Here is a 51,555-nt window from a genome sequence, read left to right as displayed (position 1 = left end):
TATGCAGTTGGAGATGAAAAGGAACAAAAATTTGATTTTCTTATTCCATATGGTTCGTACATACAAGAAAAGACACGTAAATATAAGAATGATATAAAAAACGCAAAAAATTGGACTTATTTAGAACAAGATGATTGTTTCATTTGCCCTAGTGGAAGAAAAGTTACTTTTAGAAAATATCAAAACAAGAAAAATCGTTCCGGTTATGTACAAAGCTTTAAAATATATGAATGTGAAGATTGTACAGACTGTCCTTTAAAAGCACAATGTACAAAGGCTAAGGGGAACCGTCAGGTTCATTGGAATACAGTCTTCGAAGAAATGAAAGCGAAGGCAAAAACAGCCCTTGAATGTGAGGAAAAAGCCACTATCTACGCTCGACGCAAAATCGAAGTAGAAAGTGTGTTCGGTCACATCAAGGGCAATCGATCGTTCCGTAGATTTTCTCTACGGGGCCTCGACAAAGTGCATATCGAGTTTGGGATTGTGGCATTAGCCCACAACATCCTGAAAGTAGCAGGCATCCGCCAGCTACTTTCAGAAGATCCGAGGAAAAATATAAAAGCAAGTGGAGAAAAACAATCCGTTCTTCTCCACTTGCTTTATTTTAAGGACTTATCGGACATCCCCATTTTTAATGCAATTAGCTCTATAACGAGAAGGCTTCCTCGATTTCTTTTAGATTCCTCTTAGCTGCTAAAAGAATAAGCAGCTTAAGTCGGGCTTTTTGGCCATTAAGGCCATTTGAAAAAATGACACCCAGCTCCTTGAATTGTTTTCCCCCACCCAAATAAGCATAGGTGTCCTGGGCAATCCCATTGAAACAACGGGACACGAACACTACAGGAATGTCGTTTTGAATAAGTGCTTGAATTCCGGGAATCGTAGCCGGAGGCAAATTTCCTTGTCCGAGCGCTTCAATCACGATGCCATCACAAGGTAGCTCATTGATCGCATGCAGGAGAGTGGAATCCATTCCCGCATGTGCTTTAATAAGAACTACTCGTTTAGACACATCCTGTATATCATAATACTCTTTCCCTAATGGAATATGGTGAAAAATTACCCCCCTTTTAGTGACGATGCCGATCGGTCCATATTGTGGACTTTGAAAGGTAGATATATCGCTCGTATGGGTTTTGGTAACATTTTCCGCTGTATGGATCTCATCATTTAAAACAACTAAAACCCCTTTTTCCCTCGCTTCATCGCTAGCGGCTACTTTAATGGATGAAATGAGATTATACAGTCCGTCAGAACCTATTTCATTACTGGACCGCATAGCTCCCGTTACGACGATAGGAATGGAAGTTTGAACAGTTAAATCTAAGAAATAGGCTGTTTCTTCTAAAGTGTCCGTTCCATGGGTAATGACTACTCCTGATATCTGATTCACAGAGATTTTTTGTAAAATCAATTCCCTTAAATCAAGCATTTCTTTTGGTGTGATATGTGGAGAGGGCAAATTAAAAGGCTCTTCTATGATCAAATCGGCAAAATCAACTAATCCTTGCGTTTTGTCTGTGAGTGGATTTGAGCTGCTTGGTCTCACCGCACCGGTTGCTTCATCCTCACACATTGAAATTGTTCCCCCTGTATGGATGACGAGTATTTTTTTCTTCATAAAACTTTCCTCCGATTGCATTTCTGTCATTTTCAATCTCTATATTACATGATACGATTAAGATAGCTCTTTTCTCAAACTTTTTTTGATAAGTGGAGATAGCTTGTAGAAAAAAATCCTAGAGAAAGAAATGAGGACAGAGAATGCTCGGGATATTATCTGCTGGGATTGCCCCCGGATTAGCGTTATTAAGTTATTTCTATTTAAAAGATGAATACGATTCAGAGCCGATCTCAGTGGTCTTCAAAGCTTTTATCTATGGAGCACTGCTCGTTTTTCCACTCATGTTTATTCAGTATGTACTTGAAGCTGAACATGTGGTCCATTCAAACGTCATTCATGCCTTTTTTTCAATAAGTTTATTAGAAGAATTCTTTAAGTGGTTTATCATGTTTTATACGGTATACCAGCACGCGGAATTCGATGAGCCCTATGACGGAATCGTCTATGGGGCAGCGGTTTCTTTAGGTTTTGCGACAGTAGAAAATATTCTGTACTTACTGTCAAATGGCCTAGGATATGCTATAGGTCGAGCATTGCTACCTGTTTCAAGCCATGCCCTATTTGGTGTGATTATGGGATATTATTTTGGAAAAGGAAAATTCAGTCTTGTTTCCAACAAGAAATGGCTCGTTTACTCGCTGTTACTCCCTTTTTTACTCCATGGAATTTATGATTATATTCTCATTTCTATTGAGAACTGGCTCGTCTTTATTTTCCCTTTTATGATTTTTCTATGGTGGCTAGCTCTGAAAAAAGTAAAGGTTGCCCGTTCTCTACATTCGGAGACCCATCTCGAAGTGAATAAAACCCTCCCGTATTAGCCTGGGAGGGTTTTTTCATTGAAATGGATTCCGTTTTTTGAATAAAAACCCTCTTACTACAAAAAATAGGCTCAAGGTGTTATGTATTTCCTCGTGAGATACATTGCGAGACTTAATATAGTTGGAGGTGCATTCGTTGAAAAAGAATATAGTCATTGCAAAGGTAATTTTCGTGATGACCATTTGTATGATCTGTATCCCCTTAAGTCAGAATGAGGGAAAAGTAAAGGCATTCTCAAGTCAAGTCATTCAGCAGGGAGCGGTTGGTGATGATGTGATTGAACTTCAGTCACGGTTAAAATTTCTCGGCTTTTACCATGGCAAGATTGATGGTGTCTTTGGCTGGGGCACCTACTGGGCATTAAGAAATTTTCAGTATGAATTTGGATTGCCCATCGATGGATTAGCAGGCAATGATACAAAAAACAAATTAGTAAAAGCGACAAAAAATTATAAAGCAAATACCTCTTCCCAGAACCAACAAGCTTCGAAACCAAGTAGCCAGTCCCAGCCAAAGAAGGCGGCCACCAACGTCCCGAGTGGATTTTCTCAAAATGATATTCGGCTAATGGCCAATGCTGTACATGGTGAATCACGTGGAGAGCCTTATATTGGGCAGGTTGCGGTGGCAGCCGTGATTCTCAACCGTGTAGAGAGTGCAAGCTTTCCAAACACTGTTTCTGGCGTGATCTTTGAACCGCGTGCCTTTACGGCAGTGGCTGATGGTCAAATTTGGTTAACACCAAATGAGCAGTCTAAGAAAGCTGTTTTGGATGCGATCAACGGATGGGATCCAACTGGAGGATCGATTTATTACTTTAACCCGGATACGGCAACGAGCGGGTGGATTTGGTCAAGGCCGCAGGTGAAGCGAATTGGGAAGCATATATTCTGTAAATAAAGAGGTGATCAATTTTGATTAGAGGGATTCTAATTGGTGTTCTAGCTCTTGGAGTTGCTGGTACTGCCTTTTGGGGATATCAGGAGCATCGGGAAAAAAATGCGATCTTAATCAATGCGGAGAATAATTATCAAAGGGCCTTCCACGATTTAACCTATCAAATCGATTTGTTAAAGGACAAGATTGGCACGACCCTTGCAATGAATTCACGGAAATCGCTTTCTCCGGCACTTGCGGACGTCTGGAAATTAACCTCGGAGGCTCACAGCAATGTGGGACAGCTGCCTCTGACCTTATTACCTTTTAATAAGACAGAGGAGTTTCTATCAAAAATTGGCGACTTTAGCTACCGGACGGCTGTGCGAGATTTAGATAAGGAGCCATTATCGGATACAGAATATGATTCACTGAAGAAGCTCTACCAGCAATCTGGGGATATTCAACAAGAATTAAGAAAGGTTCAGCATGCGGTCTTGAACAACAATTTAAGATGGATGGATGTGGAGCTGGCATTGGCTTCTGATAAAGCTCCTCTAGACAACACCATTATTGACGGATTTAAGACCGTGGAAAAAACAGTCTCCAGCTACGGCGATACAGATTTCGGTCCAACCTTTGTAAGCATGCAAAATAAGGAAAGTAGCTATAAACATTTACAAGGAAAAGAAATTACGAAAAAAGAAGCTGCGAATATTGCCAAGAAATACTCTGGCTTTGGCAATAATGTAGATATACATGTGACTGAGAACGGAAAAGGGTCAGATGTCGGCTTTTACAGCATTTCGATTCAAGATAAAAAAACGAAGCAGGAAGCTAATATGGACCTCACAAAGAAAGGAGGCTACCCGATCTGGTTCATGCGCTCTAGAGATGTCAAAGAGCCGAAAATCAGTCTCAATGAGGCAGGAAATCAGGCTATCAAGTTCCTAAAGGATAATGGCTTCAAAAATCTTGATTTATTTGAAAGTGTTCAATATGATAACATGGGAGTTTTTACCTTTGTCACCCATGAAGACAATGTAAGAATTTATCCTGATGCGATCAATGTCAAGGTTGCTCTCGATAATGGCAATATTCTCGGGTTTTCGGCTGAGGAATATCTTCAATCCAATCATACAAGGAACATTCCGAAACCGACCAAAACGAAGGATGAGGTCCGAAAAGAAATTAATCCAAAGGTAAAAGTGATGGATGAACGCTTAAGCGTTATCGTCAATGATTTGAATCAAGAAGTACTATGCTATGAGTTTTTGGGAACCCTGGGTGATGACACGTACCGGATCTTTATCAATGCTGACACTGGGGTAGAAGAGAAGGTTGAGAAGCTGAAAAATGCTGAACCTATTTATGAGAATGTAGTTTAATATTTCATAGACATCATTCGAAGTTAAAAGAAGGGAGAAGCCTCTGTGCTTTTCCTTTTTTTTGTCATTGGAACTCAAAGCAGCAAAGGTGATGAAGGAGCTCAATCTACATGTAAATGCATCATTTAAGAATACTCCTTCACCAAAAGGAATTTCTAGATGATATAACCATTGTTGCAGCCACTATTTTTAGCAAACTACAACTTTTGTCATACATCTTGCGTACTTCTTTATTCTCATGTCATAATTAAAGTTAACTGCTAGGCCAAAGAGGATGTAGGGAAAGTGTGATTATGATGATGAAAATTGGAAGTCAGTTCATATTAGAAATTAAATATAGTGATAAATTCGAAAAGTTTAAGTGTAAACTCGTAGAAAGAAAAGGTCAATTTATCTATATTGATTATCCGATTAATATTGAGACGAAAAAAACTGCGTTCTTTATTGATGGGACACAGTTAAAATGCTCATTTGTTGCCCAGGACGGCTCTGTCTATTTATTCGAATCAGAAGTGGTCGGAAGGGTTAGGCAAAATATTCCGATGATCATTTTATCCTATCCTGGAGACGACCAGCTTATTAAAATTCAGAGACGTCAATATGTACGTGTGGAAACAGCCGTGGATGTTGCTGTACATCCGCTAAATAAGGAGTTTGCTCCCTTTGTTACAGTCACTTCAGATATTAGTGCTGGAGGGGCAGCCATTATTGCTCCCAACAGCTTGAAGCTTCAGCCCGGAAATCAGCTTCATGTTTGGCTAGTATTGCCGATGCATTCTGGTGAATACCACTATCTTAAATTCAATGCAAAGGTGATTCGAATCATCCCTTCAGATGATTTAAGAAATAAAGTTTCTCTGCAGTTTGCTGAAGTAAACGCACATGAAAGACAGATACTCCTCAGATTCTGTTTTGATCGTCAGGTCGTCATGAGAAAAAAAGGCTTGCTTGAGCAGGAATAACTTCACTTAAACACTCCAATAATGTAAATAAATAGACATTTATTTAATGGAGGATACATGAAAACGATCGAGAGAATCATTATGAAGTTGGTGATTATCCAGTTGTTATTTTTGCTTTTGGCTCAAATGCTCTTACATAAATGGGATTTGTTCCCGGAGTTAAAAGAAATTACTCAATATGAGGGAGTAACAGAAAATAATTTTTCTGAATTACTAGAGGTTTTTAATAGTGGTGACTGAAGCAGGAAAAACTGCTTCTTTTTTATTGATCATCATATTATCAAGAGGGAATGAAAAAATAAAAATAGTGATTATTTTTCTTAATAGGAACAAGTGGACATATGATAAAATAGAGTGAAAAGAAATTGAGAAAAAACTTGGGCTAGAGAGGTATTAAGGAGGAAATATGAAGAAAATTTCAATTGCGATAGATGGGCCAGCTGCAGCGGGAAAGAGTACTGTGGCAAAGATTGTAGCCAATAAATTAAATTACATATATGTCGATACAGGTGCAATGTATCGAGGTTTAACATTTCAAGCGATCGAAAGAGGGATTGACCTTCAGAATGAAGAATTATTAGGGCAGATGCTAAAAGAAACAGAAATTCTTCTTGAACCAACTGAGGATGGACAAAGGGTACTTGTCAACGGAAGGGATGTAACATCTGAAATTCGTGGTTCCGATGTCACGAATCATGTTTCAATTGTGGCAAAGCATAAGCTGATTCGTGAAGAGATGGTGAGAAGACAACAGCGGTTTGCATTAAACGGCGGTGTAGTCATGGATGGGAGAGATATTGGGACACATGTACTTCCCCATGCAGAAGTGAAGGTTTTTCTTCTGGCAAGTGTCGAGGAGAGAGCGCAAAGAAGGCATGCTGAGAATCTTGCAAAAGGATATCCATCGGATTTGGAGATCTTAAAAGCGGAGATTGCAGCAAGGGATAAGCTGGATTCAGAAAGGGAAGTGGCCCCATTAAAAAAGGCAGATGATGCCGTGGAAATCGATACCACAGCTTTGACGATTGATGAGGTGGTTGAAAAAATCATGGCCTTAGCAATGGAAAGGACGATATAGAATGTCATTTTATTCGTTTGCGAAAGCAGTTGTATATGGCGTGTTCAAGCCCATTTATCGAATGGAGGTAATCGGGAAAGAGAACATGCCGAAAGAGGGAGGGGTCCTTCTCTGTACAAATCATATCCATAATTTTGATCCCCCTATTGTTGGAATAGTTGCTCCTAGACCCGTTCATTTTATGGCAAAGGAAGAGCTTTTTTCCGTACCTATTCTAGGCCGTTTGGTTCCACATTTGAATGCTTTTCCTGTCAAGAGAGGAATGAGCGATAGGGAAGCGCTAAGAAAAGGACTAAAGGTCTTAAAGGATGGGCATGTGTTAGGGCTTTTTCCTGAAGGCACCCGAAGCAAAACCGGAGAGCTCGGGAAAGGGTTGGCAGGTGCAGGCTTCTTTGCATTAAGAACAGATGCTGCTGTCGTCCCTTGCGCAATCATTGGTCCATACAAGGCGTTCTCAAGGCTTAAGGTGGTATTTGGACATCCTATTGATATGAGTAGCTTACGTAACAACAAAGCATCTGCAGAAGAAACAACAGAAGTGATCATGAATGAAATTAGAAAGCTAATCGAGGCACATAAAAAATAGCCGAGGTCGTCTTTCTTGACAAAACGGTGCTTTTGTAAGAAGTTATAAGAAAAGCAAAATAATTGAAGTTAGACAACAAGGCAAAAGTCTAATTTTTTCCATTGAGAAAAAGTGATTTTTCATTACTATAAAACCTTTTAGGCAGTAGCGATTGGATTAAGGAGGATTACATATGTCTGAAGAGATGAATCAAGTTGAGGTTAAGAGCTTTGAAATTGGTGATAGTGTAACGGGTACCGTTACAAAGGTGGAAGAAAAGCAGGTTATCGTTGATATCGCAGATAGTAAGCTAGATGGGATTATCCCGATAAGTGAGCTTTCCAGCCTTCACATTGAAAAAGCAGGTGATGCTGTTGAGGAAGGTCAAAAGCTTGAATTAGAAGTATTAAAGGTAGAAGAGGATGCACTCATTCTTTCCAAAAGAAAAGTGGATGCCAAAAAAGCGTGGAGTGAGCTGCAGCAGAAATTTGAGTCAGGTGAAATCTTTGAAGCCGAAATCAAAGATGTTGTTAAAGGTGGATTGGTTGTTGATTTAGGTGTTCGTGGCTTTGTTCCGGCTTCTCTCGTTGAATCCCATTTCGTCGAGGATTTCTCCGAGTATAAAGGCAAGACGTTAACCTTCAAGATTGTCGAGCTTGATCAGGAAAAAAATCGACTGATCCTATCCCATCGAGCAGTCGTTGAGGAAGAAATGGGCAAGCAAAAGCATGCACTATTAGATTCGCTCCAGCCTGGTCAAATCCTTGAAGGAAAAGTGCAAAGATTAACGGACTTTGGTGCTTTTGTTGATATTGGTGGAATTGATGGGCTTGTTCATATTTCCCAATTATCCCATGAGCATGTTCAGAAACCATCAGATGTGGTAGAAGAAGGCCAAGAGGTGAAAGTAAAGGTACTGAATGTTGACAAGGAAAATGAAAGAATCTCCTTATCGATTAAAGAAACTTTACCTGGACCATGGGCTAGTCTTTCAGAGAAAGCTCCGAAAGGAACAGTCTTAGACGGTGTTGTGAAAAGACTCGTATCCTATGGTGCTTTTGTTGAGGTTTTCCCTGGAGTTGAGGGCTTGGTTCACATTTCCCAAATCTCACACAAACATATCGCAACCCCTCATGAGGTGTTAAAAGAAGGTCAGGAAATCAAGGTGAAGGTTCTAGATGTGAATGAGGAAGAAGGAAGACTTTCCTTAAGCATCAAGGAATTAGCGGAAAAGGAACCCGAAACGGTTGACTATGAGTTGCCAGAAGAGTCCAAAGGTTTCCAGCTTGGTGAAATGATTGGGGATCAGCTTAAGAATTTAAAGAACTAACGGTGATGACTGTGACGAGAGCTAAAAGAAAAACAGAGCATATTAGACATGCTTTAAAAACAGGTCAAAGCGGGCTTGCCGGCTTTGAAGAGATCGCTTTTGTCCACCAAAGCCTACCTGATTGTTCAGTGGAGCAGGTTGAATTAAGTACGAAGATTGGCGAACTTTCCTTAAGTTCGCCAATTTTTATCAATGCCATGACAGGTGGCGGTGGGGAAGCTACATATCAAATTAATCAAAAATTGGCCATTGTTGCTAAGGAGACGGAGATTCCAATTGCAGTCGGCTCACAAATGTCGGGTATTAAGAACCCATCTGAAAGGAATACCTACAAAATTGTGAGGACGGAAAACAAGCATGGAATGGTATGGGCTAACCTTGGTAGTGAGGCTACAGTAGAGCAAGCGAAAATAGCTGTGGACATGCTTGAAGCCAATGCTCTACAGATCCATTTGAACACGATCCAGGAGCTGACCATGCCAGAAGGGGATCGAGATTTTGCGGGAGCCCTTTCTCGTATCGAAACGATGATCAACAATCTGGACATCCCGGTTATTGTCAAAGAAGTTGGCTTTGGCATGGGTATGGAAACGGTGCAAAAGCTTGAATCTATCGGTGTCAAGGCGGTAGATGTAGGAGGCTTTGGCGGCACAAATTTTGCAAAAATTGAAAATGAAAGAAGGCAAAGACTGCTGTCGTTTTTTGATGCTTGGGGGATCCCAACTGCCATTTCTATTATCGAAGCTAAGGAGGCAGCACCCCATATCTCGATCATTGGATCGGGCGGAATACAGAGCAGCTTAGATATTGTCAAAGGGCTTTCTCTCGGTGCATCTGCGGCTGGAATGGCTGGCCGATTTTTAAAGATATTAGTCGATCAAGGGATTGATTCTCTTATTGAAGAAATTGAAGAAATGAAGAATGAGCTTCGCTACTTAATGACGGCTTTGGGGGCAAGGAAGATTGCTGATTTACAGCAAGTGCCTCTTGTCATTTCGGGTCAGTCCCATCACTGGCTTACGGAGCGGGGGATCGATACAAAAAAATACAGTAGAAGAAAACGATGAAAAAGCTCTCGCCAAGAGAGCTTTTTGTGTGCAAAAAATGTATGGCTTGTTGGTACTCTGAACAAACCCATTGCTTTATCTTATCGCTTATTATCATTCAGCTTTCTCGCTTCTTCAGGACTCGACATTTTCGTTGCACCAGGATAATGCAGAGCCTGATCCCGATCGGACTCCACTAATCTCTTTTTCTTTATCTTTCCTTCCTGACGATCTCTACCCATCTACTACTAACACCTCCTCCTTTTAACATTCTTCCGTTTATAAAAGATTATTCGCACGCCGATTAAAGTACATAGCAGAGAGCCATACTGGAAATAATAGGAGGTGTGAACGTGGAAGGGGTTATCTTTTATTGGCTTTTCTGGCTACTTTGGATCTACAGTACTTTTCTTATGAAAAAGGGGAAGGAGAGGCTAAAAGTATCGATCTGGCTGCTTCTTACCATGATATTCTCTATTCATTCATTGCAATTCTTCCATCTCCATATTTCGTTCTCAAGCTTGTTCATTCTAATGACGGTCTACTACCTGATAGGTAAACTTGATCGATGGCAGGGCATTTACACATTCATTTCATCTCTTATCATGCTGCTGTCTTACATGATTTTCTATTTATTTGAACTTTATGATCCGGTGTGGGTACTTTTTAATCGTTGTTTAATGCTTTCCTTTCTCTTAGTAAGTCTTGCGGTACTGCTTCATAAGGAGTTGAAGCTCCGTTTACTTGCAATCATATCAGGGGCAGCTCAAGGTGATTTTCTATATGGCATTTACTTGAGGAAATTTTCAATCGTATATCCCATTGGAATGCCTGCTTTTTTGGATGTTTTGGCTCTTTCTATCACCATTTTACTAGGGATAAATGGATTAAAGAAGCTTTCACTGACCATTGAAAATCATCTAAAACACCTAGAAAAGGAGAAGCAAAAATTATCATGAATGAGTATACATATCCCATTGTACTTGGAATCATCATCGGTACATCAACGAGAATTTACATGCTGCGAACGGATTATCGGCAATATCCGACCTATTTGCATGGGAAAATCATTCACATCGCACTGGGATTTATTGCTGCGGGACTCGGAACCCTTGCCGTTCCATCGATCCTCAAAGAAGATTTTACGGCAGTTACCTTCTTGACGATCGCGGCTTCACAGTTCCGGGAAGTGCGGAATATGGAAAGGAATACCTTAACAGAATTAGATTCTTTGGAGCTTGTTCCCCGTGGGAAGACCTATATAGAGGGGATTGCCATTGCATTTGAAAGTCGAAATTATTTAGTTATTTTTACATCTTTAGTAACGACATTGGGATACCTCCTTGCAAATATTTGGGTAGGATTGATTGCAGGGGTCATTGCTTTTTTTATTTCTAAAATACTAATGGCTGGTGGTAAGCTACAGGATATTGTCGATATTGAGTATGCTGAACCAAGATTCGAAGGAGCCGGTCTTTATGTAGACAATATTTACATTATGAATATTGGGCTGCCTGAGAGACGGGAAGAGGTATTGCGTTATGGGATGGGATTTATTCTCAAACCAAAGAATTTCGATGCCAGATCGACGATCGCCAATCTTGGTCAGCGTCAAGCGATTCTTCATGATGTTTCGACTGCCCTGGGTGTCTACCGTGATTCAGGAACTCCGGCTCTTGTACCTTTGGCGAAAAGGGACTTAGATGATGGTCGCATAGGGGTCTTTATTCTCCCGCAAGAAAGGGATGTAGAGAAAGCGATAGAAGTCATTGGCAAGGTACCAACCCTTGAGAATGCTATAAGAATGCCGACGGAAAGAAATGTAATGAAGAGGGAGAGCTAAACATTTATGGATATCGAAAAGTTTATTTTAGCTGCTGTTACGACTAATCCGAAAAAAGTTCCCAGTGGTGTAGCTGTATTTCATTGTGACACGAAGGAAGAGATGGACACGATTACAACGAATTTGGAAGCCATATTAGATGGGATTGCTCACGCCTTGAGTGAGGAAATTTACATTATTGTGAAGCATTAAAAGTGTGTTCCCCATCCAAAAGCTTGTAAGGTCAGGAGACATCTTCCCATTCATTCCAACCTTTTCATTGCGAGGAAGAATTCTCTCTGATAAGATAATGAAGTTAGACCCTTCTATGATGGAAGGGTTTCTTTTCTAAGTTCGATTGGTTAGCGATACCAGAAATTTTTTGATGAGTCAAAAAGGATAAAAGTTCTATTAGATAGAAAGGGTGATGTTCATGGTGAAACCAGTAGTAGCCATTGTTGGACGTCCAAATGTGGGGAAATCAACGATTTTTAACCGTATTGTTGGAGAACGAATTTCAATTGTAGAAGATATTCCAGGAGTAACAAGAGATCGGATATATAGCAGTGCCGAGTGGCTAAATCATGATTTTAATATTATCGATACAGGCGGGATAGATATTGGGGACGAGCCCTTTTTAGAGCAAATTCGCCAGCAAGCAGAAATTGCTATTGAAGAAGCAGATGTCATCATCTTTTTAACCAATGGTCGAGAAGGAGTGACCGCTGCTGATGAAGAGGTCGCCAAAATTTTGTATAAGGCGAAAAAACCTGTCGTCCTTGCCGTTAATAAGATTGATAATCCTGACATGAGGGAGCAAATTTACGACTTTTATGCCCTCGGATTTGGCGAGCCATTTCCGATCTCGGGAGCTCATGGGCTTGGTTTAGGTGATCTGCTTGATGAGGCCGCAAAGCACTTTCCGAAGGATACAGGCGAGCAATATGACCCCGATACGATCAAATTTTCACTGATTGGAAGGCCGAATGTCGGGAAATCCTCCCTTGTGAATGCCATCCTTGGCGAAGACCGGGTGATCGTGAGCAATATTGCTGGTACGACTCGTGACGCCATTGACTCGTTGGTAACGGTCAATGGTCAAAAGTATGTGATCATCGACACGGCGGGAATGAGGAAAAAAGGTAAGGTCTATGAAAGTACGGAAAAATATAGCGTTTTGCGGGCTTTAAGGGCGATTGAGCGTTCTGACGTGGTGTTAGTTGTCCTTGATGGAGAAGAGGGCATTATTGAGCAGGACAAAAAAATAGCTGGATATGCTCACGAGGCAGGACGAGCAGTTGTGATTGTTGTGAATAAATGGGATGCGGTTGAGAAAGATGAAAAGACGATGAAAGAATTTGAACAGAACATCAGGGACCATTTTCAGTATCTTGATTATGCCCCCATCGTTTTCCTATCAGCATTAACGAAGAAAAGGATTCATACGTTAATCCCGATGATTGATATGGCAAGTGAAAATCATGTGAAGCGTGTAGAGACGAGCGTGTTGAATGATGTGATCATGGATGCGGTTGCGATGAACCCAACACCTACGGATAAAGGGAAACGGTTGAAGATTTATTATACAACTCAAGTTTCTGTGGCTCCACCGACATTTGTCGTTTTTGTGAATGATCCAGAACTCATGCATTTTTCCTATCAAAGATTTTTGGCAAATAGAATTAGGGATGCATTTGGCTTTGAAGGAACTCCGATTAAAATCTTTGTGCGAGAAAGAAAGTAAAAAAGGGTGTGATTTTGTGGAAGGAAGAATAGAGAAAATCACAGTAGTTGGAGCTGGAAGCTGGGGAACGGCACTGGCAATGGTGCTTGCAGATAATGGACATGAGGTAAGGCTCTGGGGTCACAACCCGAAGCAAATTGATGATATTAATGAATATCATACAAATGAAAAGTATTTACCGGGAATTAGCTTGCCCAAGGGAATTATCGGCTTCAAGTCATTGGAGGATGCATTGACGAATATTGAGACAATTGTTATTGCTGTTCCAACGAAAGCAATAAGGGAAGTTCTAGGGAAAATCAAGGAATTTCAAAAGGAACCATTAACCATTGTCCATGTGAGTAAAGGGATAGAACCGGATACCCTATTAAGAATATCCGAAATGATCGAGGAGGAAATGCCAGACAACCTCCTTAGGAATGTCGTCGTTCTTTCCGGGCCCAGCCATGCCGAAGAGGTGAGCCGCCGTAATATCACGACTGTTACCGTTTCTTCCAAAAATATCGAAGCAGCTGAAAGAATTCAAGATTTGTTTATCAATTCATATTTTCGTGTATACACGAACAATGATGTCATCGGCGTTGAAATCGGCGGTGCCCTGAAAAATATCATTGCCCTGGCTGCTGGAATAACAGATGGTCTCGGTTACGGTGATAATGCAAAGGCGGCCTTGATGACTAGAGGCTTGGCTGAAATTGCTCGACTTGGAACAAAGATGGGTGCTAGTCCGCTAACCTTCTCTGGACTAACAGGAATTGGTGATTTAATTGTCACTTGTACGAGTGTCCATTCGCGAAATTGGCGGGCAGGAAACATGCTTGGAAAGGGATATAGGCTCCAAGAGGTGTTGGATAGTATGGGCATGGTTGTTGAGGGGGTAAGAACAACGAAGGCGGCTCATCAGCTTGCTGAGAGATACCAGGTGAAAATGCCGATTACACAGGCCCTTTATAATGTGCTTTTTAAGGATGCGAACCCGAAGGATGAGGTCGATTCATTAATGTCCCGTGTGAAGACCCATGAGATGGAGGATTTAGCAAACGTCCTATCGACGGATTCTATTGAATAGTCAAAGCCCTCTACATACCAATAAATTTTTGATAAATATAGGCTTTCGAGGATGCGGTTTGTTTTAGCCATGCATACAATGGGAGCGAAGCAAACTGGTGAAATGAACAGGGTGTTTGGTGTATTTAGTCGTGTGTGGCTAAGGTAAAGAGAAGCCCCCTCCTTTACCTTGGCCCTTTTTTATTATTCAATGGAATGATCTTATCCATTTTCGAATGTGATATAATACATTCGGAAAAGTAATGAACCGGTCTTTCAAAGGAGTTGAAAAAATGTCACCAGCAATGGTAAAAATGTGGATTTCCATCTCGTCGATGGGATTTATGTTTGTATCTATTATCTTGATCTATTTAAGCCGCTACAAACTAAAGAATAGGATTATTAAGTTTATCTCTGCCTTCATCGCTTATTCGTTACTCATTATTAGTGGGATCATTATCTTTTTGGTTGTAATGGGTGGTCCGACGGCAGATTAATGTTAAATATATAGAATAGAAGGATTGATACATATGAGTAAAGGGCTGCAAATCTTTCTTTTTTTATTGATTATGCCCGTCTTTTTAGCAGGCTGCGCATATCCTCAGGACAGATTGGCGCAAAATCAGATCCCTTATCAGGATCAGATACAAAGTGTTCAAGCTGCAGTGGAGCAGTTCCAAAAGGACAATGGTGGAATTTTGCCGATCAAAACAAAGGAAAATGACACACCTATTTATCAAAAGTATTTAATAGATTTTAAAAAACTAATTCCTGCTTACATGGCTGAGCCACCAGGCAATGCCTTCGAGTCTGGCGGAATCTTTCAGTACGTGCTTGTTAATGTTGAAAATAACCCAACTGTCAAAATATTTGACCTCAGGATTGCAGAAACCATTCGCGATATCAAGCTAAGAATTAAGATGCAGAAGTTCCCTCCCTATAAGGAACAATTGGCTGATCACGTGTTTTCACTAGATTTTGAGAAGCTGGGCTATAAGGAAGACCCGACTGTTACAAGCCCATTCACCAAACAGGAGCTACCATTTGTCATTACTGGCGATGGGGAGGTTTATGTGGATTATTTGAAGGATCTGTATCAAATTCTTCAGAAGGAAACACCAGATGTGAAGGCTGGTGATGATATAAGGGATATTCTTCATAAGGATTCCCCGTTCGTCCCTGCATACTCTTTGCCTTACACCATTGATGCTAAGACAAATGAACCGATCTTTCTTTCAAAAAGTGAATAAGTTTATTTCTTTTTCAAGGAGTCATAACCCTTTTTCTACGGAATATATTGTAGGAGAAGGGTTATTGTTTTTTTCTATACTTAAAGATGGGAAATTAAGAGCAAGAAAATAAAAAAATTGAAAGACTTTTGGATAAGGAGGTCAAAAAATTATCAAAACTGTCATAACGTTGTAGGACAACGTCATAAATATATATTGTCTAGTATTCGCAGAAAATCAAGGATATATATTATCCCACTTACTCATGATTTCAGGAGGGGATCACTTGGAAAAGGTAGATATTTTTAAGGATATTGCCGAGAGAACGGGCGGCGATATATATTTAGGAGTAGTTGGAGCAGTTCGCACAGGAAAATCCACTTTCATAAAAAAATTTATGGAACTTGTCGTTCTACCGAATATGAATAATGAAGCTGAACGGGCTCGTACCCAAGATGAACTGCCTCAAAGTGCTGCAGGGCGAACCATTATGACAACTGAGCCCAAATTTGTCCCAAATCAAGCAGCGTCCATCCATGTCAGCGAGGGGCTTGATGTCAATATTCGCTTAGTAGATTGCGTCGGCTACACGGTACCAGGTGCGAAGGGCTATGAGGATGAGAACGGTCCACGGATGATTAGCACTCCTTGGTATGAAGAGCCTATTCCGTTTCATGAGGCAGCGGAAATCGGAACAAGAAAGGTCATTCAGGAGCATTCAACAATCGGTGTCGTTGTGACAACGGATGGAACGATTGGAGAAATCCCGAGAGTAGATTATCTTGAAGCGGAAGAAAGAGTAATTGAAGAATTAAAAGAGGTTGGAAAGCCATTCATCATGGTGATTAATAGTGTCCAGCCACATCATCCGAATACAGAAGCGCTTCGCGCAGAGCTAGCTGAGAAATATGATATTCCTGTCCTTGCCATGAGTATCGAAAGCATGCGTGAGGGAGATGTCTTAAATGTTATGCGTGAAGCGCTGTACGAATTCCCTGTCCTTGAGGTCAATGTGAACCTCCCTAGCTGGGTGATGGTCTTGAAGGAGGACCATTGGCTAAGGGAGAGCTATCAGGAAGCTGTGAAGGAGACAGTGAAGGACATTAAGAGGCTTCGCGATGTCGATCGTGTGGTCCATCAATTCAGTGATTATGAATTCATTGATAATGCAAGCTTGGCTGGCATTGAAATGGGGCAAGGTGTGGCAGAAATTGACCTATATGCACCAGATGAGCTATATGACGATATTTTGAAAGAAATTGTTGGGGTTGAGATTCGGGGCAGGGATCACCTCCTTGAACTCATGCAGGATTTTGCCCATGCGAAGCGGGAGTATGACCAGATCTCTGAAGCCTTGAAGATGGTGAAGCAAACAGGCTATGGAATCGCTGCACCTACCCTCGCTGATATGAGCTTGGATGAACCGGAGATTATTCGACAAGGGGCGCGGTTTGGGGTGAGATTGAAGGCGGTAGCTCCATCGATCCATATGATCAAGGTCGATGTGGAATCCGAGTTCGCACCAATTATTGGAACAGAGAAGCAAAGTGAAGAATTAGTTCGCTACCTCATGCAAGACTTTGAGGATGATCCTTTATCTATCTGGAATTCGGACATCTTTGGTCGCAGCTTAAGCTCCATTGTTCGAGAAGGGATCCAAGCTAAGCTGTCATTAATGCCAGAGAATGCCCGCTACAAACTAAAAGAAACGCTCGAAAGAATTATCAATGAAGGCTCTGGCGGCCTAATTGCCATTATACTGTAAAAAAGAAGACTCCGTTTGGGGTCTTTCTTTTATTTAGGCTCATTTTCCAAACCGACAATTTACTGCTTCTTTTCATGATTTTTCGACAAATTTATATCAAAAAAGAAAAGATTACCATTAATTCGCTAAATTTTCTTGATAACAGGAATTGATTGTGATAATCTTTTAACAGAATTACTGTCGTAAGTGACTTGAAGCTTGATAAATAAAGGTTTTTTCTCGATCTTACGTATAGAATTCGGTAAATTTGTTTACAAATGAATGATAAGAACTTAAGTTTTACAGAATCAGTTCATTTTTTTTGGGAGGAGGTGAAAAGCATGAACAAGACAGAACTAGTAAATGCTGTTGCTGAAATGAGTGAGCTTTCAAAAAAGGATGCAACTAAAGCTGTTGATGCAGTTTTTGATTCAATTCTAAATGCTTTAAAAAATGGTGATAAAGTACAACTTATCGGTTTCGGAAACTTTGAGGTACGTGAGCGTGCAGCTCGTAAAGGTCGTAACCCTCAAACTGGTGAAGAGATTGAAATCTCTGCAAGCAAGGTACCAGCTTTCAAACCAGGCAAGGCGCTTAAAGATGCAGTAAAATAATTACATAAAAGTACTTTAAGCTTATAGTGTTGAAAAAGGCTCGCATTTATACATGTGGGCCTTTTTTATTTTTTTATTAAGTTCATCTATTTTGCCAGAGCATAGAGTTATGCTAAGATGTTGTTGTTATACTTATTTTCATATTATGAATGAGTTATATTGGGAGAGAGCATGTATGGTTAAGGAGGATATCAGAATGTCAAAGGTCAATCGTGCCCAAATTGAAGATGCGGTACGTTTAATATTAGAAGCAATTGGTGATGACCCAAATCGTGAGGGAGTCCTTGATACCCCAAAACGGGTGGCGAAGATGTATGAGGAAGTTTTTGAAGGGATGCATCAGGATCCGGGAGAGTACTTCGAAACAATCTTTAGCGAGGAGCATGAAGAGCTGGTCTTGGTGAAGGATATTCCGTTCTACTCGATGTGTGAACACCATCTTGTTCCGTTTTACGGGAAAGCCCATGTCGCATACATCCCTAGAAATGGAAGGGTCACCGGATTAAGTAAGCTAGCTAGAGCTGTTGAGGCTGTAGCGAAAAGGCCTCAGCTTCAAGAAAGAATCACATCAACCATTGCAGATGCGATGATGAACAAGCTTGAGCCTTATGGTGTCATGATTGTGGTGGAAGCTGAGCATATGTGCATGACAATGCGCGGTGTGAAAAAGCCTGGGTCAAAAACGGTTACAACGGCAGTCAGAGGTACATTGGCCGAGGACAGCCAGGCAAGAGCTGAAATTCTAACTCTCATTAAGCAATAATGCATTTTAAAGAATTGTGTGGAAATGAGGAACTTGTGGAATAAAGTGGTGCGGAAGATTTCATCGTCGTTTGAATAGAATAATGACAAATGGAGGAGAAGGATTCGAATGGAAAACAAGCCGACAGGAGAATACGTCTTGATCAAAGCCATTGAAGACGGGGTAAATGTGATTGGCCTAACAAGAGGAACCGATACTCGTTTTCATCATTCGGAAAAGCTTGACAAGGGTGAAGTCATGATTGCACAGTTTACTGAACATACCTCTGCCATAAAGGTAAGAGGTCATGCTAGGATTATGACTGCCTACGGTGAAATGGAAAGTGACTCTCGGGAAAAGTAAGGCAATACAAAATACAGAATTATTGATAAATTTATCTAATTAACCACGACAAGGAGCTTTTATGTTATAATTGTCGAAGCGTTCGTTTCGTTAACGGTAACGGGAACTTACATACTGAATTGAATCTTGGGGATACAAGGGTGATTACATGCATGACCTTCAAAAAAAGTTAGAATATTTGCGAGAACGATTGGAAGGAAAGATTAGTCATCCCTTCTTAACCCAAAATATAGAAGCACCACCTATAGATGAAGACAAGCTTTTTTTGCTTGTTGCCTTCTTAGATTATCTGAATCTGCCTTTGGAAAAAATAGAGCATTATGCGATTCCTACCATGCTTCTTCAGATTGCATTGGATACCCATGAAAAGGTAACAAATGATATGACGGGAAAGCAGAACATGAAGGAGAGACAGTTGACCGTATTAGCTGGTACTTATTATAGTGGGCTGTATTACAAGATTCTTGCAGATTATCAGGATATTGAAGTCATTCGCCTGCTTGCAGAAGCAATTGAAACGATTAATGACCATAAAATCATTGTCTATCAGCAGGAAATGAATGGAATTGAGAAATTAATGGAAAGTATCGAAAATATCGAGGCCACATTATTTAAGGAGATCTCGAAACATTTACATGCAATGGCATGGGGTGAGCTATTTTCTGATTTCCTTTTAATTAAGCGTTTATATAAGGAAAAGGAATTATTTCTTCGCTCACAATCGTCTGTTGTCTTTGAGGCTTTAAAGAAATTGGTTTTTCCAAAGCATGAAGGGTCCATCAAAAATCTTTCTCTGGAGCAACAGAACTATTTGATTCATATTTGCGATAAGTATATTCATTTTTCAAAAGAACAATTATTAAAAGTAAAGTCTAAACTCCCGCTCTTAAATAAGGCTATCGATGGGAAAATTGATTATTTACTAAATCAACATCAACCAATGGCTAAATCGCTTGTGGAAGAAGGGTAATTATTATGGTTCAGTCTAAAGAACAACGCGTTCATGGCGTATTTGAAAAAATTTCTGAAAACTATGATAAGATGAATTCTGTCATAAGCTTCCAACAGCATAAAAGATGGCGAGAAGACACGATGAAGCGGATGAATGTCCAGCCCGGGACTAAGGCGCTTGACGTTTGTTGTGGAACGGCTGATTGGACGATTGCCATGGCCGAAAAAGTTGGGAAAACAGGAGAAGTAGTTGGTCTCGATTTCAGCAAGAATATGCTAAAGGTCGGAGAAGAAAAGGTAAAGAGCATGAACTTAGAGCAGGTTCAATTAATCCATGGGAATGCCATGGAGCTTCCTTTTCCTGATCATACCTTTGATTATGTCACCATCGGCTTTGGTCTAAGAAACGTTCCTGATTATCTCCAGGTTTTAAAAGAGATGAATCGTGTTTTGAAGCCTGGTGGAATCGGTGTTTGCTTGGAGACCTCTCAACCTACTTTGTTTGGCTACCGGCAGCTGTTCTTTTTTTATTTTCGCTTTATTATGCCCTTGTTTGGAAAGCTCTTTGCCAAAAGCTATAATGAATATGCTTGGCTTCACGAGTCGGCAAGAGATTTTCCGGGAATGAGAGAACTTGTCAAGCTGTTTGAAACAGCAGGATTCAAGCGGGTAACCTATAAACCATACAGTGGTGGAGCCGCGGCAGTTCATATTGGTTATAAAGAGTAAGGCTTTTTTCTCAAAGAAAACAAACCAAAGTGGTTTTAATTTATTTGTACGAAGCTGGTGAAGTTCCATGAAGCTAAAGATGGTGTACTCATTTTTGAATGCGGATTTAAATTTAATTGAAGAGACCTTAGAAGAGACGGTGCAGGGTGAATCACCTTTGTTGCAGCAAGCTTCTTTGCATTTGCTGCAGGCAGGTGGTAAACGAATTCGCCCCGTTTTTGTTTTGCTTTCGGGCAAATTTGGTGATTATGACATCCGGGTCATTAAGGATGTGGCGGTCGCTTTAGAGCTCATTCACATGGCGTCACTCGTTCATGATGATGTGATTGATGATGCGGATATCAGACGTGGAAGACCGACGATTAAGAATAAGTGGGACAACCGTTTTGCCATGTATTCTGGCGATTTTATTTTTGCCAAATCGCTGGAGTTGATGTCACATATTAAGAATCCTCTGGCCCATCAGATTTTGTCAAAGACCATTGTAGAACTCTGCATTGGTGAGATCGAGCAAATTAAGGACAAGTATCGTTTTGAACAGAGCCTTCGCGATTATTTGTTGCGGATCAAAAGGAAGACTGCGCTTTTGATCGCTACAAGCTGTCAATTAGGGGCGATCGCTGCTGGGGTTGACGAACAAGTACATAGGAAGCTTTATCGATTCGGTTATTATGTGGGGATGAGCTATCAAATCATTGACGATATATTAGATTTCACCGGTACGGAAGAGGAATTGGGAAAGCCGGCCGGGGGAGATCTGCTGCAAGGAAATATTACCCTTCCCGTCCTATACGCAATGGAGGATGAGAGATTGCGTTCCGAAATTGTCACTGTTCATGAACAAATGAGCCAGGTAGAAATCGCAAGAATCACTGACCTCGTTAAACAGTCCGGAGCTATTGATAAGGCTTTTCAAATCAGCGATCGTTATTTGCAAAAAGCCCTCACTATTTTGGAGGAGCTTCCAAATAATCGGTCGAAAAAGACACTCAGAGACATTGCTCGTTATATCGGAAAACGAAAGAATTAGAGCGTTTCCATAAGCTCTGTTGCTAATATTCGAAAAAAATGGTAATATTTTTCGTGGACTCTGAATTTTTCTAGTCCCACTATACATACGAATTTTAGGAGTGGAGTTTATGGAAAAGACTTTTTTAATGGTTAAGCCTGATGGTGTTCAGCGCAATTTAATCGGTGAAATTGTTTCCCGTTTTGAGAAAAAAGGATTTCAGTTGGTTGGCGCAAAGCTTATGAGCATTCCACAAGAGCTTGCAGAAAAGCATTATGGTGAGCATAAGGAACGTCCATTCTTTGGCGAATTGGTTGAATTTATCACATCTGGTCCTGTATTTGCTATGGTTTGGGAAGGCGAGAATGTGATTGCTACAGCACGTACAATGATGGGCGCAACAAATCCAAAGGATTCACTACCAGGTACGATCCGCGGAGACTTTGCTGCAACTGTTGGAAAGAATATCATTCATGGCTCTGACTCACCTGAAAGTGCAGAGCGAGAAATCGGTCTTTTCTTCAAGGAAGAAGAGCTAGTGTCTTACTCAAAATTAATCGCTGAGTGGATTTATTAATTTAGACTATTCAGTGTTGATTCCAGCCTTATGTGTATGGCGTGAACGGGTTTTGCTCGGCACGAGCAGCTTAGTAAACCCATACATATAAGGAGGAATAAGAAGCGACACTAAAGTTTAATGGGCCATTATCAGGAAAGAAAGCGCTTGTACAATGCTACAGGCGCTTTTCTAATTTTTTGTGAAATCCACTCTATTTTTATCGTTTTCCGCTATACTTATGGTGAGCAAATGTTTATGCAGAACTTATAGGGAGAAGAGAAATGGCACAGGATTACGAACAATTTATTGCAAATATTAAGAAAAAGACGGGAATTGATCTTTCTTTATACAAGGAAGCGCAGATGAAAAGACGGCTCACATCGCTTTATGAAAAAAGGGGATACCGTTCTTTTCAAGATTACTTCATAGCGATTAGTCAGGATAGGAAGCTATTAGAGGAATTCCTTGATCGAATGACCATTAATGTTTCCGAATTTTATCGGAACGGGAAAAGATGGGAAGTGCTTGAGAAAAAGCTCTTACCAAAAATATTAGAAAGAAATAGTCGTCCAAAAATATGGAGTGCTGCCTGCTCAACAGGTGAAGAGCCCTATACTCTTGCCATGATTATGTCTAAATTTATGCCCCTTTCTCAAGTTCAAATATTGGCGACAGATTTAGATGAAAATGTCATTGCTAGAGCAAAAGTTGGCCTCTATCCAGAAAGATCTTTAAATGAGGTACCTGATGACATGAAAAGGAAGTACTTCACAAAGGATGGAAGCTTTTTTAAGATTGCTGATGAAATTAAGAGGACGGTGACCTTTAAGAAGCAAAATCTTTTAGCGGATCCCTTTGGTGGGCCCTATGACTTAATCGTTTGCCGCAATGTTTTGATTTATTTTACAGAGGATGCAAAGGACATTCTCTACAAAAAGTTCAGTGCGGCGCTAAGGCCGGATGGAATCTTTTTTGTAGGAAGCACAGAACAGATTTTTAATCCGGGATTATACGATTTTGAGACGGAGGATACTTTTTTTTATAGGAAGAAATAGGGAGCCAATAAGGCTCTTTTTTTGTTTTTGAGATATAATAGAAGAATCATAATTTGGCACCGAAAAAAATCATTATTTAAAATTTTTTGCTATTTTTATTTTTGTCGGTATGTTATATTGGTACATAATCCTTTAATGAGTTGAAGGAGGAAAGAAAAATGAGATATTTAACAGCGGGAGAGTCACATGGACCGCAATTAACAACGATTATTGAAGGTTTGCCAGCGGGTATGCCCCTTTTAGCGGAGGATGTTAATAAAGAGTTAGAGCGACGTCAAAAAGGGCATGGGCGTGGAAGAAGAATGCAGATTGAGAAGGACACGGTCCAAATTGCTAGTGGGGTCAGACATGGCTATACCCTAGGATCACCGGTCGCCCTTGTCGTCCAGAATGATGATTGGAAGCATTGGACAAAAATTATGGGGCAAGAACCGTTGGAGCTTACTGAAGGGGAAGAAGTAAAACGACAAATTACTCGTCCCCGTCCAGGTCATGCTGACTTAAATGGAGGCATAAAGTACGGACATCGTGATCTGCGCAATGTTTTGGAGCGTTCTTCGGCTCGTGAAACGACGGTTAGAGTGGCAGCTGGTGCCGTAGCGAAGAAGCTTTTGTCAACACTTGGAATAGAGGTAGCCTCCCATGTTGTAGAAATTGGTGGGATTAGAAGCAAGGTCCAAAATTATGAATCAATAAACTCATTAAAGGAAATTACGGAAAATTCACCTGTGCGGTGCTTAGACCCGCAAGCTGAAAAAGAAATGATGAAAGCGATAGATGAAGCAAAGGAAAACGGGGATTCAATCGGTGGAATCGTGGAAGTAATTGTGGAAGGAATGCCTTCAGGAGTGGGCTCATATGTTCATTATGATCGGAAGCTAGATGCCAAGCTTGCTGCTGCGATTGTCAGTATCAATGCCTTCAAGGGTGTGGAATTTGGCATTGGTTTTGAGGCTGCGAGGAAACCTGGTAGTGAGGTTCACGATGAAATTTCCTGGAGTGAAGAGAAGGGATATACCCGAGATTCTAATCGCCTAGGTGGCTTTGAAGGTGGAATGACGACAGGGATGCCAATTGTGATTCGTGGCGTGATGAAGCCGATTCCAACCCTTTATAAGCCCCTTCAAAGCGTTGATATTGAAACGAAAGAGCCATTCACGGCGAGTATCGAGAGATCGGATAGCTGTGCAGTTCCCGCCGCCGCTGTCGTAGCGGAGAATGTAGTTGCATGGGAAATCGCCGCTGCGATCGTCGAGCAATTTTATTCCGATCGCCTTGATACCCTAATCGAAACAGTGGAGAAACAACGTGAATATGCGAGGGATTTCTAATGGAAGAAATAATCATCCACACCTCCTCCAAGGATTATCCTGTGTTTGTTGGTTCGGGTGTAATAGAGGAATTACCAGCGTTTATTAAGGAGCGATTCCCTTCTGTTACAACGATTCTTATCATGACGGATCAAAATGTCGGAGAGAGATACCTATCTTTGTTGATGGGTATCCTCTCTAATTTTAATCGCACACATTTTATCGTTCCAAATGGGGAAAGTGCCAAGACCTTTGAGGTCTATCATAAATGTCTCACGTACTGTTTGGAGCAAAAGCTCGATCGAAAATCCCTCATCCTCTCTTTTGGTGGTGGGGCGGTTGGGGATTTAAGCGGATTCGTAGCTGCTACTTTCATGCGCGGAATTCCATTTATCCAGCTTCCCACGACGATATTGGCCCATGATAGCGCAGTTGGAGGAAAGGTCGCAATTAATCACCCACTTGGAAAAAATATGATTGGTGCTTTCTATCAGCCTGAGGCTGTGTTCTATGATCTAAGCTTTTTATCCACTCTCCCCCAAAATGAGAGACGCTCAGGATTTGCAGAAGTGATTAAGCACGGGCTTATCCATGATCAGAAGTTTTTTGACTGGTTGCTTGAAAATATAACGGATTTACATCATTTAACGACAGAACAGTTAGGGTACATGTTGGAAATAGGAATCCGAATCAAGGGTGCCATCGTTTCTGAGGATGAAAAGGAAGTGGGGGTTCGCTCCTATTTGAACTTTGGCCATACACTGGGCCATGCGATTGAAGGGGAAGCGGGCTATGGACAAATCACCCACGGAGAAGCAGTGATGATCGGAATGCTGTTTGCCCTTCGATTGAGCAAAGAAATCCTTGATCTTTCCTTTAATATGGAACCATTTGAAAGCTGGCTAACGAAGCTTGGGTATAGGATAGAAATCCCTAACGAGTTAGATCCAAACCGTCTGGTTGCCAGGATGAAGCAGGATAAGAAATCGGTAGGTGGAGAGATTCAATTTGTTTTATTAGATCGTGTTGGCTCACCAGTTTTAAAGAAAATATCAGATGATTTCTTACTACAGCAAATAAGTGCATATAAAGAAGAGGTGAGATGAGATGCTAAGAGGGGTAAGGGGAGCAATCACGATTGAAAACAATTTAGAAGCTGAAATCGTCGCAGCGACAGAAAGATTAATGCGAGAACTCATTGCAAGGAATGATATCGTCCCAGAGGATGTAGCTTCTGTGTTCATTTCTACCACGGTAGAAATTGATGCTGTTTTCCCAGCAAAGGCCTTGAGATTACTTGAAGGATGGACCCATGTCCCTGTAATGTGCATGAGAGAGATTCCGGTGACTGGCTCATTAGAGAAATGCATTCGGGTCATGGTCCATTTGAATACAGATAAGAAACAAACCGAGATAAATCATGTTTATTTGGAGCGGGCCGTCATTTTAAGACCTGATTTAAATGCGTAATTTCAATGTCAACAAAAATTTTGATAAAAAGTGGTGAAACCGATGAGATGGAAAGAAGAAATTCTGGAACTAGCTCCTTATCAGCCTGGAAAATCGATAGATGAAGTCAAAAGACAGTATGGCTTGGATCATATTGTCAAACTTGCTTCTAACGAAAACCCTTTTGGCTGCTCACAAAAAGCGCTTAATGCCATTCGAGATTACGAATCTTCTCTAGCGTTATATCCTGACGGCTATGCGACAGACATTCGCACGAGTCTATCTGAATTTCTTGGCGTCGAGCTAAATCAATTGATTTTTGGAAATGGTTCTGATGAAAACATCCAAATAATTTCACGTGCCCTATTGCGTTCTGGCTATAATACCGTCATGGCTTCTCCAACCTTTTCCCAATATAAGCATAATGCCATTATTGAAGGAGCAGAGGTAAGAGAGGTCCCGCTTGTAAGTGGGGAGCATGATCTTGAGGGCATGTTAGCTGCAATTGATGACAAAACGAATATTGTTTGGCTATGTAGCCCGAATAATCCAACAGGTACATATATTCCCGAAAAAGATTTAATTAGTTTCCTAGAAAGAGTACCAAAGGAAACGCTTGTTGTTCTTGATGAGGCCTATTATGAATATGTCGTGGCCGAGGATTACCATCAGTCCATTGATCTCGTAAAACAATACGAGAATCTCATCGTTCTAAGAACATTTTCCAAAATCTATGGCTTGGCCAGCCAGCGTATTGGCTATGGAATTAGCAATGAGAAGGTTATCCGTACGCTTGAGCCGGTAAGACAGCCCTTTAATACGAGCACTTTTGCGCAAATAGCTGCTATTTCTGCTCTTCTAGATCAGGAATATGTAGTAGAGTGTAGGCAAAGAAACCGCGAAGGCTTAGAGCAGTTTTATCAATTTTGTGATAAGCACCAATTATCCTACATGAAGTCACAAACGAATTTTATTCTGATCGATTTCAAAGTGGACGGAAATGAAGTCTTTCAATATTTACTAGAAAGAGGATATATTGTACGGTCAGGCAGTGGGCTTGGCTTCCCGACCTCAGTCCGCATTACGATAGGCTCGAAGGAGCAGAACATTGGAGTGCAACAAGTGATTGAGCAATTTGTCAATGAGCGAAAGAACAAAGCAGCCCTTTCGAATCATTAGTTCCTATCAAGAAAGCAGGTGATCCCTTGAAAGGTCATGTATTTGTCATTGGGCTTGGACTCATCGGGGGTTCATTGGCTCTATGTATCAAGAAAGAACACCCAGAAGCGACATTGGTTGGCTATGATCTCAATGAAAAGCAATGTAAACTTGGAAAAATGCTTGGTGTCGTTGATGAAATCGCAGATAGCATTGAAAGTGGAGCTGTACATGCTGATTTAATTGTGATTGCAACTCCTGTAAAGGAAGTGGAACGGCTGATCGAGCTTCTCTGTGACCTCCCGTTAAAAGAAAAGGTCATTATTACCGATGCAGGGAGCACGAAAACAGAAATCGTGAAGAAAGCAGCCTGCCTGAAGGAGAAGGGGTATACGTTTATCGGTGGTCATCCAATGGCAGGTTCTCATAAAAGTGGAGTGACTGCGGCAAAGCCGATATTATTCGAAAATGCCTTCTATTTATTAACCCCTGAGCCAGATACAAAGCAAGAAGCAGTGGAAACTCTTCAACTTTGGCTCAAGGGGACAAAGGCGAAGTTTTTGAAGGTTTTGCCTAGTGAGCATGATTATTTGACGGGGGTCATCAGCCATTTCCCACATGTGATTGCGGCATCCCTCGTTCACCAGGCTGAAAAAACGAGCCAAACTCAAAATCTTGTCACGAGGCTTGCTGCAGGGGGATTCCGGGATATTACTCGAATCGCCTCAAGCAACCCGACGATGTGGAGAGATATCTCCTTACATAATAAGAATGTCCTATTAACGCTTTTAAATGAATGGAAGGAAGAGATGGAGAGTATCTCGCAAATGCTGATTGAAGAGAATGAGGAGGCACTCTATCAATATTTCTATCAAGCGAAGAAATTCCGTGATGAAATGCCAATCAAGGAGAAAGGTGCTATTCCAGCATTCTACGATTTATTTGTGGATATTCCCGATTATCCTGGTGTAGTTTCCGAGATCACAGGATACTTGGCCCAGGAAAACATAAGCTTAACCAATATTAGGATTCGTGAAACACGTGAAGGAATTTACGGGGCTCTAGTCATTAGCTTTCAAACAGAAGAGGATCGGGAAAAAGCGGAAAGCTGTATAAAGAGATTTACCAATTTTGAAACTTCGATAGGGTTATAAGGAGGTGATGTCATGAATACTACATCATTAACCGTTCATGTTAATAGACTTACTGGAGAAATTCATATTCCTGGTGATAAGTCCATTTCCCATCGCTCGATTATGTTCGGTGCCATTGCAGAAGGAACAACAACCATCACGAATTTCCTGACAGGCGATGACTGTCTGAGTACGATTTCTTGCTTTCAAAAGCTTGGTGTCGAAATCATACAGGATCATGAAAAAGTGACAATCCATGGCACTGGATTTGAAGGCCTTCAAGAACCAAGTGAAATTCTTGACGTCGGAAATTCAGGAACAACAATTCGTCTCATGATGGGTATATTGGCAGGTCGACCATTTTTTTCTACGCTGATCGGGGACGACTCCATTGCCAAAAGACCGATGACGAGAGTGACTAAGCCTCTTAAAGCTCTAGGAGCCGGTATTGATGGGCGAAGTGGTGGAGAATATACTCCGATCTCGATTCGGGGAGGCAGTCTTAAAGGGATTGAATATCAAGTGCCTGTAGCCAGTGCACAGGTTAAATCGGCTATTTTGCTTGCTGGACTTCAAGCGGGAGGCACAACGAAGGTCATAGAAACGGCAAAGACAAGAGACCACACAGAAAGAATGATTCAGCATTTTGGCGGTGCTGTAGAGGTTGATGGGCTATCCGTCTCTGTTCAGGGTGGACAACAATTGAAAGCTGCTGATGTGCATGTTCCTGGTGATATTTCCTCTGCGGCCTTCTTCCTCGTTGCCGGAGCGATCGTTCCAAATAGCGAGATCATCTTGAGAAATGTAGGACTGAATCCGTCTAGAACAGGAATCATTGATGTAATGAAAGAGATGGGGGCCGATCTAGAGATTTTCAATGAGGATCTTGCCGCCTTTGAACCCGTTGGGGATATGAGGATTAAAACCTCATCTCTAAAGGGAATGACCATTGGTGGAGACTTGATTCCAAGACTAATTGATGAAATTCCTGTCATCGCACTGCTGGCGACACAAGCTGAGGGAGTTACAGTCATCAAGGATGCCGAGGAGCTCAAGGTAAAGGAGACCAACCGCATTGATACCGTTGTTCACGAGCTTGCGAAGCTGGGAGCAAGGATTGAAGCCACTAATGATGGAATGATCATTCATGGGCGAACTAATTTGTCCGGTGGAATTGTAGATAGCTATGGAGATCATCGTATCGGTATGATGCTAGCGATTGCGGCATTGATTTGTGAAAAAGAAGTCAACCTTGTGGATGCCGGTGCCATTTCCGTATCCTATCCCAACTTTTTCTCTCATTTAGAAAACCTATTATCGTAAACTCTTCCATGCTGTAGTCATCTGCAGCATGTTTTTTTTGCATATTTATTTTTGCTCCAGCATAGCTTGTCATAAGACCGTTTGAAAAGGGTGGTTTGATGGCGTATATCATCGAGAATGCCAATGTATTGAAGGAGTCTGGACTGAAACAGCTCTCTCTCTTGATTAAGGATGAGAGAATACATTCAATAAGGCCCTCCTTCAAGAAATTCTCCTATATGAGATTGAATGCAGAGAGCTATGTAATGACCCCTTCCCATATTATCTATTGTCCAGAAATCCCAGTTGATACTTCCTTTCCGAATATGAAGCAGTTTTTTATTGATACGTTCATCGTTAGAGGATGTACGATGTTTCTTACCAACACAACTATTGAAAAAGAGCATTTATTAAAAAAATCCTTGCAGCAAATCAAGAGAAATCTTCTTAACAGTCCCATTGATTTTACAATTGGCGTCAGAATCTCTCCCTCATTATTAACCCCAAATTTTATAAGAAAATGTAAGAAGGAGAAAATTCCAGCAATATTTGTCGAAATCGATTCAAAAAGTAGGCTAGATCTTATCCCTTGGGGATGGATTAGAGAGGCGATGTTCCCCTACAATAGCCCGCTCATCCCAATTTTCTTAGATGAACGGGAGAGACAGAGAAAAAGTGCTCAAATGAGGTGGACAAGCATCATGAATATGGAGAAAATCCCTTCTATCGAGCATGAACTGAAGGCTAAAGAGCCAATTTCCCGAACGAATCTAAGTAAAATGGGAATATATCCAAAGAGGTTAGGCATTCATCAGGGTGGGGAGGTCAGTTATAATTTCTATTTGAAAGCTGATGATATGATGGAAATAGAAGAAAGCAAGCTCTTTCAAGAATATTTGGAAAGATTGGTGGTAGCTGTTCATCGAGGTAAGGTCATAAAAGCGGGTGCTAATGTTTTCTTCCGTCCTGGCTTTGGTGAGCATGTGATTGTTGACAAACCCTCATTTTTTTACATGGAATGAAACCCTTATATTATGAAGCTTCCCCTTTTTCTATTATAATGATAGGTACGAATAGATAGGGAAAGGAATAAAGAATGGACAAAATAAATAATATCATCACATTATTAGAGAATGGTCAGCATGAAGAGGCGTTCCAAGGCTATACACAAATTCTTGCAGATGGCACCAATGATGAACGATTCATTCTCGCTGAGGAATTGTTTCAATATGGCTTTCTCGAAGAAGCGAAGAAGCTTTTTGAAAGATTGCTTGAAGCATATCCCAAGGAAGGGGAGATTCTTGTTTCCCTTGCCGAAATTTTTGTGGAGCAGGGTGAGGAAGATGAGGCTCTCGAACTATTAAGCAAAATAAGGGAAGATGACCCGACTTATCCACAAAGTCTGTTATTGCAAGCGGATCTATATTTAATGGAGGGACTGTTTGAGGTCAGTGAACAGAAATTATTGAAAGCCAAAGCTACCCTTCCCGATGAGGTAATCATTGATTTTGCCTTGGGGGAATTATATTTGGAGCAGGGGCGATTTATCGAAGCCATTAGGTCCTATGAGAATGTATTAGCTACCGCAGAAGTTCTTGCTGGAGTCAATATCCATCAAAGATTGGGTGATGCATTAAGCGCTGGTGGTGCATTTGAGGAAGCCTTGCCGCATTACGAACAGGCATTAAATGATAGTCTCGAAATCAATACTCTGTTTCAGTATGGCTTCACTGCCTTCCAAGCAGGAATGAATAAGACGGCCATTGAGAAATTTACAGAGCTGAAGGAATTGGATCCTGAATATCATTCACTCTACCTCTACTTAGCAAAGGCATATGAACGGGAAGAAGAGCTTGACAAAGGCTTTTCTGTAATTCAGGAAGGTTTGCGTTTTGATGAATATAATAAGGAACTTTATTTTTATGGTGGGAAGCTGGCATTAAAGCTCCACCAAGAGGAGTCTGCAGAGAAGCTGTTAAGACAAGCACTTGCCCTGGATCCGGAATTTATTGAGGCTGGATTAACGATTAATAAATTATTGCTGCATCAGGAAAGATATGAGGATGTCATTGAAATTATTGAGATTTTTGCTGCAAATGGAATAGAGGAACCCCATTTATTATGGGATGAGGCTGTCGCTCTACAGCATTTGGAAAAATATTCGCATGCATTAAACAAATATCAACTTGCATATAATTCTCTAAAGAATGATACTGATTTTCTATCTGATTATGGATACTTTCTGCTTGAGGAAGGAAAAAGGGAAGAGGCTGCCGAAGTATTTAATAAGCTTCTCAAACAGGATTCTACAAATACGGAGTACGAAGAGCTTTTGCAGAGACTTAAATACTAAAAACTTGTATGCAGAGGAGGGCATAGCGATGAAGACCCCTGTATCTGTCAACGAGAAAAAAGATTTTATTCGCTGGTTTTTAAATCATTACCAATTGAAGAGGCGCGAGTGCGTGTGGATCCTCAATTATTTGATGAGCCATGATCAGCTTATGGAAAAGGTTCATTTCGTCGAGCAGGCCCAATATTGTCCACGTGGTCTAGTCATGTCGACTCATTGTGTGGATGAAGTTCCGTTTCGTTTCTATAAGGAAAATGTGATGACAACCGATGCGGAGAAGTCCTTTCACGATATACGACTAAATCGAGATGAAGAAATTTTTATCCAATTAAATTTTTATGCCTCAAATAAGGCTCATCAGTATGCGGCAGTTCTTGAGGAAAACCCATTCATGCCGAAAAGCCTTCACATTAGCGAAAAAGACCGGTTGATTGCTGAAAATTTTCTATCTTCAAGCATCAAGAATTTCCAAAGAGAGAAGCTGCTTCGATTGATCGATGAAGCACTCGATAAACAGGATAAAGCTGCTTTTAATCAATTAACCAAGCAATTAAAGAAGCTTGGGAAAACATAATCTTATGGAGCTTGCTAAAAAAGCAGGCTTTTTATTTTGCGCTATGTTCACCCTGTGCAAAATGGTATGATAGTATAGGATTTGACATGAGGGGTGATTAGATGAAATGGGTTGCAAAAGATATTGAAGTGTATTTAGGTGCAAAAGAATATGTGGATACAGTGGTACTGCCATTACTTCCTGTTTCTTTTGCAGATGATATTAAACAAACAGCATCGATGACGGAGTTCATTACTTTATTATCAGGACAGCTGGAAAGACAATTTAAGGGAAGGCTTCTGATGCTTCCTGGCTTTTCATACATAAAGACTGAGTCAGAGGAAAAACTGTTAGAAACTGTGAATCATTGGGGAGCGGAAATTGTCAAACAGGGATTCAAGCATGTCTTTTTTGTCACGTCTGACAGCGACTGGAAAGCGAGAGAAGATAAGCTTGATGGCTCATTGATTTGGCTTCCTTTCTTACCGCTAGAACATATGGATAAAAATTATCTCAATTCTATTTTAGAAGACCAAGTGAAGCAAATGATCAGTCTCTTTATTAAAAAGTGGCAAGACCGTGACTCGCAGTGAATTTAGTCACACAGTTGCCACGGTTTAAGTGATTTATTATATTGACCAAAGGTATAGATTGATATATCATGGTTATGTCCTAGTTTTATATTGTGTTGAATGATGTCCGTTGGACTACAATTTCATAATAGAGGGGGGAAAGGTATGAGCAAACAGCGCGTAACAAGACGTCAATTCCTAAACTATACACTTACTGGTGTTGGTGGATTCATGGCTGCAGGGATGTTAATGCCAATGGTTCGTTTTGCGGTTGACCCTGTGTTGAAGCATAATCCGGCGGGTGACTTTATTGTCACTGATAAGAAAATTTCGGATATTACAAATGAACCTGTACGAGTAGACTTTTCTTTTGAACAGCAGGATGCTTGGTACACTGCTGAGGTAACGAATACGGCATGGGTATATAAAGATGACAAGGGAGAGATTGTCGCATTATCTCCAGTTTGTAAGCATTTAGGCTGTACCGTAGACTGGAATACGGACAAGGCAAATCCAGAACATTTCTTCTGTCCATGTCATAATGGATTGTACACAAAGGATGGTACGAACGTACCTGGTACACCACCATCAGCTCCGCTTGATGTATATCCATACAAAGAAGTTGATGGATATTTGGCTTTAGGTAAAGCAGCACCGCGAAAGGAGGCGTAATCATTGTTAAACAAGATTTATGATTGGGTAGATGAGCGTTTGGATATTACGCCTTTGTGGCGGGATATTGCAGACCATGAAGTTCCTGAACATGTAAACCCTGCACATCACTTTTCAGCGTTTGTTTACTGTTTTGGTGGTCTAACGTTCTTTGTAACAGTTATTCAAATTTTATCCGGTATGTTCTTAACGATGTACTATGTTCCGGATATCAAAAATGCTTGGGAATCCATTTATTACTTACAAAATGAAGTTGCTTTCGGACAAATTGTTCGGGGTATGCACCACTGGGGTGCGAGTTTAGTTATCGTAATGATGTTCTTACATACGTTACGTGTTTTCTTCCAAGGAGCATATAAGAAACCACGTGAGCTTAACTGGATCGTTGGGGTTCTCATTTTCTTTGTCATGCTAGCACTTGGGTTAACAGGTTATTTATTGCCTTGGGATATGAAAGCGTTATTTGCGACAAAAGTAACACTTAACATTATTGATTCTGTCCCATTTATAGGTGAATACTTAAAAATACTAATTGCCGGACATTCTGATATTGTAGGTGCAAAAACAATCACTCGCTTCTTTGCGATTCATGTATTCTTCTTACCTGCCGCATTGTTTGGACTAATGGCTGCCCACTTCTTAATGATTCGCAAACAAGGTATTTCAGGTCCGTTGTAAAATTTTTTCGAACTCAATATTGTGAATTTTTAAAAGGAGGGGAATTGCTCCATGCATCGTGGAAAAGGTATGAAGTTTGTGGGAGATTCACGTGTCCCTGCTTCAGGTCGTATGCCTAATATTCCGAAGGACTATTCGGAATATCCAGGAAAAACAGAAGCTTTCTGGCCAAACTTTCTTCTGAAGGAATGGCTCATTGGTGCTGTTTTCCTTGTAGGATTCTTATGTTTAACGGCTGTTCATCAGCCACCGCTGGAAAAAATCGCGGATCCGAGTGATACAGCTTATATTCCGATGCCAGACTGGTATTTCTTATTCTTGTATCAATTATTAAAATATACTTATGCTTCAGGACCATATGGGGTTATCGGAGCATTGGTTATTCCAGGGTTAGCTTTCGGTGCATTACTTCTTGCTCCATTTATTGATCGTGGACCTGAGAGACGTCCATCGAAGCGTCCTTTAGCAACTGGTTTCATGCTTCTTGCTTTAGCTTCTATTACCTATTTAACTTGGGAATCTGTCGTTAATCACGACTGGGAAGCTGCAAAGGCACAAGGAGCCATTGTTGCGGATGTAGAAATTGATAAAGAATCAGATGGCTATAAGGCACTCGAAGCCTATACTTGTACGAGCTGCCATGGCGGTGACCTTGCGGGAAGCGGACAAAATCCAGCTCTTATCGATACAGGTCTAACTGCTGAAGAAGTAGCTGATATTGCTAAGAATGGTAAAGGTGCAATGCCTCCTGGAATCTTCAAAGGGACCGATGAAGAGCTGAAAGCACTTTCTGAATTCATCGCTGGTTTATCATCTAAATAACTTTTACGAAAGCTGACGGAAATTCGTCAGCTTTTTTAATCTACATTGAAGAATGGAGGTGTTGGATTTGAAGTGGATCTATTCAATCTTAGGCAATCGTTCGGTCCTTTGGCTGCTACTTATCGTCAATTTCTTGGGAACTGCCTATGGCTATTATTGGTACAGAGACCAGCTGTCAAGGACACCCGATATATTTTTAGCCTTTGTTCCCGATAGTCCAACGGCTAGTTTGTTTTTTTTATTTGTGTTAGGCGCATTTATTTTAGGAAAGAACTTTCCACTCTTTGAAGCTCTAGCCATTGTTACCCTATTTAAATATGGGATTTGGGCTGTTGTCATGAATTTGCTCGTCTTTATCGTTTCTGGAGAGCTGGACCCAATCGGGTTGATGCTCATGATTTCTCACGGTGCGATGGCAATAGAGGGAGTACTGTACGCTCCTTTTTACCGTTTTAAGCTCTGGCATTTGGTGGTTGCGGGGGTTTGGACTTTACATAATGACATCATTGATTATGTTTTCTTTATGATGCCGACCTATCATATGCTTAATGATTATATGCCGCAAATTGGTTATTTCACGTTCTGGTTAAGTGTAGCATCATTAGGGATTGCCTATTACTTCGTTTTACGAAAACAAAGATTTACTCTCTCCATTAAATAGAGACCGTTCATATTGTTGGTCTAACCTTGTCCACCCTCTCATACGATTTAGTAGAAAGGGCTATTTTTGCATGGATGGTTACGTGTTGAAAATAGACGAACCATTGTGAAAGTGCAGATTGTAATGTGAGGGGGGACCGAAATTGAAATGGAAAGCAGCTATTTTTTTAATGATTATGCTTGTTATTACACCAGTAACGACACTTGCTACTCATCATACATCCTCGATCGAAAAGCTTGATCAAATATCTGATGAGGCTCTTCAGTTGGTGAAATCCTCGCGCTATGAGGAAGCAAAAAAGCTCCTAGAATATTTTTCAGATCAGTTCTTGCTTTATACAATGGAAAATCACAGCTTCTCAATAGATGAAACACGGATTGTTACTCTTGCTCATAACGAGGCAGTCGAGGCGATGAGCAATGGGACGATGAATCATGAGGAACGAATCAATCGGGTAACTAAATTCCGCTTAGCGATCGATGCGATCACCTCCTCCAATCAGCCCCTTTGGACAGGGATGGAAGGACCGATCATGTCTGTTTTTGCAGAGGTGAAGGAGGCAGCATTAAAGGGTGAAAATGAAAGCTTCCACTCCCAATTAAATTCTTTCTTATCCCTTTATGAGATGATCTATCCGAGTATGAAGCTAAATGCCCCAGTTCAAACGGTACAAAAAATTGATGCGCGCATTCAATTTATCGATGAATATCGACCACAGATTCTATCTGATCAGACGAGCCAAATCGAATTAGAGGCATTGGAGCAGGATCTAAGGGATTTATTCGATCAAACCTCTGAGGATGAAGCAGATCCTTCCCTTTGGTGGGTGATCATTACAACTGGCAGTATCATCATCGTTACATTATCCTATGTCGGATGGAAAAAGTATAAGGGAGAAAAGGAAAAGGAAAGAGAGAAGAAACGAATGTAATGGATAGATGCTTTTTGGTTGACTCCTATATTAACGATTACTAGAATATACATAACAACATTGTAATGGAGGAACTGAGAAAACATGTTTCTGATTTATTTTGCTTTCATCGTTTTGATTCCAATCCTGGCTCAGCTCAAGGTGAAAGGGGCCTACTCCAAATATTCCCGAATCGCTTCCTCTTCCCATATGCGTGGTGCGGAGGTGGCGAGAAGAATACTTGATTCAAATGGATTGTATCATGTTGATGTAGTGGAAACACGCGGACAATTAACCGATCATTATGATCCAAGATCAAAGACCGTCCGCTTATCTTCAGCTAACTACCACGGACATTCATTAGCAGCTGCTGCGATTGCGGCGCATGAGGTCGGACATGCCATACAGGACCAAGAGGACTATGCAGCCCTTCGATTTCGCCACGCATTAGTTCCTGTTGCAAATATTGGTTCAAATTTATCCTGGATTCTCATTATGGTTGGTCTTCTTGCACAGTTAAGTGGATTGCTCCTGCTCGGGATTATTTTCATGGCTGCAGCCGTACTATTCCAACTCGTTACACTCCCGGTTGAGTTTAATGCATCTAATCGGGCGATGGATCAGGTTGTATCCCTAGGTATCATCCGTAATGATGAAGAGCGGCAAACGAAGAAGGTACTGAGTGCAGCAGCCCTAACATATGTCGCAGCTGCGGCCGTAGCAGTGCTAGAATTGCTTCGACTTGTATTGATCTTTACCGGAATGCAAAGAGACGAATAGGAATTAGAAAAAGACAGCCAGACCGGCTGTCTTTTTCTAATTCCTACGTATTATCTTTCAATTGGCCTTTTATTTTCATCTAATGTAAAGCCTTCCCCAAGAACATCATGAACGACGCTGACGGATACAAATGCATGGGGATCAACCGATGTCACAAGGTTTTTTAATCGAACCATCTCATTTCTCCCGACCACACAGTAGAGGACATCCTTTTCCTGCTTTGTGAAGGAGCCATGCCCTTTCAAAGCGGTTACCCCACGGTCCATCTCCTCCATAATTTTGGCAGAGATTTCATCGCTTTTTTCCGAGATGATCATTGCTCCCCGTGCGGAATACGCTCCTTCTTGCATAAAGTCAATCACTCTTGCCCCGACGAACACTGCAACCAATGTATACATCGCTTCCCGATAGGATAAGTAAAAAATTAGCGAAAGGGTGATGACGATAAAATCAAACATAAACATTGTCTTTCCCATGCTCCAGCCCAAATACTTTTGTCCGAGCCTTGCAATAATGTCGACACCACCGGTTGTTCCACCAAACCGAAAGATAATTCCAAGTCCGATTCCGATAAAAACACCGGCAAAGAGCGCTGCAAGAGTCATATCATCGTTCAGCGGAATATCGAATTGATAGCGCTGGAAGAGCCAAAGAAAAATCGACACACTCACCGTCCCGATTAACGTGTACAAGAAGACATTTCTTCCAAGCAGCTTCCAGCCTATAAAAAAGACAGGGATATTCAATAGAAGGTTTGTATAGGACGGATCGATCTTAAAGAGAAAATAAAGCAGTAATGTGATCCCTGTAAAACCACCTTCAGCGAGATTGTTTTGCATATTAAAATGAACAATCCCAAAGGAAAAAATCGCCGAACCGAGCAATATGAAAAGGGTGTTCTTTATTTTAAGTCCAAAGAGCATAGACATTTCCTCTCTTTCAAATTCTTAACACCTTTAAAACGCTTTAATTATAAGTGAACAAACTGGGAATGGCAACAAAGAATGGATTTTTCTATCATGTTGTAGCTGTTTGAATCAAGAAATTAATAGAAATTCCCATTGCTTTCACTCTATAAAAGAAAAAATATTTGTAATGAGATTCTATATTGTCTAGAATTAATTTTAATAGTGTAAGACAAGAGGTGACAAAATTGGAGAAAGAAAAGACAGTAAAGGAGCTTCAAGCAGAAGTTCATGAATATATTTCTCAGTTCAAGGAAGGGTACTTCAGTCCTCTCGCTTTGATGGCGAGAATGACGGAGGAATTGGGGGAATTAGCACGGGAAGTCAATCATTATTATGGAGAAAAGCCAAAGAAAGCGACAGAGGATGAAAAAACGATCGAGGAAGAGCTAGGGGATGTTCTATTTGTATTAACCTGCTTTGCCAATTCATTAAATATTGATTTGGAGCAGGCCCATGACCGGGTAATGACTAAATTTAAGACAAGAGATAAAGATCGTTGGACAAGGATTAAGGAGTGAACAGAATGACTAAGGTAAGGGTAATTATTGCCGGTCCAAGAGGAAGAATGGGCCGAGAAGCTGTGCAGCTTGTTGAAAGAACGGATGAGTATGAATTAGTGGGAGCCATCGATTACAAATACGATGGGAAGCAACTTAGTGACATCGAAGGGTTTCAGCATATACATATTCCTGTGTTTGGAAATATTGAAGCATGCTTACATACAGTTCAAGCGGATGTCCTCATTGATCTAACAACACCAGAGGTGGGAATGCATCATACGAGAACAGCCTTGCTCCATGGGGTACGTCCAGTCGTAGGAACAACCGGTTTTAAGAAAGAGGACTTACAAGAGCTTGAACAGATTTGCCATGAAAAAGAACTAGGCTGTATCATCGCACCTAATTTTGCGATTGGAGCGGTCTTGATGATGAAATTTGCGCAAATGGCTGGAAAGTACTTCAATGATGTCGAAATCATTGAACTGCATCATGATGGAAAGCTTGATGCTCCTTCAGGTACGGCAGTGAAAACCGCCCAGATGATCGCAGAAGTAAGAGAGAAGAAAACACAAGGCCATCCAAATGAAAAGGAAACAATCGCTGGGGCAAGAGGCGCTGATTATGAGGGAATGCATATTCATTCCGTTAGACTTCCAGGCCTCATTGCGCATCAACAGGTCATGTTTGGTGCAGACGGGCAGACCTTAACCATTAGGCATGATTCCTATAACCGCGCTTCGTTTATGTCAGGGGTCAAGCTTGCTGTTGATACCGTCATGAAAATGGATGTTTTTGTATACGGGCTTGAAAACATTATCGAGTAGATAAGAAATGAGAGGATAAGATGAAGATTGCATTAATTGCTCATGATAAGAAAAAAGATGATATGGTCCGCTTTGTAACCGCCTATGAAAATATTCTCAAAGAGCATTCTCTTTTTGCAACAGGGACAACTGGTGCCAGGATTATGGAGGCAACAGCGCTTAAGGTGACTCGCTTTCAATCGGGTCCTCTCGGCGGAGATCAACAAATCGGTGCGATGATTGCCAAAAATGAGATGGATGTTGTTCTATTTTTCCGCGATCCTCTCACAGCACAGCCCCATGAACCGGATGTATCAGCATTAATTCGTCTCAGTGATGTATATTCTGTTCCCCTTGCGACAAATATGGGGACAGCAGAGGTTATCATTAAGGGCTTAGAGCGTGGGGACCTATCATGGCGAGAGATAATGGAGACTAGAAACGGAGACTAGCATGGAAAACAAACTAGATATATTAGCATTTGGAGCTCATGCCGATGATGTTGAAATTGGCATGGGGGGAACCATTGCTAAATATGCAGCACAGGGCAAGAAAATCGGGATATGTGATTTAACAGCGGCGGAATTATCCTCCAACGGTACGGTTGGAATCAGGGGAAAGGAAGCAAATGAAGCGGGAAGAATTCTGGGTATTTCCGTTAGAGAAAATTTGCATTTACGGGATCGAGGGTTGTTTCTTACAGAAGACTCTATTCGACAGGTAGCGTCCATCATTAGAAAATATCGTCCTCAAATTATTTTTGCGCCCTATTCAATCGATCGCCATCCTGACCATGGCAACTGCAGCAAAATAGTCGAAGAGGCGTTTTTCTCTGCGGGTATACGCAAGTACATAACCATGGATGAATATTCACCCCATCGTCCGAGTCAAATCTATTTTTATATGATTAATGGCTTTCACAAACCCGATTTTGTCATAGACATAACTGATTATATGGACAAAAAAATCGCAAGCTTAAATGCTTATCAAAGCCAGTTTCAAAAGACAGCTGAGAGCTTTGACACCCCGCTCGTTAATGGGTATATCGAGACGGTTGAAGCAAGGGAAAAGCTATTTGGCAAAGAGGTTGGTGTCAAATACGCGGAAGGCTTCAAAGTAAAGGCTCCCCTTGTCCTTAATCGAGATTTATTAGGAGAGACAGAATGAGAAAGAAATTAAAAATAGGGATTACCTGCTACCCGACTGTGGGTGGCTCCGGAGTCGTTGCCACAGAACTCGGAAAAATGCTTGCGGAGATGGGGCATGAGATTCATTTTATCTCCTCAAGTCTTCCATTTCGGCTGAATAGAATGTATCACAATATTTACTATCACCAGGTCGAGGTCAATCAGTATTCTGTGTTCCAGTATCCTCCCTATGATATTGCTCTAGCTAGTAAAATGGCCGAGGTTATTCAGCGTGAGAATTTAGATCTTTTACATGTCCATTATGCGATTCCCCATGCGGTATGTGCGATTCTTGCCAAGCAAATGAGTGGGAGAGATATCAAAATTGTGACAACGCTCCATGGCACAGACATTACCGTGTTAGGCTATGATTTAACATTAATTGATGCCATTCGTTTTGGAATCGAAAAATCTGACGTCGTTACGGCTGTTTCCAACTCTTTAATTGAACAAACCCATGAGCTCATTCACCCGGAAAAAGACATTATCCCTGTCTACAATTTTATCGATGAACGGGTATATCGAAGAATGGAAGCTTCTAGTTTAAGAGAGGAATTTGGCATTAAGCCGGAAGAAAAAGTGATCATTCATGTCAGCAATTTTCGTCATGTAAAGCGTGTGCCTGATGTGATTAAGGCATTTGCGAGGATTCAAGAAAGGATCGATTCAAAGCTTTTGCTTATTGGGGATGGCCCGGAGATGACGGTCGCCTTACAGCTTGTGGATAAGCTAAAATTGAAAGGAAAAGTACTTTTCTTAGGAAAGCAGGACAATCTTGAGGAATTATATTCGATCAGTGACCTGATGCTCCTTCTCTCTGAAAAGGAAAGCTTCGGTCTTGTCGCCTTAGAGGCGATGGCATGTGGAGTGCCTTGTATCGGAACCAATGTGGGCGGAATTCCAGAGGTCATTCTAGATGGGGAGACAGGATTCATTTGTGAATTGGGCGATATAACGGAAATCTCAGAAAAAGCACTCGTCATCCTTACTAACCACGATTTGCAAAGGCGAATGGCCGATAGCTGTATTAGCATGGTGAACGAGCGATTTAGAGCAGAACATATTGTCAAACAATATGAGCGCTTATATTTTGATATTTTTTCTAAAGGGTGAAAAAAATGAAGCCTCCCTTTCTTAAGGCATACCCATTGTTAGAGCAAATTGAAGATTCCGGATTTGAAGCCTATTTTGTCGGTGGCTCGGTACGCGACTTCCTTCTGAACCGAGAGATTTCTGATGTCGATATCGCCACCTCGGCGACCCCGTCTGAAATAAAGGGAATTTTCCCCAAAACCGTTGACGTAGGGATTGCCCATGGCACGGTCATGGTGCTTTATCAAGGGGAAACCTATGAGGTGACAACGTTCAGAAGTGAGTCTGAATATCAAGATTTCAGACGACCGAATGAAGTGACGTTTATTCGGTCCTTAGAGGAAGATTTAAGACGCCGTGACTTCACGATGAATGCCATTGCTATGAACAAAAAGGGGGAAATCATCGATCCCTTTGACGGGCAGGCTGCAATCAAGAACAAAGTGATTCAAACAGTCGGACTTGCAGATGAAAGATTTCATGAGGATGCCCTAAGAATGATGAGAGCTCTTCGTTTTGCCAGCCAGCTTGCCTTTACCATTGAGCCCAAAACCCTTTTAGCATTGAAGGAAAATGGGAAACTCCTTGAGAAGATTTCGGTTGAACGGATAACAATTGAGTTTGAAAAGCTGCTTTTGGGAGTTGACAGTAGGCGGGCTATGAAGCTTCTTTTGGAAACAGGTCTGTTTCAATATTTGCCTGGATTTGAGAAGAAAGAAGAGGGATTAACTACTTTTCTTTCCTATAACATGGGCTCCTCTTTTTCAATTGAGGAGCATTGGGTCTTGCTGTTACATCTCTTTGGCGTTCTACCTCAGGAAACAGAGGCTTTCTTAAGAAAATGGAAGCTCCCACTGCAGAAAATAAGACGAGTGAAAAATGGAGTATATTGGTTTCATCAAAGGCTTGCTAGAGATTTATCCATTTATGATTTATATACTGCCCAAAGAGAACTAGCGATGAGTACGGAAAAGCTCTATCACGTATTAATGAAACAGGATGATAATCGTAGTATTGAATCCCTTGAAGAAAAATTTCGCTCCATGCCCATCAAGAATAGAAGCGAGCTCGCGGTTACAGGCAGAGATCTAATGGACTGGTATGAAAAAAATGGTGGCCCATGGATTGAAGAAAGGTTGCTTTCGATAGAAAAAGCAGTGTTAAAGGGAGAAGTCTTTAATCGCAAAGACGAGATAAAGGAGTGGCTGTTCATATGCAATCGGCCTTGAGGAAAAAATTGCTTGATGCCTTCACAGAACATGAGGGAGAGTATTTGTCAGGACAATATATAGCAGATTTGATCGGCTGTTCACGGACGGCCGTTTGGAAGCATATCGAGGATTTAAGGCAGGAGGGCTTTGAATTAGAAGCGATTCGAAGGAAGGGATATCGCATTCTGAAGACACCTGATCAAGTGACGGCGAACGAAATCCGGCTTGGTTTGAAGACAAAGATGATTGGTCAGAGAATACACTATCAAGAGTCCGTTGATTCAACCCAGAAGATCGCCCATCGCCTTGGTTTTGAGAATGTTCCAGAAGGCACGGTTGTCATTGCTGATGAACAGACTGGGGGAAGGGGCAGGCTTGAGCGTGCTTGGCATTCACCTAAGAGCACAGGGGTCTGGATGAGCATTATCCTTAGGCCGAATATTCCGATTCCAAAGACACCACAGCTTACTTTATTGGCTGCTGTTGCTGTTACTCAAGCAATAGAAGATTGCACAGGGCTTGAAGCTCATATCAAATGGCCCAATGATATCCTTTTGAATGGAAAAAAAGTAACAGGAATTCTAACCGAGCTCCAGGCGGAACCGGATCGGGTACATTTTGTGATTATGGGGATTGGAATGAATGTCAATCAGACGAAAATGGACTTTCCTGCTGAACTTCAGTCGATTGCCACTTCTTTAAGTATAGAAAAGGGCTCTTTCGTCAATCGCGCTGAGGTCATACGAGCTGTTTTTCATCGACTTGAAAACCTCTACCAGCTTTATCTTGAAAAGGGTTTCCTACCGATCAAGCTGTTATGGGAAAGCTATGCTGTAAGCATCGGGAAGGTCGTGACAGCAAGGACTTTTTCGGGAGTGATAAAAGGAAGGGCCATGGGCATTACCGATGATGGTGTCCTAAAGATCGAAGATGAAGATGGCAACGTCCACGACATCTATTCAGCGGATATTGAAATCTAAGGAGTAAATTTATATAGCTATTTTCATAGGATTTGATATAATTTTTTTACGGGCAGTATCAATGCTGAACTGCACCATATGATTACAGCTTTTTCAATCAAAATAAGTGTCTGCCTAGATTCATTTACATGGACCGGGACAGAGGGATGAAACAATAACTTGAGATTTAAGAGATCCTTCTGAATTTTTGGATCTCTTTTTATTTTGTTTGTCTCCTCTTCCACCTAAAAAGGAGGAAAAATGATGAAAAGCACAACCGATTTTCAGAAGATGAAAAAGGAAAATGAAAAGATCGTCATGTTAACTGCTTATGATTATCCATCAGCAAAGCTAGCTGAGCAGACTGGAGTAGATGTCATTCTGGTTGGGGATTCACTTGGAATGGTCGTATTGGGCTATGACTCCACCATTCCTGTGACGTTGGATGATATGCTTCATCATGGGAAAGCAGTGAGAAGAGGAGCAAAGGATACTTGTATTGTCATCGACATGCCCTTTATGACCTATCACTTATCTGTTCGCGATACATTACTGAATGCTGCGAAGCTATTACAGGAGACCGGTGCGAACGCGGTGAAGGTAGAAGGCGCTGACGAGGTGCTTGACCATATTCGTGCGCTTACAAAAGCAGGAGTCCCAGTTTGTGCCCATCTTGGCCTAACACCGCAATCCGTTGGGGTTCTAGGTGGCTATAAGGTGCAGGGGAAGGACCGTCATGCGGCTCTAAAGCTTTTGGAGGATGCGAAGAAATGTGAGGAAGCGGGAGCATTTATGATTGTTCTCGAATGTGTTCCAAAGCAGATAGCAAGAGAAATTTCTCAGGCCCTTAAGATCCCAACGATCGGCATTGGTGCCGGTGTTGATTGTGATGGCCAGGTATTGGTCTATCATGATGTGCTCATGTATGGAGTAGACAGGCTGGCAAAATTTGTGAAGCCGTTTGCGAATATGAATGTCGAAGTTCAAAAGGGGCTTGAAGGCTATGTTCAGGAAGTCAAACAAGCTACATTCCCGACAGATGCTTATAGCTTCACGATGAAGGAAGAAGAACTGCAAGGACTATACGGGGGCAAACAATGAAGACCATTACAACCATCAAAGAAATGCAAGCAATAACAGCAGCTTTAAAGAAAAAAAATACACTCGGCTATGTTCCAACGATGGGTTATTTACATGAGGGGCATATTCAGCTGATTAGAGAGGCTAGAAAAGCAAACGATATCGTGGTCGTTAGTATTTTCGTCAATCCTCTTCAATTTGGTCCCAATGAGGATTTTGATTCCTATCCGCGAGATTTTGAAAGGGACGGGCGTATTTGTATCGAGGAAGGCGTAGATTATATCTTTTATCCTTCTGTGGAGGAAATGTATCCAAGCCCTTTGTCAGTGAAGGTGCTCGTGCAGGAAAGGACGAATGTTCTGTGCGGTGAATCTCGACCAGGACATTTTGATGGGGTAGCGACCGTGCTAACAAAGCTCTTCCATATCATCGCACCTGAACGGGTCTATATGGGAATGAAGGATGCACAGCAGGTTGCTGTCGTATCGGGGCTTATTTCGGACTTTCATTTTCCAATTGAATTAATTCCAGTTGCTACCGTCAGAGAGGAAGATGGTCTCGCTAAGAGCTCCAGAAATGTTCATTTAAGCCCTGAGGAGAGAGAACAGGCACCAATCCTTTATCAGAGCTTACTTCAAGCGAAGGAGCTTACAGAAGCGGGAGAAACAAATCCGAACGCTATTATTTCAAGGATGAGGAACCTTATTGAGACGAAGACCTCAGGGACGATAGATTATATTGAAATTTACTCCTTCCCTGAATTGCGGCCAATTGAGAAGCTAGAAGGGAAAATAATCGTGGCATTGGCTGTGAAGTTTTCGAAGGCTCGTCTCATCGATAACCTAGTACTCACAGTCGAATAAATGAGGAAGAGATTTAGCAAAAAGGGGGCTTCATCATGTTCCGTACAATGATGAATGGAAAAATACACCGTGCACGAGTCACAGAGGCTAATCTGAATTATGTCGGAAGCATTACCATTGATGAGGATATACTCGATGAAGTCGGAATGGTTCCGAATGAAAAGGTGCAAATCGTAAATAATAACAATGGTGCAAGATTTGAAACGTATATCATCCCTGGCGAAAGAGGAAGTCGTGTGATTTGCATTAATGGCGCAGCTGCGAGATTGGTTCAAGAGGGAGACGTTGTCATCATTATTTCTTATGCAATCGTTGCAGAGGAGAAAATTCCAACTCATCAGCCTAAAGTGGCGATCATGAATGAGGATAATGAGATTGTTGAGCTGCTCCACGCAGAACCAGAAAAAACGATACGATAATTTTTTTTGGAGGACCCCTTATGAAAGGGGTCTTTTAACTTCAATCCTGTTTGTGTTAAAGTAATAGCATTAGAAATTATTAAGAACTCCTTCATTTTTATGTTTAGATGAGGGATCTGAGGTGTTTTAAGTGAGCAACAAATATGTAGTGGTGGATTTAGAAACAACCGGAAATTCACCAAAAAAGGGAGATAGAATTATTCAAATTGCTGCTGTGGTTGTTGAAAATGATGTGATCATGGAGCAATTTTCTACATTAATAAATCCAGAGAGGGAAATCCCTCTTTTCATTGAAGAACTTACAGGTCTTTCGGATGAGATGGTAAGTCAAGCCCCAACCTTTGCGGAAATTGCTCCTCGGGTGCTCGCTCTTCTTGACGAGGCTTATTTCGTTGCTCATAATGTGTTGTTCGATCTTTCATTCCTTCAGGAAGAATTAGTGGAAGCAGGCTATGAAGGGTTCCTCGGGCCCGTGTTAGATACGGTAGAAATGGCAAGATTTTTATTTCCTTCAGCAGATGGATATAAGCTAAATGATCTTGCTGTCCAGGAAGGATTAGACCATGATCGTCCCCATCAGGCCGACAGTGATGCCTATGTGACAGCTGAGCTATTTATTATTTTGCTGAAAAAGCTACAGAGCTTGCCGAGGCTTACTCTTACTCAATTGCTCAAGCATTCCCATGGGTTAAAAAGTGATATTTCTCTTCTCTTAGAGGATTTAGTGGTTGAGAAGGAACAAACCATTGATGAGGCCCCTTATACACTTGAATTACATAGGGGGATACTATTAACGCCTTTGACCGAACCGGACGAGAATATTCAGCGACCTTCACTCGATTATCCAGAAGATGAAGCTGATAAAGAACAGCTATTTCAGAAGGCATTTGAGCAGTTTGAAAAGAGACCGGGACAATTTCAAATGATGGATGCCGTATTTCGGGCTTTCTCTGCCCATAGACATGCTCTTATTGAAGCGGGGACGGGTGTTGGTAAGTCGATGGCTTATTTGCTCCCAGCTGCCATACTAACGAGCCAATTAAAGGAAACGATCGTGATAAGTACATACACAACGCAGCTTCAAGAGCAGCTGATGAAAAAGGATCTTCCTTTATTGCAAAAAATGCTACCCTATCCAATAAAAGCTGTTCTTTTAAAAGGGAGAACACATTATATTGATATAGCAAAATTTGTCCATTCCCTAAAAGAAGAAGACGATAATTATGATATCAGCCTGTCGAAAATGCAAATTCTCATATGGCTGATGGAAACAGAAACCGGTGATAGGGACGAGCTCAATTTATCCAGTGGTGGATCATTATTTTGGGAAAAAATTAGCCATGATCATAATTTTGACCAGCATAAGTCTTGGTCCCCATATGACTTCTATTACCGGGCAAGAAATGCAGCTCAATCAGCTGATTTCGTCATTACCAACCATTCTTTTCTCCTTGTTGATCTCATTTCGGAAAATGCTATTCTCCCCGAATTTGGATATTGTATTTTAGATGAGGGTCATCATTTTGAAAAAGCAGCAAGTAAGTATTTCGGTCATTCATTGGACTATTTGCAGGTTAGAATGCTACTCAGCCAGTTTGGTCAATATGAAGAAAAGGCATTCCAATATCAATTAGATAAGCTATTAAGCGAAAAAATACCGGAGCTACGCCCGGATAGCCTCCATTCCTTCGAGGTCAACCAGCTGTTTAATCAGTTGGTATATGAGGTGGATGAATTTTTTAAGACCGTTGCTATCCTTGCAACAAAAAAGGTTCGCAAGCCTACAGGGAGCAATCGGGTCACCTATCGATTAAGCGACGGGGAGTCATCTAAGGAATGGATGGCGGTCAAAGCCTGTGGAGAACGAATGCTTTTTGTTCTAAAGGATTTGATGGATTATATAGAGAAGAGTGTGACAGCATTACAAAATGCGATGTTAACAGCTAACGAAAAGGTGGTCATCTCGGGACTATTGGCATTTCATAAGAAGCTTCAGCATTTATGTGAAATGCTCAGGAAAATCATTCTGGTTCAGGAAGAGGAATTTGTCACCTGGATTGAAATGGATGTAAGAGCTACCCAAAATGCCACGACCATCTACACCCAACCTATTTCCATATCCAGCTCGTTAAAGGAGCATTTTTTTGATAAAAAGAAAAGTGTTGTTCTAACATCGGCAACCCTTTCAGTCAAGAATTCCTTTGATTACATTAGGAGGGAATTAGGTCTTGATGCGTTCGATTGTGAAACTGAGAGGATTGACTCTCCATTTGATTATGAGAACCAGGTACAGTTAATCGTTCAGACAGATTTACCAGAGGTGAATGCTGTTCCAGTCGATGAATATGTAGCGGCCATTTCGGAGCATATCATTTCCATCGCAGAAGCAACAAAGGGCCGAATGCTAATTCTTTTTACTTCCTATGATATGCTGAAAAGAACCTATACCCTTTTAAAAGAAAGTGGACTGCTAGATGATTATGTTCTTATTGGACAAGGGATTACGGGAGGAAGTCGGACAAGGCTTACCCGAAGCTTTCAACGATTTGAAAAAGCCATTCTTTTGGGAACCAACAGCTTCTGGGAGGGAATTGATATCCCAGGTGAGGATTTATCCTGTCTCATTATGGTCAGACTGCCCTTCTCCGCGCCAAATGAGCCGATTACTGATGCGAAATCACAGTTAATCAAGAGAAATGGCGGAAATGCTTTTTCTGATTATTCGTTGCCGGAAGCGGTTATTCGCTTTAAGCAAGGGTTTGGGCGCTTGATCCGTTCAAGTGAGGATCGAGGTTTGGTGGTCGTGTTTGACAAGAGATTATACACAACCACATACGGGAAAGCTTTTTTACAGTCGATCCCAAAAGTGCCTTTGAAAAAACTTGACATCAATGAAACCCTCGACCTGATTCATGAGTGGATGTAAGCTGTTTATAAAAGAAGCCGCGCATGGAGCGCGGCCAAAGAGTGTGTGGACTAAAAGTTATTTTATTTTGGGAAATTATTAATGATTTTTCGAATCAAACTGATATAATGTTTCTAGAATCAAGGCTTTTGTATCAATTACTTAAGTTTATTTTGACCTAAAGTGAACCATCTATGATTAACAAATATTGTAGTCATGAGGAGGAAGAAATTTGGAGGGCACGATCAAGCGATGAAGAAGTGGATTTGGATTGTTTCTATTGTCATTGTAGTAGTGATTGGCATTGTGATTAATATATACATAAATGCGCTTGAGCCCTTAAGAACGGATAAGTCCAAGGCAGAGGCCATCGCCTTAAAGGAAACAGAAATTACAACCATTAATGATTTTTCTATCTACAATGGCTCCAGCAGCTATTATATTGTTGAGGGAACCGATGATTCTGGAGAGAAATTAATTGCTTGGATCCCCGAGAAAGAGGATAATCGCAAAATCATTGTCAAAAGAAAGAAGGATGGCATAAGTAAAAAAGAGGCCATTCAGAGGCTGTATGACAAGAAAAAACCTGAAGAAGTCATGACTGTAAAGCTAGGCATGGAAAAGAACATTCCACTTTGGGAAATCTATTACCGCTCCAATGATGACTTAATCAATTATTATTATGTTGATTTTGAAACCGGAGAATGGTTAAAAGATATACAAAATTTATGATTTTTTTCTTGGGAGGAAAAAATAATGGAAATTCAACTAGCAGGGAGAGTTAAAGCATTAACCCCATCTGCGACATTGGCCATTACGGCAAAAGCGAAGCAGCTTAAAGCAGAAGGTCATGACATCATTGGCTTGGGGGCAGGGGAACCTGATTTTAATACCCCGCAGCATATTATTGATGCGGCGACCGCTTCAATGAATGAAGGACATACAAAGTATACTCCTTCTGCTGGTCTCGCAAGACTTATTAATGCCATCATCAACAAATTTAAGGTCGATCAAGGGCTTGATTATAAACCAAATGAAATTATTGTCACAAGCGGGGCCAAGCATGCCTTGTATACCCTTTTTCAGGTACTCCTTGATGAGGGAGATGAGGTCATCATTCCTGTCCCTTATTGGGTAAGCTATCCAGAGCAAGTGAAACTAGCTGGTGGAAAACCGATTTTTGTCGAAGGCTTGGAATCAAATGATTTCAAAATTACACCTGAGCAGCTTGCAGGTGCCATTACCGAAAAAACGAAAGCGGTAATCATAAATTCTCCAAGCAATCCTACCGGGATGGTTTATACTGCGGATGAGCTACAAGCACTTGGGAAGGTTTGCCTTGAAAAGAATGTACTCATTGTCTCCGATGAGATTTATGAGAAGCTCATCTATGGTGACAATAAGCATGTTTCCATCGCCGAGCTTTCCCCTGAGCTTAAGGAGCAGACGATTATTATTAATGGGGTTTCTAAATCCCATTCCATGACAGGGTGGAGAATCGGTTTTGCTGCAGGGAACGGAACCATTATAAAAGCGATGGTCAATCTTGCAAGCCATAGTACGTCCAACCCAACGACAACAGCTCAATATGGCGCCATTGCTGCGTATGAAGGTTCTCAGGCTGCGGTTGAGGAAATGAAAGAAGCATTTGAACATCGTCTCAATGTGATTTATGATAAGCTTGTAGCGATTCCGGGAATTTCTTGCATCAAGCCACAGGGAGCCTTCTACCTATATCCGAATGTAAAAGAAGCGGCAACACTCTCAGGTTTTTCAACCGTTGATGAGTTCGCCACTGCTCTATTAGAGGAAGCAATGGTCGCCGTTGTGCCAGGCTCTGGGTTTGGCTCCCCTGATAATATTCGCTTATCCTATGCAACATCCCTAGATGTTTTAGAAGCAGCCGTAGCAAG

58 protein-coding genes (1 of these 58 running past the window's edge) are annotated in these 51,555 nt (G+C 41.2%); 55 read left to right on the top strand and 3 right to left on the bottom strand.

Features of this window, described 5'->3' with window-relative positions; translation table 11 throughout:
- The coding region (locus J2S07_RS07595) for a transposase (RefSeq protein ID WP_307149816.1) at window positions 1-693 on the top strand (693 nt) is incomplete at its 5' end.
- On the opposite strand, the gene J2S07_RS07590 is transcribed toward J2S07_RS07595, so the two are convergent.
- A complete protein-coding gene (locus tag J2S07_RS07590; protein WP_307149815.1) occupies window positions 650-1,624 on the bottom strand; it encodes an asparaginase in 975 nt (324 codons plus the stop codon). The two genes, J2S07_RS07595 and J2S07_RS07590, sit on opposite strands and share 44 nt — an antisense overlap.
- A 143-nt stretch (window positions 1,625-1,767) precedes the next feature.
- Here J2S07_RS07590 and prsW point away from each other — a divergent pair, with 143 nt between their 5' ends.
- From prsW to fni, 9 genes are all read left to right on the top strand, one after another.
- Complete coding sequence (gene prsW, locus J2S07_RS07585) at window positions 1,768-2,448, top strand: glutamic-type intramembrane protease PrsW (protein ID WP_307149814.1); 681 nt, start codon at window positions 1,768-1,770, stop codon at window positions 2,446-2,448.
- Between the two features lie 175 nt (window positions 2,449-2,623).
- Window positions 2,624-3,349, top strand: coding sequence for a spore cortex-lytic enzyme (gene sleB / locus J2S07_RS07580; RefSeq protein WP_307149823.1), 726 nt, complete (start codon window positions 2,624-2,626; stop codon window positions 3,347-3,349).
- 14 nt (window positions 3,350-3,363) lie between these two features.
- A complete protein-coding gene (ypeB, locus tag J2S07_RS07575) occupies window positions 3,364-4,713 on the top strand; it encodes a germination protein YpeB (protein ID WP_307149813.1) in 1,350 nt (449 codons plus the stop codon).
- 293 nt (window positions 4,714-5,006) lie between these two features.
- The gene (locus J2S07_RS07570; protein WP_307149812.1) at window positions 5,007-5,675 is read left to right on the top strand and encodes a flagellar brake protein; all 669 of its coding nucleotides are present in this window, start codon (window positions 5,007-5,009) and stop codon (window positions 5,673-5,675) included.
- A gap of 57 nt (window positions 5,676-5,732) precedes the next feature.
- Window positions 5,733-5,915, top strand: coding sequence for a DUF5359 family protein (locus tag J2S07_RS07565; RefSeq protein WP_307149811.1), 183 nt, complete (start codon window positions 5,733-5,735; stop codon window positions 5,913-5,915).
- 166 nt (window positions 5,916-6,081) lie between these two features.
- Window positions 6,082-6,753 carry a (d)CMP kinase gene (gene cmk / locus J2S07_RS07560; protein WP_307149810.1) on the top strand — a complete coding sequence of 224 codons (672 nt, stop codon included), beginning with the start codon at window positions 6,082-6,084 and terminating at the stop codon, window positions 6,751-6,753.
- A 1-nt stretch (window position 6,754) separates the two neighbouring features.
- Window positions 6,755-7,339: a lysophospholipid acyltransferase family protein gene (locus J2S07_RS07555; RefSeq protein ID WP_307149809.1), complete on the top strand. Its 585-nt coding sequence runs from the start codon at window positions 6,755-6,757 to the stop codon at window positions 7,337-7,339.
- 172 nt (window positions 7,340-7,511) lie between these two features.
- The gene (rpsA, locus tag J2S07_RS07550) at window positions 7,512-8,648 is read left to right on the top strand and encodes a 30S ribosomal protein S1 (protein WP_307149808.1); all 1,137 of its coding nucleotides are present in this window, start codon (window positions 7,512-7,514) and stop codon (window positions 8,646-8,648) included.
- An 11-nt stretch (window positions 8,649-8,659) separates the two neighbouring features.
- Entirely contained in the window at window positions 8,660-9,715 is a 1,056-nt protein-coding gene (gene fni, locus J2S07_RS07545; RefSeq protein WP_307149807.1) for a type 2 isopentenyl-diphosphate Delta-isomerase, read from the top strand.
- A gap of 80 nt (window positions 9,716-9,795) precedes the next feature.
- Here the strand turns inward: fni and J2S07_RS07540 are convergent, their stop codons facing one another.
- Entirely contained in the window at window positions 9,796-9,936 is a 141-nt protein-coding gene (locus J2S07_RS07540) for a YpzI family protein (RefSeq protein ID WP_307149806.1), read from the bottom strand.
- Window positions 9,937-10,047: 111 nt separating this feature from the next.
- Here J2S07_RS07540 and J2S07_RS07535 point away from each other — a divergent pair, with 111 nt between their 5' ends.
- The 32 genes from J2S07_RS07535 (at window position 10,048) to J2S07_RS07380 (ending at window position 37,655) form a co-directional block, all read left to right on the top strand.
- Entirely contained in the window at window positions 10,048-10,653 is a 606-nt protein-coding gene (locus J2S07_RS07535; RefSeq protein ID WP_307149805.1) for a YphA family membrane protein, read from the top strand.
- The gene (locus J2S07_RS07530) at window positions 10,650-11,537 is read left to right on the top strand and encodes a YIEGIA family protein (RefSeq protein ID WP_307149804.1); all 888 of its coding nucleotides are present in this window, start codon (window positions 10,650-10,652) and stop codon (window positions 11,535-11,537) included. Before J2S07_RS07535 ends, J2S07_RS07530 begins: the two co-directional genes overlap by 4 nt.
- 6 nt (window positions 11,538-11,543) lie before the next feature.
- Complete coding sequence (locus J2S07_RS07525) at window positions 11,544-11,729, top strand: capping complex subunit for YIEGIA (RefSeq protein ID WP_307149803.1); 186 nt, start codon at window positions 11,544-11,546, stop codon at window positions 11,727-11,729.
- Between the two features lie 220 nt (window positions 11,730-11,949).
- Window positions 11,950-13,260 carry a ribosome biogenesis GTPase Der gene (gene der / locus J2S07_RS07520; RefSeq protein ID WP_307149802.1) on the top strand — a complete coding sequence of 437 codons (1,311 nt, stop codon included), beginning with the start codon at window positions 11,950-11,952 and terminating at the stop codon, window positions 13,258-13,260.
- A gap of 16 nt (window positions 13,261-13,276) precedes the next feature.
- Entirely contained in the window at window positions 13,277-14,329 is a 1,053-nt protein-coding gene (locus J2S07_RS07515) for an NAD(P)H-dependent glycerol-3-phosphate dehydrogenase (protein WP_307149801.1), read from the top strand.
- A gap of 271 nt (window positions 14,330-14,600) precedes the next feature.
- Window positions 14,601-14,804, top strand: a complete 204-nt coding sequence (locus tag J2S07_RS07510; protein WP_307149800.1) for a DUF2768 domain-containing protein — start codon at window positions 14,601-14,603, stop codon at window positions 14,802-14,804.
- Between the two features lie 33 nt (window positions 14,805-14,837).
- Window positions 14,838-15,557, top strand: a complete 720-nt coding sequence (locus tag J2S07_RS07505; RefSeq protein WP_307149799.1) for a YphF family lipoprotein — start codon at window positions 14,838-14,840, stop codon at window positions 15,555-15,557.
- Window positions 15,558-15,822: 265 nt separating this feature from the next.
- Entirely contained in the window at window positions 15,823-17,301 is a 1,479-nt protein-coding gene (gene spoIVA / locus J2S07_RS07500; RefSeq protein ID WP_307149798.1) for a stage IV sporulation protein A, read from the top strand.
- 320 nt (window positions 17,302-17,621) lie between these two features.
- On the top strand, window positions 17,622-17,894 hold the full coding sequence (gene hbs / locus J2S07_RS07495) for a non-specific DNA-binding protein Hbs (RefSeq protein WP_307149797.1): 273 nt from the start codon (window positions 17,622-17,624) through the stop codon (window positions 17,892-17,894).
- A gap of 196 nt (window positions 17,895-18,090) precedes the next feature.
- Entirely contained in the window at window positions 18,091-18,657 is a 567-nt protein-coding gene (gene folE, locus J2S07_RS07490) for a GTP cyclohydrolase I FolE (RefSeq protein WP_307149796.1), read from the top strand.
- 108 nt (window positions 18,658-18,765) lie between these two features.
- Window positions 18,766-18,999 (top strand): trp RNA-binding attenuation protein MtrB, encoded by a 234-nt coding sequence (mtrB, locus tag J2S07_RS07485; protein ID WP_307149795.1) that lies wholly within the window; start codon window positions 18,766-18,768, stop codon window positions 18,997-18,999.
- Window positions 19,000-19,147: 148 nt separating this feature from the next.
- Window positions 19,148-19,969 carry a heptaprenyl diphosphate synthase component 1 gene (locus tag J2S07_RS07480; protein WP_307149794.1) on the top strand — a complete coding sequence of 274 codons (822 nt, stop codon included), beginning with the start codon at window positions 19,148-19,150 and terminating at the stop codon, window positions 19,967-19,969.
- 5 nt (window positions 19,970-19,974) lie between these two features.
- Window positions 19,975-20,679 carry a demethylmenaquinone methyltransferase gene (locus tag J2S07_RS07475; RefSeq protein WP_307149793.1) on the top strand — a complete coding sequence of 235 codons (705 nt, stop codon included), beginning with the start codon at window positions 19,975-19,977 and terminating at the stop codon, window positions 20,677-20,679.
- A 67-nt stretch (window positions 20,680-20,746) separates the two neighbouring features.
- A complete protein-coding gene (hepT, locus tag J2S07_RS07470) occupies window positions 20,747-21,709 on the top strand; it encodes a heptaprenyl diphosphate synthase component II (protein WP_307149792.1) in 963 nt (320 codons plus the stop codon).
- Between the two features lie 109 nt (window positions 21,710-21,818).
- Window positions 21,819-22,265, top strand: coding sequence for a nucleoside-diphosphate kinase (gene ndk, locus J2S07_RS07465; RefSeq protein WP_307149791.1), 447 nt, complete (start codon window positions 21,819-21,821; stop codon window positions 22,263-22,265).
- Between the two features lie 263 nt (window positions 22,266-22,528).
- Complete coding sequence (locus J2S07_RS07460; RefSeq protein WP_307149790.1) at window positions 22,529-23,302, top strand: CheR family methyltransferase; 774 nt, start codon at window positions 22,529-22,531, stop codon at window positions 23,300-23,302.
- A gap of 158 nt (window positions 23,303-23,460) precedes the next feature.
- Window positions 23,461-24,633 (top strand): chorismate synthase, encoded by a 1,173-nt coding sequence (gene aroC / locus J2S07_RS07455; protein ID WP_307149789.1) that lies wholly within the window; start codon window positions 23,461-23,463, stop codon window positions 24,631-24,633.
- Window positions 24,633-25,718: a 3-dehydroquinate synthase gene (aroB, locus tag J2S07_RS07450; RefSeq protein ID WP_307149788.1), complete on the top strand. Its 1,086-nt coding sequence runs from the start codon at window positions 24,633-24,635 to the stop codon at window positions 25,716-25,718. Before aroC ends, aroB begins: the two co-directional genes overlap by 1 nt.
- Before the next feature lies 1 nt (window position 25,719).
- On the top strand, window positions 25,720-26,082 hold the full coding sequence (gene aroH / locus J2S07_RS07445; protein WP_307149787.1) for a chorismate mutase: 363 nt from the start codon (window positions 25,720-25,722) through the stop codon (window positions 26,080-26,082).
- A gap of 42 nt (window positions 26,083-26,124) precedes the next feature.
- The gene (gene hisC, locus J2S07_RS07440; protein ID WP_307149786.1) at window positions 26,125-27,240 is read left to right on the top strand and encodes a histidinol-phosphate transaminase; all 1,116 of its coding nucleotides are present in this window, start codon (window positions 26,125-26,127) and stop codon (window positions 27,238-27,240) included.
- A 26-nt stretch (window positions 27,241-27,266) separates the two neighbouring features.
- Window positions 27,267-28,373, top strand: coding sequence for a prephenate dehydrogenase (locus tag J2S07_RS07435; RefSeq protein WP_307149785.1), 1,107 nt, complete (start codon window positions 27,267-27,269; stop codon window positions 28,371-28,373).
- A 12-nt stretch (window positions 28,374-28,385) separates the two neighbouring features.
- Window positions 28,386-29,675, top strand: a complete 1,290-nt coding sequence (aroA, locus tag J2S07_RS07430; protein WP_307149784.1) for a 3-phosphoshikimate 1-carboxyvinyltransferase — start codon at window positions 28,386-28,388, stop codon at window positions 29,673-29,675.
- A 98-nt stretch (window positions 29,676-29,773) separates the two neighbouring features.
- Window positions 29,774-30,676 (top strand): hypothetical protein, encoded by a 903-nt coding sequence (locus J2S07_RS07425; RefSeq protein ID WP_307149783.1) that lies wholly within the window; start codon window positions 29,774-29,776, stop codon window positions 30,674-30,676.
- A 74-nt stretch (window positions 30,677-30,750) separates the two neighbouring features.
- The gene (locus J2S07_RS07420; RefSeq protein ID WP_307149782.1) at window positions 30,751-32,007 is read left to right on the top strand and encodes a tetratricopeptide repeat protein; all 1,257 of its coding nucleotides are present in this window, start codon (window positions 30,751-30,753) and stop codon (window positions 32,005-32,007) included.
- 28 nt (window positions 32,008-32,035) lie between these two features.
- Window positions 32,036-32,581 carry a ReoY family proteolytic degradation factor gene (locus J2S07_RS07415; protein WP_307149781.1) on the top strand — a complete coding sequence of 182 codons (546 nt, stop codon included), beginning with the start codon at window positions 32,036-32,038 and terminating at the stop codon, window positions 32,579-32,581.
- Between the two features lie 101 nt (window positions 32,582-32,682).
- On the top strand, window positions 32,683-33,153 hold the full coding sequence (locus J2S07_RS07410) for a YpiF family protein (RefSeq protein ID WP_307149780.1): 471 nt from the start codon (window positions 32,683-32,685) through the stop codon (window positions 33,151-33,153).
- 144 nt (window positions 33,154-33,297) lie between these two features.
- Complete coding sequence (locus tag J2S07_RS07405; RefSeq protein WP_307149779.1) at window positions 33,298-33,804, top strand: QcrA and Rieske domain-containing protein; 507 nt, start codon at window positions 33,298-33,300, stop codon at window positions 33,802-33,804.
- Between the two features lie 3 nt (window positions 33,805-33,807).
- Window positions 33,808-34,482 (top strand): menaquinol-cytochrome c reductase cytochrome b subunit, encoded by a 675-nt coding sequence (qcrB, locus tag J2S07_RS07400; protein WP_307149778.1) that lies wholly within the window; start codon window positions 33,808-33,810, stop codon window positions 34,480-34,482.
- A gap of 51 nt (window positions 34,483-34,533) precedes the next feature.
- The gene (locus tag J2S07_RS07395) at window positions 34,534-35,304 is read left to right on the top strand and encodes a menaquinol-cytochrome c reductase cytochrome b/c subunit (RefSeq protein WP_307149777.1); all 771 of its coding nucleotides are present in this window, start codon (window positions 34,534-34,536) and stop codon (window positions 35,302-35,304) included.
- A gap of 67 nt (window positions 35,305-35,371) precedes the next feature.
- Complete coding sequence (lhaT, locus tag J2S07_RS07390) at window positions 35,372-35,965, top strand: lipoprotein heptaprenylglyceryl N-acetyltransferase LhaT (protein WP_307149776.1); 594 nt, start codon at window positions 35,372-35,374, stop codon at window positions 35,963-35,965.
- A gap of 142 nt (window positions 35,966-36,107) precedes the next feature.
- Window positions 36,108-36,896 (top strand): sporulation protein YpjB, encoded by a 789-nt coding sequence (gene ypjB, locus J2S07_RS07385; protein WP_307149775.1) that lies wholly within the window; start codon window positions 36,108-36,110, stop codon window positions 36,894-36,896.
- Between the two features lie 84 nt (window positions 36,897-36,980).
- On the top strand, window positions 36,981-37,655 hold the full coding sequence (locus J2S07_RS07380) for a zinc metallopeptidase (protein WP_307149774.1): 675 nt from the start codon (window positions 36,981-36,983) through the stop codon (window positions 37,653-37,655).
- A gap of 50 nt (window positions 37,656-37,705) precedes the next feature.
- Here J2S07_RS07380 and J2S07_RS07375 read toward each other — a convergent pair whose 3' ends face one another.
- On the bottom strand, window positions 37,706-38,578 hold the full coding sequence (locus tag J2S07_RS07375) for a YitT family protein (protein ID WP_307149773.1): 873 nt from the start codon (window positions 38,576-38,578) through the stop codon (window positions 37,706-37,708).
- 230 nt (window positions 38,579-38,808) lie between these two features.
- Between J2S07_RS07375 and J2S07_RS07370 the strand changes: the two genes are divergently transcribed.
- From J2S07_RS07370 to J2S07_RS07310, 13 genes are all read left to right on the top strand, one after another.
- Window positions 38,809-39,141 (top strand): nucleotide pyrophosphohydrolase, encoded by a 333-nt coding sequence (locus J2S07_RS07370; RefSeq protein WP_307149772.1) that lies wholly within the window; start codon window positions 38,809-38,811, stop codon window positions 39,139-39,141.
- 5 nt (window positions 39,142-39,146) lie between these two features.
- Entirely contained in the window at window positions 39,147-39,947 is an 801-nt protein-coding gene (gene dapB / locus J2S07_RS07365; RefSeq protein ID WP_307149771.1) for a 4-hydroxy-tetrahydrodipicolinate reductase, read from the top strand.
- Between the two features lie 20 nt (window positions 39,948-39,967).
- On the top strand, window positions 39,968-40,378 hold the full coding sequence (mgsA, locus tag J2S07_RS07360) for a methylglyoxal synthase (RefSeq protein ID WP_307149770.1): 411 nt from the start codon (window positions 39,968-39,970) through the stop codon (window positions 40,376-40,378).
- Window position 40,379: 1 nt separating this feature from the next.
- The gene (gene bshB1, locus J2S07_RS07355) at window positions 40,380-41,093 is read left to right on the top strand and encodes a bacillithiol biosynthesis deacetylase BshB1 (protein WP_307149769.1); all 714 of its coding nucleotides are present in this window, start codon (window positions 40,380-40,382) and stop codon (window positions 41,091-41,093) included.
- Entirely contained in the window at window positions 41,090-42,226 is a 1,137-nt protein-coding gene (gene bshA, locus J2S07_RS07350; RefSeq protein ID WP_307149767.1) for an N-acetyl-alpha-D-glucosaminyl L-malate synthase BshA, read from the top strand. Before bshB1 ends, bshA begins: the two co-directional genes overlap by 4 nt.
- Window positions 42,227-42,231: 5 nt before the next feature.
- Window positions 42,232-43,434 carry a CCA tRNA nucleotidyltransferase gene (locus J2S07_RS07345; RefSeq protein WP_307149766.1) on the top strand — a complete coding sequence of 401 codons (1,203 nt, stop codon included), beginning with the start codon at window positions 42,232-42,234 and terminating at the stop codon, window positions 43,432-43,434.
- Complete coding sequence (locus J2S07_RS07340; RefSeq protein WP_307149765.1) at window positions 43,419-44,396, top strand: biotin--[acetyl-CoA-carboxylase] ligase; 978 nt, start codon at window positions 43,419-43,421, stop codon at window positions 44,394-44,396. Before J2S07_RS07345 ends, J2S07_RS07340 begins: the two co-directional genes overlap by 16 nt.
- 243 nt (window positions 44,397-44,639) lie before the next feature.
- Window positions 44,640-45,476 carry a 3-methyl-2-oxobutanoate hydroxymethyltransferase gene (gene panB, locus J2S07_RS07335; RefSeq protein WP_307149764.1) on the top strand — a complete coding sequence of 279 codons (837 nt, stop codon included), beginning with the start codon at window positions 44,640-44,642 and terminating at the stop codon, window positions 45,474-45,476.
- A complete protein-coding gene (gene panC / locus J2S07_RS07330) occupies window positions 45,473-46,318 on the top strand; it encodes a pantoate--beta-alanine ligase (protein ID WP_307149763.1) in 846 nt (281 codons plus the stop codon). The genes panB and panC overlap by 4 nt, the downstream gene beginning before the upstream one ends.
- A 35-nt stretch (window positions 46,319-46,353) precedes the next feature.
- Window positions 46,354-46,737 (top strand): aspartate 1-decarboxylase, encoded by a 384-nt coding sequence (gene panD, locus J2S07_RS07325; protein ID WP_307149762.1) that lies wholly within the window; start codon window positions 46,354-46,356, stop codon window positions 46,735-46,737.
- Between the two features lie 130 nt (window positions 46,738-46,867).
- Complete coding sequence (gene dinG, locus J2S07_RS07320; RefSeq protein ID WP_307149761.1) at window positions 46,868-49,663, top strand: ATP-dependent DNA helicase DinG, 3'-5' exoribonuclease type; 2,796 nt, start codon at window positions 46,868-46,870, stop codon at window positions 49,661-49,663.
- A 231-nt stretch (window positions 49,664-49,894) separates the two neighbouring features.
- The gene (locus tag J2S07_RS07315; RefSeq protein WP_307149760.1) at window positions 49,895-50,374 is read left to right on the top strand and encodes a cell wall elongation regulator TseB-like domain-containing protein; all 480 of its coding nucleotides are present in this window, start codon (window positions 49,895-49,897) and stop codon (window positions 50,372-50,374) included.
- Between the two features lie 24 nt (window positions 50,375-50,398).
- On the top strand, window positions 50,399-51,555 hold the 5' portion of the coding sequence (locus J2S07_RS07310) for a pyridoxal phosphate-dependent aminotransferase (protein ID WP_307149759.1). 34 nt of this gene lie beyond the right edge of the window; only the first 1,157 of its 1,191 coding nucleotides appear in the window; its start codon is at window positions 50,399-50,401; the stop codon falls past the right edge of the window.

The sequence above is a fragment of the Anoxybacillus andreesenii genome (genome assembly GCF_030813005.1).
Taxonomy (GTDB): domain Bacteria; phylum Bacillota; class Bacilli; order Bacillales; family Cytobacillaceae; genus Robertmurraya; species Robertmurraya andreesenii.
This window is presented reverse-complemented; position numbering and strand designations above follow the sequence as displayed.

Bases quoted from the DNA above. Each gene is read 5' to 3' on its own strand.
- J2S07_RS07590 (WP_307149815.1), bottom strand. From the start codon at position 1,624: ATGAAGAAAAAAATACTCGTCATCCATACAGGGGGAACAATTTCAATG.
- prsW (WP_307149814.1), top strand. From the start codon at position 1,768: ATGCTCGGGATATTATCTGCTGGGATTGCCCCCGGATTAGCGTTATTA.
- sleB (WP_307149823.1), top strand. From the start codon at position 2,624: ATGACCATTTGTATGATCTGTATCCCCTTAAGTCAGAATGAGGGAAAA.
- J2S07_RS07570 (WP_307149812.1), top strand. From the start codon at position 5,007: ATGATGATGAAAATTGGAAGTCAGTTCATATTAGAAATTAAATATAGT.
- J2S07_RS07565 (WP_307149811.1), top strand. From the start codon at position 5,733: ATGAAAACGATCGAGAGAATCATTATGAAGTTGGTGATTATCCAGTTG.
- cmk (WP_307149810.1), top strand. From the start codon at position 6,082: ATGAAGAAAATTTCAATTGCGATAGATGGGCCAGCTGCAGCGGGAAAG.
- J2S07_RS07555 (WP_307149809.1), top strand. From the start codon at position 6,755: ATGTCATTTTATTCGTTTGCGAAAGCAGTTGTATATGGCGTGTTCAAG.
- rpsA (WP_307149808.1), top strand. From the start codon at position 7,512: ATGTCTGAAGAGATGAATCAAGTTGAGGTTAAGAGCTTTGAAATTGGT.
- J2S07_RS07540 (WP_307149806.1), bottom strand. From the start codon at position 9,936: ATGGGTAGAGATCGTCAGGAAGGAAAGATAAAGAAAAAGAGATTAGTG.
- J2S07_RS07530 (WP_307149804.1), top strand. From the start codon at position 10,650: ATGAATGAGTATACATATCCCATTGTACTTGGAATCATCATCGGTACA.
- J2S07_RS07525 (WP_307149803.1), top strand. From the start codon at position 11,544: ATGGATATCGAAAAGTTTATTTTAGCTGCTGTTACGACTAATCCGAAA.
- der (WP_307149802.1), top strand. From the start codon at position 11,950: ATGGTGAAACCAGTAGTAGCCATTGTTGGACGTCCAAATGTGGGGAAA.
- J2S07_RS07510 (WP_307149800.1), top strand. From the start codon at position 14,601: ATGTCACCAGCAATGGTAAAAATGTGGATTTCCATCTCGTCGATGGGA.
- J2S07_RS07505 (WP_307149799.1), top strand. From the start codon at position 14,838: ATGAGTAAAGGGCTGCAAATCTTTCTTTTTTTATTGATTATGCCCGTC.
- hbs (WP_307149797.1), top strand. From the start codon at position 17,622: ATGAACAAGACAGAACTAGTAAATGCTGTTGCTGAAATGAGTGAGCTT.
- folE (WP_307149796.1), top strand. From the start codon at position 18,091: ATGTCAAAGGTCAATCGTGCCCAAATTGAAGATGCGGTACGTTTAATA.
- mtrB (WP_307149795.1), top strand. From the start codon at position 18,766: ATGGAAAACAAGCCGACAGGAGAATACGTCTTGATCAAAGCCATTGAA.
- J2S07_RS07480 (WP_307149794.1), top strand. From the start codon at position 19,148: ATGCATGACCTTCAAAAAAAGTTAGAATATTTGCGAGAACGATTGGAA.
- J2S07_RS07475 (WP_307149793.1), top strand. From the start codon at position 19,975: ATGGTTCAGTCTAAAGAACAACGCGTTCATGGCGTATTTGAAAAAATT.
- hepT (WP_307149792.1), top strand. From the start codon at position 20,747: ATGAAGCTAAAGATGGTGTACTCATTTTTGAATGCGGATTTAAATTTA.
- ndk (WP_307149791.1), top strand. From the start codon at position 21,819: ATGGAAAAGACTTTTTTAATGGTTAAGCCTGATGGTGTTCAGCGCAAT.
- J2S07_RS07460 (WP_307149790.1), top strand. From the start codon at position 22,529: ATGGCACAGGATTACGAACAATTTATTGCAAATATTAAGAAAAAGACG.
- aroC (WP_307149789.1), top strand. From the start codon at position 23,461: ATGAGATATTTAACAGCGGGAGAGTCACATGGACCGCAATTAACAACG.
- aroB (WP_307149788.1), top strand. From the start codon at position 24,633: ATGGAAGAAATAATCATCCACACCTCCTCCAAGGATTATCCTGTGTTT.
- aroH (WP_307149787.1), top strand. From the start codon at position 25,720: ATGCTAAGAGGGGTAAGGGGAGCAATCACGATTGAAAACAATTTAGAA.
- hisC (WP_307149786.1), top strand. From the start codon at position 26,125: ATGAGATGGAAAGAAGAAATTCTGGAACTAGCTCCTTATCAGCCTGGA.
- aroA (WP_307149784.1), top strand. From the start codon at position 28,386: ATGAATACTACATCATTAACCGTTCATGTTAATAGACTTACTGGAGAA.
- J2S07_RS07425 (WP_307149783.1), top strand. From the start codon at position 29,774: ATGGCGTATATCATCGAGAATGCCAATGTATTGAAGGAGTCTGGACTG.
- J2S07_RS07420 (WP_307149782.1), top strand. From the start codon at position 30,751: ATGGACAAAATAAATAATATCATCACATTATTAGAGAATGGTCAGCAT.
- J2S07_RS07415 (WP_307149781.1), top strand. From the start codon at position 32,036: ATGAAGACCCCTGTATCTGTCAACGAGAAAAAAGATTTTATTCGCTGG.
- J2S07_RS07410 (WP_307149780.1), top strand. From the start codon at position 32,683: ATGAAATGGGTTGCAAAAGATATTGAAGTGTATTTAGGTGCAAAAGAA.
- J2S07_RS07405 (WP_307149779.1), top strand. From the start codon at position 33,298: ATGAGCAAACAGCGCGTAACAAGACGTCAATTCCTAAACTATACACTT.
- J2S07_RS07395 (WP_307149777.1), top strand. From the start codon at position 34,534: ATGCATCGTGGAAAAGGTATGAAGTTTGTGGGAGATTCACGTGTCCCT.
- J2S07_RS07380 (WP_307149774.1), top strand. From the start codon at position 36,981: ATGTTTCTGATTTATTTTGCTTTCATCGTTTTGATTCCAATCCTGGCT.
- J2S07_RS07375 (WP_307149773.1), bottom strand. From the start codon at position 38,578: ATGCTCTTTGGACTTAAAATAAAGAACACCCTTTTCATATTGCTCGGT.
- dapB (WP_307149771.1), top strand. From the start codon at position 39,147: ATGACTAAGGTAAGGGTAATTATTGCCGGTCCAAGAGGAAGAATGGGC.
- mgsA (WP_307149770.1), top strand. From the start codon at position 39,968: ATGAAGATTGCATTAATTGCTCATGATAAGAAAAAAGATGATATGGTC.
- bshB1 (WP_307149769.1), top strand. From the start codon at position 40,380: ATGGAAAACAAACTAGATATATTAGCATTTGGAGCTCATGCCGATGAT.
- bshA (WP_307149767.1), top strand. From the start codon at position 41,090: ATGAGAAAGAAATTAAAAATAGGGATTACCTGCTACCCGACTGTGGGT.
- J2S07_RS07345 (WP_307149766.1), top strand. From the start codon at position 42,232: ATGAAGCCTCCCTTTCTTAAGGCATACCCATTGTTAGAGCAAATTGAA.
- J2S07_RS07340 (WP_307149765.1), top strand. From the start codon at position 43,419: ATGCAATCGGCCTTGAGGAAAAAATTGCTTGATGCCTTCACAGAACAT.
- panB (WP_307149764.1), top strand. From the start codon at position 44,640: ATGAAAAGCACAACCGATTTTCAGAAGATGAAAAAGGAAAATGAAAAG.
- panC (WP_307149763.1), top strand. From the start codon at position 45,473: ATGAAGACCATTACAACCATCAAAGAAATGCAAGCAATAACAGCAGCT.
- panD (WP_307149762.1), top strand. From the start codon at position 46,354: ATGTTCCGTACAATGATGAATGGAAAAATACACCGTGCACGAGTCACA.
- J2S07_RS07315 (WP_307149760.1), top strand. From the start codon at position 49,895: ATGAAGAAGTGGATTTGGATTGTTTCTATTGTCATTGTAGTAGTGATT.